41 protein-coding genes, 1 tRNA gene and 1 pseudogene are annotated in these 41,181 nt (G+C 66.5%); 31 read left to right on the plus strand and 12 right to left on the minus strand.

Annotation, left to right across the window (positions count from 1 at the left end; genetic code table 11):
* Both BU124_RS15045 and BU124_RS11390 read right to left on the minus strand, forming a co-directional pair.
* On the minus strand, positions 1-237 hold a 237-nt coding region (locus BU124_RS15045), incomplete at its 3' end, for a transposase (protein ID WP_143529964.1).
* Between the two features lie 253 nt (positions 238-490).
* A complete protein-coding gene (locus BU124_RS11390; protein ID WP_084863709.1) occupies positions 491-1,384 on the minus strand; it encodes an OmpA family protein in 894 nt (297 codons plus the stop codon).
* 317 nt (positions 1,385-1,701) lie between these two features.
* Here BU124_RS11390 and BU124_RS15050 point away from each other — a divergent pair, with 317 nt between their 5' ends.
* The 18 genes and pseudogenes from BU124_RS15050 to BU124_RS11460 all read left to right on the plus strand — a co-directional run bounded on the left by BU124_RS15050 (position 1,702) and on the right by BU124_RS11460 (position 18,881).
* The gene (locus BU124_RS15050; protein ID WP_245831679.1) at positions 1,702-2,493 is read left to right on the plus strand and encodes a cache domain-containing protein; all 792 of its coding nucleotides are present in this window, start codon (positions 1,702-1,704) and stop codon (positions 2,491-2,493) included.
* Entirely contained in the window at positions 2,494-3,438 is a 945-nt protein-coding gene (locus BU124_RS15055) for a sensor histidine kinase (protein WP_245831680.1), read from the plus strand.
* Positions 3,435-4,646 carry a sigma-54-dependent transcriptional regulator gene (locus BU124_RS11400; RefSeq protein ID WP_342743742.1) on the plus strand — a complete coding sequence of 404 codons (1,212 nt, stop codon included), beginning with the start codon at positions 3,435-3,437 and terminating at the stop codon, positions 4,644-4,646. The genes BU124_RS15055 and BU124_RS11400 overlap by 4 nt, the downstream gene beginning before the upstream one ends.
* Positions 4,647-4,649: 3 nt before the next feature.
* Positions 4,650-4,775, plus strand: coding sequence for a helix-turn-helix domain-containing protein (locus BU124_RS15170; RefSeq protein ID WP_342743744.1), 126 nt, complete (start codon positions 4,650-4,652; stop codon positions 4,773-4,775).
* Between the two features lie 136 nt (positions 4,776-4,911).
* Positions 4,912-5,930 (plus strand): annotated as a pseudogene (locus BU124_RS11405) (type 2 periplasmic-binding domain-containing protein).
* Positions 5,931-6,000: 70 nt separating this feature from the next.
* Positions 6,001-6,633 carry a TRAP transporter small permease subunit gene (locus BU124_RS11410; RefSeq protein WP_084863710.1) on the plus strand — a complete coding sequence of 211 codons (633 nt, stop codon included), beginning with the start codon at positions 6,001-6,003 and terminating at the stop codon, positions 6,631-6,633.
* 12 nt (positions 6,634-6,645) lie between these two features.
* Positions 6,646-8,046 (plus strand): TRAP transporter large permease, encoded by a 1,401-nt coding sequence (locus BU124_RS11415; protein ID WP_084863711.1) that lies wholly within the window; start codon positions 6,646-6,648, stop codon positions 8,044-8,046.
* 1,317 nt (positions 8,047-9,363) lie between these two features.
* Positions 9,364-10,617 carry a tyrosine-type recombinase/integrase gene (locus tag BU124_RS11420; RefSeq protein WP_084863712.1) on the plus strand — a complete coding sequence of 418 codons (1,254 nt, stop codon included), beginning with the start codon at positions 9,364-9,366 and terminating at the stop codon, positions 10,615-10,617.
* Complete coding sequence (locus BU124_RS14595; RefSeq protein ID WP_143529965.1) at positions 10,614-11,360, plus strand: hypothetical protein; 747 nt, start codon at positions 10,614-10,616, stop codon at positions 11,358-11,360. Before BU124_RS11420 ends, BU124_RS14595 begins: the two co-directional genes overlap by 4 nt.
* Before the next feature lie 100 nt (positions 11,361-11,460).
* Positions 11,461-11,673 carry a helix-turn-helix transcriptional regulator gene (locus tag BU124_RS11425; protein WP_084863713.1) on the plus strand — a complete coding sequence of 71 codons (213 nt, stop codon included), beginning with the start codon at positions 11,461-11,463 and terminating at the stop codon, positions 11,671-11,673.
* On the plus strand, positions 11,670-11,951 hold the full coding sequence (locus tag BU124_RS11430; protein WP_084863714.1) for a hypothetical protein: 282 nt from the start codon (positions 11,670-11,672) through the stop codon (positions 11,949-11,951). Before BU124_RS11425 ends, BU124_RS11430 begins: the two co-directional genes overlap by 4 nt.
* Before the next feature lie 110 nt (positions 11,952-12,061).
* Positions 12,062-12,271, plus strand: coding sequence for a hypothetical protein (locus tag BU124_RS11435; protein WP_084863715.1), 210 nt, complete (start codon positions 12,062-12,064; stop codon positions 12,269-12,271).
* Complete coding sequence (locus BU124_RS11440) at positions 12,268-13,164, plus strand: DUF7146 domain-containing protein (protein ID WP_084863716.1); 897 nt, start codon at positions 12,268-12,270, stop codon at positions 13,162-13,164. The genes BU124_RS11435 and BU124_RS11440 overlap by 4 nt, the downstream gene beginning before the upstream one ends.
* Positions 13,151-14,626 (plus strand): YfjI family protein, encoded by a 1,476-nt coding sequence (locus tag BU124_RS11445; RefSeq protein WP_084863717.1) that lies wholly within the window; start codon positions 13,151-13,153, stop codon positions 14,624-14,626. The genes BU124_RS11440 and BU124_RS11445 overlap by 14 nt, the downstream gene beginning before the upstream one ends.
* Positions 14,623-14,949, plus strand: coding sequence for a hypothetical protein (locus BU124_RS14600; protein ID WP_143529966.1), 327 nt, complete (start codon positions 14,623-14,625; stop codon positions 14,947-14,949). The genes BU124_RS11445 and BU124_RS14600 overlap by 4 nt, the downstream gene beginning before the upstream one ends.
* 78 nt (positions 14,950-15,027) lie before the next feature.
* A complete protein-coding gene (locus BU124_RS11450) occupies positions 15,028-15,264 on the plus strand; it encodes a hypothetical protein (protein WP_084863718.1) in 237 nt (78 codons plus the stop codon).
* 178 nt (positions 15,265-15,442) lie between these two features.
* A complete protein-coding gene (locus BU124_RS11455) occupies positions 15,443-16,630 on the plus strand; it encodes a phage major capsid protein (protein WP_084863719.1) in 1,188 nt (395 codons plus the stop codon).
* A 259-nt stretch (positions 16,631-16,889) separates the two neighbouring features.
* Complete coding sequence (locus tag BU124_RS11460; RefSeq protein WP_143529967.1) at positions 16,890-18,881, plus strand: phage tail tape measure protein; 1,992 nt, start codon at positions 16,890-16,892, stop codon at positions 18,879-18,881.
* A gap of 84 nt (positions 18,882-18,965) precedes the next feature.
* Here the strand turns inward: BU124_RS11460 and BU124_RS11465 are convergent.
* Positions 18,966-19,041, minus strand: a tRNA-Thr gene (locus BU124_RS11465).
* 161 nt (positions 19,042-19,202) lie between these two features.
* Here BU124_RS11465 and BU124_RS11470 point away from each other — a divergent pair.
* On the plus strand, positions 19,203-20,078 hold the full coding sequence (locus tag BU124_RS11470) for a hypothetical protein (protein ID WP_084863721.1): 876 nt from the start codon (positions 19,203-19,205) through the stop codon (positions 20,076-20,078).
* Between the two features lie 10 nt (positions 20,079-20,088).
* Here BU124_RS11470 and BU124_RS11475 read toward each other — a convergent pair whose 3' ends face one another.
* A complete protein-coding gene (locus BU124_RS11475) occupies positions 20,089-20,679 on the minus strand; it encodes a TlpA disulfide reductase family protein (protein ID WP_084863722.1) in 591 nt (196 codons plus the stop codon).
* Between the two features lie 28 nt (positions 20,680-20,707).
* On the opposite strand from BU124_RS11475, the gene argH reads away from it, so the two are divergent.
* The 5 genes from argH to BU124_RS11495 all read left to right on the plus strand — a co-directional run bounded on the left by argH (position 20,708) and on the right by BU124_RS11495 (position 26,625).
* Positions 20,708-22,102 carry an argininosuccinate lyase gene (argH, locus tag BU124_RS11480; RefSeq protein WP_084863723.1) on the plus strand — a complete coding sequence of 465 codons (1,395 nt, stop codon included), beginning with the start codon at positions 20,708-20,710 and terminating at the stop codon, positions 22,100-22,102.
* On the plus strand, positions 22,099-22,254 hold the full coding sequence (locus tag BU124_RS14795; RefSeq protein WP_179141906.1) for a hypothetical protein: 156 nt from the start codon (positions 22,099-22,101) through the stop codon (positions 22,252-22,254). Before argH ends, BU124_RS14795 begins: the two co-directional genes overlap by 4 nt.
* Entirely contained in the window at positions 22,254-22,559 is a 306-nt protein-coding gene (locus BU124_RS11485; protein ID WP_084863741.1) for a DUF2834 domain-containing protein, read from the plus strand. Before BU124_RS14795 ends, BU124_RS11485 begins: the two co-directional genes overlap by 1 nt.
* Before the next feature lie 165 nt (positions 22,560-22,724).
* The gene (gene lysA, locus BU124_RS11490) at positions 22,725-23,990 is read left to right on the plus strand and encodes a diaminopimelate decarboxylase (RefSeq protein WP_084863724.1); all 1,266 of its coding nucleotides are present in this window, start codon (positions 22,725-22,727) and stop codon (positions 23,988-23,990) included.
* A gap of 67 nt (positions 23,991-24,057) precedes the next feature.
* Positions 24,058-26,625, plus strand: coding sequence for a TIGR02302 family protein (locus tag BU124_RS11495; protein WP_245831681.1), 2,568 nt, complete (start codon positions 24,058-24,060; stop codon positions 26,623-26,625).
* Positions 26,626-26,738: 113 nt separating this feature from the next.
* Here the strand turns inward: BU124_RS11495 and BU124_RS11500 are convergent, their stop codons facing one another.
* Positions 26,739-27,002, minus strand: coding sequence for a DUF2312 domain-containing protein (locus tag BU124_RS11500; protein WP_084863726.1), 264 nt, complete (start codon positions 27,000-27,002; stop codon positions 26,739-26,741).
* A 141-nt stretch (positions 27,003-27,143) separates the two neighbouring features.
* Between BU124_RS11500 and BU124_RS11505 the strand changes: the two genes are divergently transcribed.
* Complete coding sequence (locus BU124_RS11505; protein WP_084863727.1) at positions 27,144-27,359, plus strand: hypothetical protein; 216 nt, start codon at positions 27,144-27,146, stop codon at positions 27,357-27,359.
* A 13-nt stretch (positions 27,360-27,372) separates the two neighbouring features.
* On the opposite strand, the gene BU124_RS11510 is transcribed toward BU124_RS11505, so the two are convergent.
* The gene (locus BU124_RS11510; RefSeq protein ID WP_084863728.1) at positions 27,373-28,704 is read right to left on the minus strand and encodes an enoyl-CoA hydratase-related protein; all 1,332 of its coding nucleotides are present in this window, start codon (positions 28,702-28,704) and stop codon (positions 27,373-27,375) included.
* Positions 28,705-28,795: 91 nt separating this feature from the next.
* Positions 28,796-29,110 carry an ArsR/SmtB family transcription factor gene (locus BU124_RS11515; RefSeq protein WP_084863729.1) on the minus strand — a complete coding sequence of 105 codons (315 nt, stop codon included), beginning with the start codon at positions 29,108-29,110 and terminating at the stop codon, positions 28,796-28,798.
* A 95-nt stretch (positions 29,111-29,205) separates the two neighbouring features.
* Between BU124_RS11515 and BU124_RS11520 the strand changes: the two genes are divergently transcribed.
* Complete coding sequence (locus BU124_RS11520; protein ID WP_084863730.1) at positions 29,206-29,631, plus strand: protein tyrosine phosphatase family protein; 426 nt, start codon at positions 29,206-29,208, stop codon at positions 29,629-29,631.
* A gap of 52 nt (positions 29,632-29,683) precedes the next feature.
* On the opposite strand, the gene BU124_RS11525 is transcribed toward BU124_RS11520, so the two are convergent.
* From BU124_RS11525 to BU124_RS11545, 5 genes are all read right to left on the minus strand, one after another.
* A complete protein-coding gene (locus BU124_RS11525; protein ID WP_143529969.1) occupies positions 29,684-30,775 on the minus strand; it encodes a FliM/FliN family flagellar motor switch protein in 1,092 nt (363 codons plus the stop codon).
* A gap of 102 nt (positions 30,776-30,877) precedes the next feature.
* Complete coding sequence (locus tag BU124_RS11530) at positions 30,878-33,562, minus strand: ATP-binding protein (protein WP_084863732.1); 2,685 nt, start codon at positions 33,560-33,562, stop codon at positions 30,878-30,880.
* Positions 33,559-33,861: a hypothetical protein gene (locus BU124_RS11535; RefSeq protein ID WP_084863733.1), complete on the minus strand. Its 303-nt coding sequence runs from the start codon at positions 33,859-33,861 to the stop codon at positions 33,559-33,561. The genes BU124_RS11530 and BU124_RS11535 overlap by 4 nt, the downstream gene beginning before the upstream one ends.
* Positions 33,858-34,229: a response regulator transcription factor gene (locus BU124_RS11540; protein ID WP_084863734.1), complete on the minus strand. Its 372-nt coding sequence runs from the start codon at positions 34,227-34,229 to the stop codon at positions 33,858-33,860. Before BU124_RS11540 ends, BU124_RS11535 begins: the two co-directional genes overlap by 4 nt.
* A 100-nt stretch (positions 34,230-34,329) precedes the next feature.
* Entirely contained in the window at positions 34,330-35,622 is a 1,293-nt protein-coding gene (locus BU124_RS11545; protein WP_084863735.1) for a helix-turn-helix domain-containing protein, read from the minus strand.
* A 218-nt stretch (positions 35,623-35,840) separates the two neighbouring features.
* On the opposite strand from BU124_RS11545, the gene BU124_RS11550 reads away from it, so the two are divergent.
* The 5 genes from BU124_RS11550 to BU124_RS11570 all read left to right on the plus strand — a co-directional run bounded on the left by BU124_RS11550 (position 35,841) and on the right by BU124_RS11570 (position 41,081).
* Positions 35,841-37,190, plus strand: coding sequence for a substrate-binding protein (locus tag BU124_RS11550; RefSeq protein WP_084863736.1), 1,350 nt, complete (start codon positions 35,841-35,843; stop codon positions 37,188-37,190).
* A 100-nt stretch (positions 37,191-37,290) separates the two neighbouring features.
* Entirely contained in the window at positions 37,291-38,322 is a 1,032-nt protein-coding gene (locus tag BU124_RS11555) for a branched-chain amino acid ABC transporter permease (RefSeq protein WP_084863737.1), read from the plus strand.
* A 3-nt stretch (positions 38,323-38,325) separates the two neighbouring features.
* Positions 38,326-39,525 carry a branched-chain amino acid ABC transporter permease gene (locus BU124_RS11560; RefSeq protein ID WP_084863738.1) on the plus strand — a complete coding sequence of 400 codons (1,200 nt, stop codon included), beginning with the start codon at positions 38,326-38,328 and terminating at the stop codon, positions 39,523-39,525.
* A 12-nt stretch (positions 39,526-39,537) separates the two neighbouring features.
* The gene (locus BU124_RS11565; RefSeq protein WP_084863739.1) at positions 39,538-40,296 is read left to right on the plus strand and encodes an ABC transporter ATP-binding protein; all 759 of its coding nucleotides are present in this window, start codon (positions 39,538-39,540) and stop codon (positions 40,294-40,296) included.
* 11 nt (positions 40,297-40,307) lie between these two features.
* Positions 40,308-41,081, plus strand: coding sequence for an ABC transporter ATP-binding protein (locus BU124_RS11570; RefSeq protein WP_084863740.1), 774 nt, complete (start codon positions 40,308-40,310; stop codon positions 41,079-41,081).
* The last annotated feature ends 100 nt before the right edge of the window (positions 41,082-41,181 follow it).

Genomic DNA, 41,181 nt, shown 5'->3' on the forward strand with positions numbered 1-41,181 from the left:
CCCCGCGATCTTGGCGTGGAGCTCCTTCACCTGCTCCTCGTCGATCTCGGGTCTCTTGCGGCCTCCGCGCTCGAACACGCCGGACGCGCCTTCGAGCAGGGCTCGCTTCCATTGATGGATCATCGTCGGATGCACTCCGAACCGGCTTGCCAGCTCGGCGGCCGTCTCCTCGCCTTTCAGGGCTTCCAGCGCGACCTTGGCCTTGAACTCAGGCGCATGCTGCTTGCGTTTCGACATCTCTGATCTCCTTCTTGTCGAAGATCAGCAGACTGCAAATCGTAGCTTATGTCAGTGTCCGAATTTCGGGGGGTAGCTGAGAGGCCATTGAAATCTAAGAACTAGGGCCGTCTTCAGGGACGGCCCATTTCGGTCATTGGGAGGCTAAGTGACTCCTGCGAGGAAGTATCCGCATTGCGGACGTTAGCCTCTACGTTCCAAGATTCTTAATGGTCGCCCTCAAGCGCCGTCGAAACGACATGACAACGCCGTATCAGCGCCCAATGATTTCCACGCGGCGGTTCTGTTCGCGACCTTCTTCTGTCTCGTTGCTGGCCAGCGGATTGGATTCGCCCCGACCTTCGGACGAAATCGACACGTTGGTTAAGATCTCCATGCTGGCGAAATAGTCCCGCACAGCCGCGGCACGCTCCTGCGACAGTGTTAGATTGTAGGCATCGCTGCCGGTGGCATCGGTATGGCCGACAACGCGGAAGGCATAGAGATTGGCGTCGGCGATCTGCGCGGCCAAGTCGTCGAGCGCGGCCTTGGCATCAGGCATGAGGTCGCTGCTGTCATGGGCAAAGAGCACAGCCCCATCCAGCGTGAAACGCAAGGCGGAACCGATAGCCGCGACGGCATCGACGTCCGCCCCGGCAAAGGAAGTTCCGCAGTCCTCCCCGTCATCGGCAAGACGCACAAAGCGGAAATCAGCCCCGTCTTGCACGGCATCTGCGATGTCTACTTCGGCACGCCCGCCGGTAATCGCGCCGATGTCTGTCCAATCCATGCCATCGGTAGAAATGGCGAGCGACATACCCTCGACTTTCGGCCCGACCTCAAACACGTATAGGTCCGGCCCCTCCAGATCGACCAGCGCGTTGTCGGCAAACTGCAAGATCACATTCCCGTCGCAACCGAGTGATAAGAAGCTGCCGTCATTCACATCCCCGGAATAATTCGGTGCGCCCAGCGTGGCGGCGGGGTCTGCAGCCGAAGTCTTGATCGATCCGCTGCCGACAGTGCGTGAAACCACCGCATCGGCAAAGGACCGATCGCCCTGAGGAAGAACGACAGTCCCACGGGAGGCGTCGCTATACTCGGTCTGCTGTGCGGCGGCTGGGGCGGCGGCGAGGCCGAATGCGAGAGCACGAATGATTTGGGGCATGGAAAGTCTCCTTATGCAGGGAGGGAAAACGACGATTGAGTAATGGGTCAAGCACGCGTTTGGCAGGACGAAAGACGGTGGTGGACGACAAGCGGTGCGTGGCGACCGATGTGCGATGCGAGGTTTCCAGCGAGTTGGCTCCAACTGGGACAGTTTATACCGACCCAGAGCTGCCGTTCGTGGACAGCGCGGCGCATGACAGCTCGGAGCTCTTAGCGGACCTCACGAGCCGGACAAGGAGCCAGCGATGGCAAACAAGTCGAAGCATAAGCGCTTTGACTTGCGCGGACCCTCAAAAATACCAATACCTTTGCCCCATGCGCTTTAATACCACCGCTGCCCTCGCCGCCTTTACCACGCTGTGCGTGGCAATCGGCGTGTTCTGGCTCTCTCTCAGCTTTTTCCAATCCGAGGAAGAGGCCAAGGCGCGCGGTCGGCTTTCGCTCTATCACAGCACCGTGCGGTCGGAACTGGAGCGCTTTTCGCACCTGACCTACGTGCTCGCGCGCGACACCCACGTGATAGAAACCGCCACTGGCGGTGCGACTGCGCGGCTCGACCGCAGGCTGGCGGCCTTCGCGGCGCAATCAGGGCTTGAAGCGATCTATCTTATGCGGCCTGACGGAACGACGATCGCGGCCTCGAATGCAGGGCGGCCCGACAGTTTCGTGGGGCAGGACTACTCCTTTCGCCCATATTTCCAGGTGGCGCGGGGCGGCGAGCAAGGGCGCTTCTACGGCATCGGCGCGACCACGGGCCTGCCCGGCTATTTCATCGCCGACGCGGTGCGCGACGCCGAGGGCGGGCTGGCCGGGGTGATCGCCATCAAGCTCGATCTTACCGATCTTGAAGAGGCGTGGCGCGCCGCCGGGGAACAGGTTTTCCTGGCCAATCACGACGGCATCGTTCTGCTCTCGTCGGATCCGGCCTGGCGCTATCGCAGCCTCCGAGACCTGACCCCGGATCAACGCGCGCGAGTTGCCCAAGACCGGCAGTTTCCGGGGCAGGACCTCGCGCCTCTGGACTGGCAGCCCCGGGGCGAGGCGCGCGCCGTGATCGGAAGGTCCGAGCGAATTCACCTGTCGGCCTCGGTGGCGCCGCACGACTAGGTGCTGCACTATTTTGCCGATGACAGCGCGGCGGTCACACGCAGCTGGTTGCTGACAGGGCTGGTGATGCTGCTCACCGGGGCCGGTTTCCTCGTCTCGCAGGTGCGCCGGACGCGGCGTATCGGGGCCGCCCTGCGCCGATCCGAAGCGGAGGAGGCGCAGTTGCGCGAGGCCAATGAGCGGCTGGCGGTGGAGATCGAGGAACGCCGCACCGCCGAGCGCCAACTGAAGCGGACGCAGGACGAGTTGGAGCGCGCCAGCCGTCTGGCGGCCCTCGGCCAGTTGGCGGCATCGGTCACGCACGAACTGGGCCAGCCGATTGCGGCGATGCGCAATCACCTGACGGCGGCCGAGATCGGCGACCAACCGTCCTCACGCTTCATCCCGCGTATCTCCGGGATCGTGGACCGGATGGAGGGGATCACGCGGCAATTGAAGTTCTTTGCACGCAATGATCCCGAGGAGTTCGGGCCTGTCGACCTGGGGGCCGTCGTGCAGGCGGCGCTGTCTCTCGTCGAGCCGAATATCTCGAAGGCGGGCGCGGCGACATTGGTTGAAAAGCCGGATCAGCCTGTCCTCGTGCGCGGCAACAAGCTACGGCTGGAACAGGTTCTGACCAACGTGCTGCGCAATGCCGTCGATGCTTTGGAGGATTGCGCCGCGCGGCGGATCGGGATCACGCTTGGGCAGGATGACAGCATGGGCTGGGTCGAAGTGCGCGATACCGGGCACGGCCTGGGCCAGGCCACCCTGGACGACTTGCAGGGGCCTTTCGTCACCACCCGCGAGAGCGGGCGCGGCATGGGGCTGGGCCTTGCGATCTCGGCGAACATCGTCAAGGCGCATCATGGTCGGTTGAGCGCCGATACCCTTGTCGGTGGTGGCGCGATGTTCCGCGTCGAGATCCCGACAGAGGGCACGGAAAACACCTTGAGCGCGGCATGAGCAGCCCCGGGGCCTTCCGCATCCTGATCGTCGAGGATGACCGCGCGATGCGCCTGTCTCTGGTGGACCTGCTGGAGGCGTCGGGCTGGCTGGTCGATGCGCTGCCGCGCATCGCGCGTCTTGACGAGCGGCTTGAGGCGTTTCAGCCGGACGTGATCCTGTCCGACGTGCGCATGCCGGGCATGTCGGGGCTGGATTTGCTGGCAAGTCTCGACCCCGACTTGTCGCCGCCGCTTGTGCTGATCTCGGCGCATGGCGATATCGCCATGGCGGTGGATGCGATGCAGCGCGGCGCCTACAGCTTTGTCGAGAAGCCCTACGAGCCGCGCCGGCTCTTGAACATCCTGCGCCATGCCGCCGACCAGCACAAAATGCGGCGCACGACCGAGCGGCTGAAAACGCGCCTGATGCAGCTTTCGGGGTTGGACCGGGTTCTGTTGGGGCAGACGCCCGAAACCGCGTCCTTGCGCGAAGAGGTGCTGGACCTGTCCCAGAGCAGCGCCGCGGTGATGGTGCAGGGGGAAACCGGCACCGGAAAGGAGCTGGTGGCACGGGCGCTGCATGACCTGGGCGGCGACGCTGCAGGGCCGTTTCTGGCGCTCAATTGTGCCGCGCTCTCCGCCGAGGGGTTCGAGACCGAGATGTTCGGGGCCGAGGGCGAGGCCAAGGGGCGCTTGCAGGGCGCGGATGGCGGCACGCTGTTCCTTGATGAAATCTGTTCCTGCCCGATACCTGTTCAGGCCAAGCTACTGCGTGTCATCGAGGACAAGCAGGTCCTGCCGCGCGGGGCGGCGGCCCCGGTGCCGCTGTCGTTCCGGGTGATTTCGGCGACCAACGAGGACCCCGACCAGGCGGTGCGGGAGGGGCGGCTGCGGGCCGATCTGCTCTACCGGCTGAATACCACGGTTCTCGCCTTGCCGACACTTCGGCAGCGGCGCGATGACGTGATGCTGTTGACGGCGCGGTTCCTTGACGAGTTTGCACGCCTCTACGAGACCCGCGTGCCGGATCTGACCCCCGAGGACAGCGCGGCACTCCTTGCGCACGACTGGCCGGGCAACGTGCGCCAGTTGCGCAGCGTCTGCGAACGCCGGGTGCTCAGCGCACGGCGCGACGCCGGGTCGATGGCGCAGGCGTTGCGCCGCGATGCGCTGGCCGATGATGTGCCAGACACGCTGCGGGCCGCCGTGGCCGCGTTCGAGCGCTAGCTGATCGCCAAGGCGATCGCCGCGCATGACGGGCGGATGGAAGCGGTGGCCGAGGCGCTTGGTATCGGACGGCGCACGCTCAACGAGAAGATCGTCAAGCTGGGGCTGGACAAGGACGCGCTGCTTTAGGGCCAGGTCATTGGCCCCCTTGCGGATATCCGCAGGGCGGCTGTTGCGACGCGCGCGGTTTTCTTCATATCAACCCGGGCGGGGTATGACCCAAGATCGCCGATATCCTGACGCATGACATCTGGGAGGAGAAACCATGCCGAAAGTCCTGAGTTATACCACCGTGGCCGCGATCAGCTTTGCCTTCGTCGGCGAGGCGATGGCGACCGAATGGAACGTCTCGCTCTGGGGCAAGCGCCGCGCTTTCACCGAGCACGTCGAAAAACTGGCCGAGTTGGTGAGTGAAAAGACCGACGGCGAATTCACCCTCAACATCAGCTACGGGGGCCTGTCGAACAACCGCGAGAACCTCGACGGGATCTCCATCGGGGCTTTCGAGATGGCGCAGTTCTGCGCGGGCTATCACCGCGACAAGAACCCGACGATCACGGTTCTGGAGCTGCCGTTCCTGGGCGTCGAGACGCTGGCGCAGGAGCGCGAACTGTCGATGGCGCTTTATGACCATCCGGCGGTGCAGGAAGACCTCGGGCGCTGGAACGCGACGCTGATGATGCCGTCGCCGCTGCCCCAGTACAACCTTGTCGGTCTGGGCGAAGCGCCCGGCAGCCTTGATGATTTCGCCGGGCTGAGCGTGCGCGCAACCGGCGGGATCGGCGCTGCGATGGAAGCCGTTGACGCGGTCCCGACCTCGATGTCGGCCACCGAGGTGCGCCAGGCGATGGACAGCGGCGTGGTCAAGGCCGTTGCCTTTGCCCCGCATGCGCACATGGCCTTCGGCACCATCGAGAACGGCGAGTGGTGGACCTCGAACCTCAACCCCGGCACGGTCAATTGCCCGTTGTCGTCAATACCGACGCCCTTGAAAGCCTTTCCGACGAGCATCGCGCGGCGCTGATGGGCTCGATCGACGAGGCGCTCGATCACTACATCAACCATTACGAAAACAACACGATGGAGGCCTGGGGCCCGGCGCTCGAGGAGCGCGAGATCGAGGTGATCAGCTTTGACGAGCAGGCTCTGGCGAATTTCGAGGAGTCGGTCGCCGGCCCGGCTGCCGAGGCCTGGATCGAGGACATGGGCAATCGTGGCCTGCCCGCGCAGGATCTCTATGACTTTGCCACCGACACGCTGGCAGAGATCAAGGGCGGCTCTTGAGCCGACGCGTCGCGGCCCGTGGCGCATGCGTCACGGGCCGTGGTTCAACGACCCGAGGAGGAAGTGAGCCATGGCCGGAGCAGCCTCTGTCCTGTCCGATGACAGCCGGCTGAGCAGGATTGATCGCGGCCTATACCGGATCGAGCGCCAGCTTGCACTCCTGAGCGGGCTGGCGGTGTTCTCCTTGATGGTGCTGGCGGTGTTTTCGGTCGGCGGGCGCAATTTCCTCAATCAGCCTTTGCCCGGCTATGTAGACTGGATCGAGCAGATCATGCCGCTCATCGCCTTCATGGGCGTGGCGTACACGCAGCGCGATGGCGGGCATATCCGGATGGACATTTTTGTGGGGATCTTCCGCGGACGCGCGCTCTGGCTGATCGAATTGATCACGACGGTGCTGGTGCTGGCGCTGATGCTGTTGCTGGTCTGGGGCACATGGGCGCACTTCGCGCGCAGTTTCGACTGGACCGCGCCGATGTGGAGCCGCGACAGCACCATGGACATCGCTCTGCCGATCTGGCCGGCGAAGATCCTCGCGCCGATTGCCTTCGCCGTGCTGTCGCTGCGGCTGATGCTGCAGGTCTGGGCCTTCGGGCGGGCACTGATCACCGGCGCCGAGCGCCCGGTCGCGGTGCCGCTGATCGAGGATACGGCGACGCAGGCCGCACGCGAGGCCGCGCAGCTGAGCGGCCGCGATGAATAAGGATTTCACCTGATGGAGCCGATAGATATCGGGCTTGTCGTCACCGGACTGCTGCTGGTCGTCGTCATTCTGGGCATGCGCGTCGCCTTTGCCGCAGCCCTCGCGGGGATGCTCGGGCTGATCTGGATATTCTGGTCCAAGAAGGGCTATGCGGGTGACGAGTTCGCCTGGGCGCTGACCGTGGCCGTCAAGACCGCCGGTCAGGTGCCGCATTCCAAGATCAGTTCGCAGGCGCTCAGCCTCATCCCCACCTTCATCATGATCGGCTATCTGGCCTATTACGCGGGGCTGACCAAGGCGCTTTTCGAGGCGGCGAAACGCTGGATCGCATGGGTGCCGGGCGGGCTTGCCGTCTCGACGGTCTTCGCCACGGCCGGCTTTGCCGCCGTGTCGGGGGCGAGCGTGGCGACGGCGGCCGTCTTCGCGCGGATCGCCATCCCCGAGATGCTCAGGATCGGCTATGACAAGCGCTTCGCCGCCGGTGTCGTGGCGGCGGGCGGCACGCTGGCCTCGCTCATTCCGCCTTCGGCCATTCTGGTGATCTACGCGATCATCGTCGAGCAGGACGTGGGAAAGCTCTTGCTGGCGGGGTTCGTCCCCGGTGTCTTTTCGGCCTTTGTCTACGGGGCGCTCATCATCGGGCTCGCTCTAACGATCAAGGGCTTCGGCCCGCCGGTCAGCGGCTTTAGCTGGCGCGAACGCCTGGTTTCCCTGCCGCCCGCGCTGCCCATCGTGTTCGTCGTCGTGACGATCATCTTCTTCGTCTACAACCCGTTCGGGGGCGATGCATGGGGCACACCGACCGAGGGCGGCGCCATCGGGGCCTTCGTGGTGTTCCTGATGGCGCTCTATCGCGGCATGCGCTGGCCTGAGCTGCGGGATGCCCTGCTTGAGACGGCGAAGCTTTCGGTGATGATCTTCACGATCATCTGGGGCGTGCTGATCTACGTGCGGTTCCTCGGCTTTGCCGATCTGCCCACGGCCTTTGCCGATTGGATCACCTCGCTTACAGTGTCGCCGATGCTGATCCTGATCTGCATCCTGCTGGCCTATGCTGTGCTGGGCATGTTCATGGATGCAATCGGCATGCTGCTTTTGACGCTGCCGGTGGTCTATCCGGCGGTGATGGCGCTCAATGGTGGGGCGATGGTCTCGGCCGCCGACAGCACCTTCGGCATGTCGGGGCCGATGTGCGCGGTCTGGTTCGGGATCCTCGTGGTGAAAATGGCCGAGTTTTGTCTCATCACGCCGCCCATCGGCCTGAACTGTTTCGTGGTGGCCGGCGTACGCGCGGACCTAAGCGTGCAGGACGTGTTCCGCGGCGTGATGCCGTTCTTCATCGCCGATGCCGTGACCATCGGTTTGCTCGTGGCCTTTCCCGCGATCGTCCTGTGGCTGCCGAGCCTGGCCTAGGAATGTCCAAAGCCCCGGACCGATCAAGGTGCTGCGAGCTGGAATGACCGCATGTTCGCCTCGGTAAGAGACAAGTTATGGCACTTGCGTGGATTGTAGGCGCTGCCTGGAATGACTGGCCCGACATACTTGTTGGCGGGTATCTGGCCCAGAAGCTCCGGCAACATCGGCACACCGACGACACTGCTCCCGAAGATGGATCGTTTCTGTGGATAGCTGACGCTCGTGGCGAAGGCAGCGAAGGTCCGCTTCCCGCCCCTCGTGTCGACGCACCGCGTCATTTACCGCCAGGCATGAATGTGTTGCGGGGGCGCTGGCTCCGAGCTTTCGCCACGCCCATCTGCAAAGACATCGAAGGACCGCAAGCTGCAGACGCAATCCGCTGTTAGGCTTCTTTTTTTAGTTTCGCTCAGCGGCATGGCGGAAGGCGGCGGCCCCGTGAAAGGATAAAGGCCCAAGAGGGACCCGCCCGCTTTTCACCCCAGCGCCTCGCACCTTCACGGCAGCACGCACCGCACGCCGCATCAACCCCGACATCGCCCGCACCGCCGTGCCAAGGGCCGCACCGCGTTTCGATATAGCAGCCGCATTCCCCAGCCTCACCCGCCGCCCCCAGCGGCGCGCCGCCCCGCATTTCCATATCGTTTCCGCTGGACGCGCTGAGCGGGGCGAGGAATGCGGCTGCGGTGTCTGGCAGCCCGGCGCCCAGCCGATCGCCCCTGCGGCCCTCTTGCGCCCGCTCCTACCCTCCTGCGGGCTGCCCTGCCCACCCTGGCACCGGGGCGTGCGGTCGAGGGTCCTTTCCTTGATTCCTGATCTTGCACGGGGCCGCCGCGCCGCGCGATATTTCAAATTCGGAATGTGTAAATCGGCTTGGATTGCTGACCAGATGCCGCACCTGCAACCGCTCGCCACCGGCCCGCACTCAGCCCACCGCAACCCCGGTTGAGGCCCTCGCCCAGCGCCTGAGTCTCAAACCGCCGCATTGAGACCAATGCAAAGTGTCCTCCATGAGGCCCCCAGCGCCACCAATCCGCCCACAGCGCCATCTGCATCGCACCTTCACGCCCCACGCAAACTGCCGTTTTCGTTGGCTGAATTTTTGGTGCCCCCAGAGAGACTCGAACTCCCGACCCACTGATTACAAATCAAATTCTGGCGTCAAACGCAGCCTAGCAATGCAAAACTATCTACACAGAAAAACCTGATACATCCCAAGACTTTCCTTGCAATGTTATGCCTTGTTGCTAACTTGGGGTAACGGTGGAAATCACCGAAATCCGTTACCCTAGTGTTACCCCAAAGGACAAACTGATTATGGCAAGGGCACTCACGACCAAGGCGGTTGAAGCCGTCAAACCCGACACCAGCCGCTGCGAAATCCCCGACCCCGCGCTTGCCGGGCTGTATCTCGTGGTGCAGCCGAGCGGGGCCAAATCCTGGGCGTTGCGATACCGCTACGCTGGCAAGCCGAAGAAGCTGACATTGGGCAAGTGGCCGATCATGGGGGTTGCTGCCGCGCGCACCGCCGCGACCGAGGCGATCGAGGCGGTGGAACATGGCAACGACCCCGGCGCGGCCAAGAAGAAGGCCAAGGCCGAGCGGATCGAGGCGCAGCAATCGGAGCGCGACAAGGTCAAGACGCTGGTGGACCAATACTCCCAGCGGCACCTGTCCGGGTTGCGATCCGGCGGCGAGGTAAAGCGGCGCTTGGAAGCCGAGTTTCTGCCCGCTTACGGCGATCACGACATTCACGAAATCACCAAGCGAGACATTCGCGATCTACTGGACGCGATTGCGGACTCGGGCAGGATCACCACGGCAAACCGGATGCGCCTCTATCTGTCCGGTTTCTTCAACTGGTGCCTTGACCGCGACGTGATCGAGGTATCCCCGGCGCAGGGCGTGAAGCCGGTGGCCAAGGAAAAGAGCCGCGACCGCGTTCTGAGCGACGACGAAATCCGCTGGTTCTGGCGCGCCTGCGATGATCTGGGCTTTCCTTGGGGGCCTTTCGGGCAAACCCTTCTGCTGACCGGCCAGCGGCTTGGCGAGGTTGCCGGGATGACCGACGCGGAAATCAGCGGCGACACATGGAACATGCCACCAGAGCGGACGAAAAACGGGCGCGCCCATGCCGTGCCATTGTCAGAGGCCGCGCGCCGCGTTCTGGCGGGCGTGGAGCGCGTCGAGAGCCGCGCCGGGTATATATACACCACGACAGGACAAAGCCCTGTCAGCGGCTATCACAAGGGCCGAAATCACATTGCCGAACGCATGGCCGAGATTGCCAGCAAGGAAACGGGCGAGCCGGTGGAAATCCCGCACTGGACCTTCCACGACCTGCGCCGGACCTGCGCAACGGGCATGGCGCGGCTTGGCATCCCGGTGCGCGTCACCGAGGCGGTGCTGAATCACGTCTCAGGCACCGGCGGCGGGATCGTGGCCGTGTATCAGAGGCACGACTATGCCGACGAAAAGCGGGCCGCGCTGGACGCTTGGGCGCGGCTGGTGGCCGATCTGGTGGAAGGCCGGGCAGATAACGTGGTGCAGATCGAGGGGGTGGCGGGATGAAGCGCGAGCGCTGGATCATTGCCTCGGATGCGCTTGGGACGGTCGGGAGAGACGTTTGGCACCCTGAGACCCCGGAAGAAACTGCTGAGGCTTGGGCTCGAACCTTGAATGCGAAGCCGAAAGGGTGGGGCATATTGGATGAGCTCTCCGAGATCCGATCCCTTGTCGATGCCGGCCTTCAGGGCATGGGCTGGCCAGCGTCTTGTGTGCGCCTGGCCGTATCCAAAGACAAAGCCGACTGGGGCGCCTTTGGTCAGGGCTGGCGCGTTATCGAGGGGCGCGAGGAAGTGGGGGACGGCGAAATGTTCCGCTGGTCTTTCATATGGATCGAAGATGCCGCACCTGCGCTGAGCGAGGCCTATTTCCTTGGAAAGATGGCTTTCTCGCTTCAGGCGATAGAGGACCATCTAGAAAAGGATGATCTGCTGACGGTGTTTCATCACTCAATGCGCCTTGGGCTATATCAGTCCGAAATTGACGTGCGGCGGATTGCGCTCAGCTATGCTGAAATGGGGCATAAATATTCAGTCAAATCTAACGAGGGCGCTGAAAAGCGGCGTGGTGATTTCGCGCCGCATACAAAATCTGTTCTTTCCGAAATGGCGCGTTTGAGAGCAGAAGGATATTCCATTTCTGATGCATCGGCCTTCACTGCCAAGAGAGGGTTTGGTAAGAGCAAGGAGGCGAACCGGGCGCTATGGTATCGGCATTGCAAAAAGTTGCGACACACCCCTGATCGGTAACAGAACATAATTGCCAACGTTAGGCCAAGTCGTAACCGCCTTGGCCGCGAACACCCCGACAGAGGGAAGGCCAAGGCACAATCCAAAAGGAGCCTTGGCCATGAACAGCACCCACGACACCTGCAACCCGCACCGCCGGATACCGGCGGGCACGGTGCAGCAGATGTGCGGCGATATCTCTGCGATGACGCTGCACCGCTGGATCAACAACCCCGATCTGGACTTCCCCAAGCCGCAATATATCGGACGCCGCCGCTACTGGCGCGAGGTCGATGTCGTCGCATGGCTGGAAGCGCGCGAGGTGGCGGCATGACCAATGTCTTGAGGCACCAGCGCGAAGCCCACGAGGCGACCGACGACCGGCTGCTTGAACTTCGCGGCATTCTGGTCGCGGCGCAGCTTCTGACCGAAGAAAAGCGCGCGCACGTCACGGGAACGCCCGAGGCCGACGCCCTGCTTGTCATGCACAACCTGGCGCTTGCCAAGTTGGAAGAACTGGACCGCACGCGGACGGCGGAATGGGTTTCGCTTGGCGGTATCACCGAAACGATGACGGCCGAGGAAATCGCCGCCGCGCGTGGCGAAAAGTGAAAACCCGCACCGGGGCGAACGGCGCGGGCTTTCGAGATAGTCACAAAGCGGGACAGCTTTGGGGTATTCTAGCACCGCCGCTCGCCTCGGGCAAGTAGAGGAACGAGCATATGACTGAACTAGAAATCTATCCCGGATGGGACGATCAACACGCCTTCATCGTGATGCAATGGGACGGGCACCGGGACAGCGGGCATTGCCTGCGCGGCTTCAATGACCGGGCCGACGCTATCGCCTTCGCGGAGGGCGTAGCCTGGGCGACAGGCTGGCGACTGGTGACGGCAGAAATCCTGCCCTTCGACCGGAGGGCCAGCGCATGACCGACGCCGCAACGATCACGAAAGACCTTGGGGGCAAGTGGCTGCGCCGCTATGGCACCGCGCCCTGCCCATGTTGCCAGCCGGAGCGGCGCAAGGGGCAGAACGCCCTCACCCTGGCCGATGGCCGCGATGGCAAATTGCTCTTGAACTGCAAGAAAACCGGCTGCGACTTCGCGGATATTCTCGCGGCGGCGGGCATCCGATCCGGTGACTATCGCCCGCCCGATCCGGCGATCATCGCGCAGCGTGACCGCGAAGAACGCGCGCAGGCCGAGAAACGGGCACGACAGGCCGAGCGGTGCTGGCAAGAGTCATTGCCGATCGCTGATACCCTCGCGGAAACCTATCTGCGTGGGCGCGGAATCACCTGCGCCTTGCCTTCGACGCTGCGCTTTCATCCCGATTGCTGGCATGGACCGACTGCCAAGCGGCACCCGGCGCTGGTCGCAAGGATCGACGGGGCCGAGACTTTCGCGATCCACAGAACCTTCCTTCACCCGGACGGCACCGGCAAGGCCAGTCTCGACGGTGGCAACAAGTTGATGCTGGGCAGCACCGCAGGCGGCGCGGTGAGGCTCACAGAGGCGCAGGGGCCGCTTGTGGTGGCCGAGGGCATCGAGACCGGCCTGAGCCTCGCAAGCGGGCTGCTGGGCCACCCTGCGACGATCTGGGCCGCGCTTTCGACAAGCGGGATGCGCGGGCTGCGCCTGCCACCATCGCCGGGACGGTTGACCATCGCGACCGATGGCGACTCCGCCGGGGCCGATGCTGGCCGCGATCTGGCCGAGCGCGCGCATGGACTCGGCTGGCAGGTATCCATGTTGCCCGCGCCTCGGGGCCGCGACTGGAACGATATCCTAGCCGGAAAGGCGGTGGTGCATGACCTATGTTGAAGCAACGCCATTCACGCCCGAAGGCCCGACGCCCTTGATCCGCGACATGCCCGAGGCTGCGCCCTTTCCGGTAGCTGCGCTGGGGCCGCTGCGCGAACCGGCAGAGGCAATCGCCCGCGCGACCGAGGCACCCGTTGCCATGTGCGCGGCATCCGTCCTGGCATCGGCGGCACTGGCCGCGCAGGGGCATAGGGACGCGGAAACACTGAACGGCGCCGCGCCCGCAAGCCTGTTTCTGCTGACCGTGGCGGAGAGCGGCGAACGCAAGTCAACTGCCGACCGCCTCGCCATGCGGGGCGTGCGGGACTTCGAGGCCGATCTGCGCACCGACTACGATATCGCGCGCGACCTTTGGCGCGATGCGCACGAGGTATGGAAGGCCACCCGCGCGAAGATCGTGGGGGACAAGAAAGCCGACAGCGCCGCAAAGCGGGCCGATCTGCAAGACCTGGGGCCGGAGCCGCCCGCGCCGCTGAAACCGCATATCGTGGCCAGCGCGCCGACCATCGAGGGGATCACCAAGCACTTGCCCGAACTGCGCGCCAGCCTCGGGATCATGACAGAGGAAGGCGGCGCGCTGATCGGCGGGCACAGCATGAAGGCCGAGAACAAGTTGGCGACATGCGCCAGTTTCAGCGCCATGTGGGACGGATCACCGCTCGACAGGTGGCGCGCAGGCGATGGTGTGGAAAGCTACACCGGGCGGCGCTTTTCGGCACATATCCTTGTCCAGCCGGTCGCGGCGGAGGCGCTGCTGTCGGATCCGATGGCGAACGGGCAAGGGCTTCTCGCCCGCTTCCTGACGTGCCGCCCGGCCTCGCGGATCGGCACCCGATTGCGCATGGAAAAGGACGCCGCCGCAGAGGCCGAGATTGCCAGCTTTGCCGCCCGCATCCGGTCGCTTCTGTCTCGCGATCTGCCCTTGGCGGATGACAAGCGCAACGAACTCGCGCCGCCGGTCCTGCCCTTAGCCGGAGACGCGCGGGACGTGCTGACCGCCTTTGCGCGGGACGTGGAAAAGGCGCAGGGGCCGGGCGGACCTTTCGAGGATGCGCGCGCCTTCGCCAGCAAGACCGCAGAGCACGCGGCCCGCCTCGCGGCGGTGCTGACCATCTACGCGGACCCGGACGCGGCGCAGGTGACGGGCGAGATGATGGCCGGGGCAATCGAGGTTGCGACCTTCTACGCGAACGAGGCTGCGCGCCTCGCGGATGCTGCAATCGTGCCGCCCGAGGTGGCCGACGCGGAACGGATGCGCCTTTGGCTGCTGGGATCATGGGGCGAACCGCATATCTCGGCGGGCATCGCCGCGCAGCGTGGACCGTTCAAGGTGACAGATCGCGCACGCAAGGCGCTGCAACGCCTACAGGCGCACGGCTGGCTGATCGAGGACAACGGCGCGGAGGTGGCAGGCAAGCCGCGCAAAGAAGCGTGGCGGATCGTGCGGGAGGCAGAGTCATGACTGGCTTTGCCTTCGACGCCAAGGCGGCGCTTGAACGCGCGCAGAACCGGCAAACCCGTCCTAACCTTCCTAATCGTCCTAATCGGAGCGCGTCCGAAGGGGCAGGATTAGGAGGATTAGGAAGATTAGGAGCGGTGCGCGCTTCTGATCCTGAAGTGACACCCGACGATCCCGCCCGCGATCTGGACTTTCACGCAGCCCGCATCGCCGCGCTGGCAGACCCGGACGGGGTAGCGCGCACGCCCGAGGCGATTGCAGCCGTATGGGATCACGCCGAGGCGATGGCGGCGCTGAGGCAGGCCGGGGGCGCCTTCAAAGTTTGAGGCGACCAAACCGGAAATCGGCCGCCCCCCGAGATTTTCGCGCGTGCAAATCCAAGACGAAACAGGAGACCGAGACCAATGACCGAGACGACCGACGAAATCCGCGAGCACCTCTTCGACAAGCTGGCCGAGACGGCCGAGAGCATCCGGCAGGGCGGCGCGATGGATGACGAGCAACTCGCCGCCGCCTTCCTGGGCGTGGGCGTCACCGTATCGGCGCGGGCCTTCGGGCCGGTGCAGGCGGCGGAATGGTTGCGCGACATCGCAGACCAGATCGAGCGCCGCGATGAACGCTTGAGGGAGGCCGGCGAATGAGGTATTATTTCACCGTCCGGGGGCGCATGCACGACGCTGCGCGCCGGACCCGCGAAGGGCCGCACGCAAGACGCTGCCGCCTGCCGCGCCGGGACAGTCCCGAACCCGCACGCAAGACGCTGCGCGAACCCCTGAACATTCAGACGCCCCGCTCGGGGCAACCGTAGGAGGTGTGCACATGGCACATGCGAAAGACCGCGGGATTCTGGCCGTTCGCGCGCAAGGCAGCGACGTGAAGGCCGTTCTCGAAAACCTCAACACCGACTGGGAGGCATTCAAGAAAAAGCACCGCGCCGAGATCGAGGACGTGCGCGCGGCGGCTGACGACGCCAACGCGAAGCTGGCCGCGATGCAGGTCAACGGCAACGGCGGCGGCGCTGCGCCCATGCTGACGCCGCAGGCGGCGACCGAGTTCACCGAGTTCCTGAAGGCCGGGAACATGGGCAGCGGGCTTCAGCCGCGCGCCGACATGCAGAGCGGATCTTCGGCCGACGGCGGCGCGACGATCCCGAAGCAAATCTCGGGGACGATCCTCGACCAGATGGCCGACCTGTCGCCCATGCGGCGGCTGGCGACCGTCGAACAGGCGACGACGAGCGACTTCACCAAGATCGTCGGGCTGCGCGGCGCGACGAGCGGATGGGCCGCCGAGACGGACCCGCGCTCGATCACCGAGACGCCGAAGATGGGCGAGGTGACGCCGACGATGGGCGAGCTTTTCGTCTATGCCGAGGCGACCCGCTGGGTTCTCGAAGATAGCCAGTTCAACTTGGAGCGCTGGCTTTCCGAGAACATCGCGACCGAGTTCGCGGTGAAGGAAGGCACGGCTTTCTTCTCGGGCGACGGATCGAACAAGCCGACGGGCTTTCTGACGAAGCCGCAGAGCACCGACGCCGACGACACGCGGGCCTTCGGCACGCTTCAGACGGTGGCCGCGCAGAACGCCGCAGGCATCGAGGCCGACGACCTCGTGAACCTGATGGGCGCGCTGCGCACCCCGTATCGGCAACGCTCGGGCGACGTGGCGTGGATCATGAACCGGGCCACGGCAAGCGCGATCCGGTCGCTGAAGGACAGCACCGGGCGCTACCTCTGGAACGATGGGCTGGCCGCCGGCACCCCGCCCACACTTCTGGGTTACCAAGTCGTGGAAAGCGAGGACATGCCAGACATCGGCACCGGCAATGTCAGCGTCGCCTTCGGCAACTGGCGCTCGGGCTACTTGATCGCGGATCGCACGCAGATGCGGATGCTGCGCGATCCCTACACGCGGCCGGGCTGGATTCGCTTCTACGCGCACCATCGCCTGGGCGGCGACGTGCTCGACAGCAACGCGATCAAGCTGCTGGAGCATCCGGCGGCATGATGAGGATGCTGGCAGGGAGGCGTTGTCTCCTGACCCTGCTAGTCGGCACGGCGGTAGGAGTGCCGCGCGGTGCCAGCCCGCTCCGGGCGTCGTGCCGGTTCGCCGGTTCCGGAGCGGGCACCCCACCCGCCTCAAAAAGTTGCGAAGGCGCACCCGGAAACCGGCGGCCACAACGCACCTCTCACAAACGGCAAGGTTTGCGAAACCTTCGCATTAAGGAGCTTGAATAATGGCAATTGAGATTGGCGCACTTCGCGCGATGCTGAGCCTGGACACCGCAGCTTTCGAGCGCGGCGCAAAGAGGGCCGAGGCGTCCATGGGCAACGTCCAGCGCCGCATGGCCCGGCTGGGCCGCAACATGAGCAAGTTTGGCAAGACCATGTCCGCGCGCGTGACGGCCCCGCTTGCGGCGGTCGGCGCGGTGGCGGTGCGATCCTCGATGCAGACCATCGACGCCCAGGGCAAGATGGCCGAGTCCCTCGGGACCACGACCGCAAGCCTTCAGGTGCTGGCGCGCGCCGCCGATACTGCCGGGATATCACAAGGCGACCTTGAGGGCGCGCTGACCCGGATGACCCGGCGCATTTCACTTGCTGAGCAGGGCACTGGGCCAGCGGCCGAGGCGCTGGAACGCCTCAACCTGGCCGCAGAGGACTTGTCGGACCTATCGGCGGATGAACGGATCAAGTTGATCCAACAGCGGATCGCGGAACTGATCCCGGCGGCGCAACAGGCCGGTGTAAGCTCGCAGATTTTCGGAGAGCGCGTCGGCATTGCCATGACCCGGCTGGACGCTGCCCAGATCGAGCAGGCCGAACAGACGTTGAAGCGGTTCGGTGTTGCCGTCACCGAGGTCGAGACCGACAAGATCGAGCGGGCGAACGATGCAATCAGCGCCCTCGGGCTGGTCGCGCGCGGGCTGGCCAATCAGATCACGGTGGCGCTTGCCCCGTCGCTTGAGGCCCTCGCGGCGAAGATCGCGGATATCGGAGAATGGTTTTCCAAGCTATCGCCAACGGTCAAGACGATCACTGTCGCACTCACGGGCTTTGCCGCCGCCATTGGCCCCGTGTCGCTTGCGCTTGGTGGCGTGACGAAGGGGATAGCGGCGATGATAGGGGGCATGAAGCTGGCCCTACCTGCTGTCGCAGCCCTTGGTGGCCCGTTGACGATCATTGCAGCCGTCATCGGCACGGTCGCGGCGGGGATGATCCTGTTCGGAGACAAGACCAAGGTTGCAACGCCGCACCTAGACGCCGCCGCGAAGGCGCAAGAGGCCCTCAACGTGGCCCTGGGAACCTTCAGCGATACGGCGGCACCATCAGCCGCCGCAGAGGCGATCAATCTCGCGAACACGATGGCCCAGGAAGCCAAACAGGCAATGGACGCCGCGCGTTCGCAGATCGCACTTGCCGAGGCGCGACAGGCGGCATTGGCGAGCAGTATCGACACGGCGCGCACGCAAGGACTGCGCCAGCGAGCGGATGAACAGGCGGCAGCGGCAAGAGAACGCCTTGCCGCCGCAGAGGACGCCTTGGCGGAAGCCGAGCGGGCGCGTGACCGCGTGGCGCGCGAAGTCACCGGCGGTCCCTTGGCCCTGCCGAATGTCAACGTGGAAGGCGACAACGCGGCTGACACGATCCGCAACCTTGGCGACGTGACAAACGAGGTGTTCGGCAGCGGCGGCAGAGCCACAAGTGCGGTTTCGGAGGGGGCAAGCGCAATACAGGACAGCCTTGAAGGCATCGGGGAAGGCGCGAACCGCGTTGCTGACCGCTTCGGAGATATGGTCGCTGGGCTGGCGACGGGGTCGCAGAAGATCGGGGACGTTCTTTCCCGGCTGGGCGAGCAACTTCTGTCCTCCGGCATCAGCGGCATAGGCTCCGCGCTTGGCATGGGCCAAAGCGAAAAGGGCCTGCTGGGCATGGGCAACTTCCTGGGCTTTCTCGACAAGGGCGGTATGGTCCCCTCGGGCAAGTTTGCCATCGCGGGCGAGCGCGGCCCGGAGATCGTGACCGGCCCGGCGCAGGTCACGTCGCGGCGCAGGACGGCTGACATGCTGTCGGGCGCGGGGGCTGGTCAGGCTTCAAGGCTTGAGGTCACACTGTCACCCGACCTGGAAGCGCGCATTCTGCGCCAGAGCGAGGCGGCGGCCGTCCAGATCACATCGGAAGGGATCATGGACTATGACCGCAATGCGCTGCCTGACCGGTTCAACGAGATCAGCAACGATCCGCTGCGCAGGGGCTGATTCAAGACTGTTACCCCAAGCGTTACCCCTGCGAAAAATGGCAGGGCCTGCGGGTTGCAAATGTCTTCTAAGTCATTGATTTTGTGGTGCCCCCAGAGAGACTCGAACTCCCGACCCACTGATTACAAATCAGTTGCTCTACCAGCTGAGCTATAGGGGCACGCGGGATCGTCTAGCGCGGGTGCGGGCGTGGCGCAAGCCTCGGGGCGGGGCGGCAATGCCGGATCGCGCGCGGGGATTGCGCGGAATATGGTTTCCGCGCCGAGGATTGCACCCTATGGTGCGGTGCAACGCAAGACATGACGACTGGCAGGAACCTGGATGCAGATCGCCTATCACATCGGGGCCAATTGCACCGACGAGGATCGCCTCCTCAAGTCCCTTCTGCGCAACGCCGATGCCTTTTCGGCCCAGGGCATAAAGGTGCCCGGCCCGAGCAAGTATCGCCGCCTGCTGCGCGAGACGATCCAGGGCCTTGGCGACCAGCCGCCCGCCCCGGACACCCGCGAAATCCTGCTCGACGCCATCGTTGACGAGGAGGAATGCAACCGCCTTGTCATGTCTAACGACCAGTTCATGTGCGTGCACCGGCGCATTTTCGACAAGGGGCTGTTCTACCGCCTGGGGGACGAGAAATTTACCGGGCTGGACGCGATCTTTCACAGCGACGAGATCGAGATATTCCTCGGCCTGCGCAACCCGGCGACCTGGCTGCCGGCGGTCTTCAGCGCGATTTCCGACAAGGATTTCAACGATTTCATGCACGGGCTGGCCCCGGCCGACATCCGCTGGTCCGAGCTTGTCACCAAGATCCGCGAGCTGATCCCGCGCGCCTCGCTGACGGTGTGGTGCAACGAGGACACGCCGCTGCTCTGGGCCCAGTTGATCCGCGAGATTTCGGGGGTGGATCCTCTCACGCGCATCCATGGCGGCTTCGACCTGCTGCAGTCGATCATGAGCGACGAGGGCATGAAGCGCTTCGTCGCCTACCTCAAGACCCATCCCCCCCAGACCGAGGTGCAGAAGCGGCGGATCATTTCGGCGTTTCTGGAAAAGCACGCCCTCGACGAGGCCGTCGAGGACGAGATCGACCTGCCCGGCTGGACCGACGAGACCGTGCAGTTCCTCACCCAGACCTACGAGGAGGATTGCCAGGCCATCGCGCGCATGCCCGGTGTCACCTTCATCGCGCCCTGAGGGCGCGGCCCTACCCGGCCAGCAGCGCCGCGATGATCGCCTTGGCCTCGTCGCCGGCCCAGTCGGCGTCGCCCTGCAGCCGGGCGATTTCCCGGCCCTGCGGGTCAAGGATCACCGTGACGGGCAGGCCCAGCACGCCCATGTCGCGGGCCAGCGCGCTGCTGGTGTCGCTGTGCAACGGCAGGTTTTCGACGCCGATCTCGTCGAAAAAGGACTCCATCGCCGGGCGCGGGTTGCGGCCGGTGGCGATGGTGACGACCTCGAAATCCTCACCGCCGAAGTCGTCCTGCAACTCGGCCAGTTGCGGCATCTCCTTGCGGCAGGGCGCGCACCAGGTGGCCCAGAAGTTGACCAGCGCATATTTGCCCTCGTAGGCCGCCAGCGTCATCTCGCCGCCGTCTTCGGCGGTGAAGGCGACGGACGATCCCGGCGCCTGCGCGAACTGCAGTTTGGTCATGTCGCCCGCGCGCATCTCTTCCAGCGCGGTGTAGTCGGCCGCCTGTGCCGCCGGCACGGGGCTTTCCCTGCCCTGCAAGGCCAAGTATAGCCCGGCAGAAAGGCCGATGGCGGCTGCGGCTGTCAGGATCAGCGGTTTTTTCATGTCATCACCTTATCGACTGCGGGGGCTCATGTCGGACAAATCGGGATCGAATGCAATGTGGGGCGGCCGCTTCGGCAGCGGCCCGGATGCCGTCATGGAGGCGATCAACGCCTCGATCGGCTTCGACAAGCGGCTGGCACAACAGGACATTGACGGCTCTCGTGCGCATGCGGCCATGTTGGCGGCTCAAGGCATTATCTCACAAAAGGACGCCGAGGCGATCCGGGAAGGGTTGCTCACGGTCTTGTCAGAGATCGAGGGCGGCGATTTCGCCTATTCCACCGCGCTGGAGGACATCCACATGAACGTGGAGGCCCGCTTGTCCGAGCTGATCGGCGACGCGGCGGGCCGGCTGCACACCGCGCGCAGCCGCAACGACCAGGTGGCGGTCGATTTCCGCCTCTGGGTGCGCGACCAGTGCGACGCCGCCGAGGCGGGGCTTGTCGCGCTGCAAAAGGCGCTGCTGGGCCAGGCCGAACAGGGGGCCGACTGGGTCATGCCCGGATTTACCCATCTGCAGACGGCGCAGCCGGTCACCTGGGGTCATCACATGATGGCCTATGTCGAGATGTTCGCGCGCGACCGCGCCCGCTTTGCCGATGCGCGCAAGCGGATGAACGAATCCCCGCTGGGCGCCGCCGCGCTGGCCGGCACGCCCTTCGATATCGACCGGCAGATGACGGCCGAGGCGCTGGGCTTCGACGCGCCGATGGCCAATTCGCTCGACGCGGTCTCGGCGCGGGATTTCGCGCTGGAGTTCCTCTCGGCCGCGTCGATCTGCGCGGTGCACCTGTCGCGGCTGGCCGAGGAGCTGGTGATCTGGTCCAGCGCGCAGTTCCGATTCGTGGCCATGTCCGACAAGTGGTCCACGGGCAGTTCGATCATGCCGCAGAAGCGCAACCCGGACGCCGCCGAACTACTGCGCGCCAAGGTCGGGCGCATCTTCGGGGCGAACGTGGCGCTGATGACGGTGATGAAGGGCCTGCCCTTGGCCTATTCCAAGGACATGCAGGAGGACAAGGAACAGGTCTTCGACGCCGCCGACACCCTGATGCTGGGGCTGGCGGCCATGGCCGGCATGGTGGCCGACATGACCGCCCGGCCCGAGGCCCTGCGCGCGGCCGCCGCCGCCGGGTTTTCCACCGCGACCGACCTCGCCGACTGGCTGGTTCGCGAGCTGGGCCTGCCCTTCCGCGAGGCGCATCACGTCACCGGCACGCTGGTGGCCGAGGCCGAGGCGCGCGGCTGCGACCTGCCCGACCTGCCGCTAGGGGTCATGCAGGACTGCCACGCCGGCATCACCGCGGCGGTTTTCGAAGTGCTGGGCGTGGACAATTCCGTGCGCAGCCGCATGTCCTACGGGGGCACGGCGCCGAACCGTGTCCGCGAGCAGATCGCCCGCTGGAAGGAGGCACTGTCATGAGACCGACACTGGCCCTGATCGCCCTGCTGGGGGCCGCCGCCTGCGGCGCCGATGGCCCGCCGGAACGCCCGGGCGACAAGGGCCCGGACGCGCCCGCCGCTGCACCCGCGGGCGCGACCAACGGCGTACTGTCATCCGAGGTGGCGCAATGATGCGCTGGGCGTTCCTGGCGCTCGCCGTCTGGGGCGCGGTGCACCCGATGTGGTATTTCGTCACCTGGTTTCAGGCCAACGGCTGGTCGCTGATGGCCATGGTCGAGGCCTGGCACGCCAATGCCGCGACCTCGGGGCTGGTCTGGGACCTGACCATCGCCGCCGTGGCCCTGACGCTATGGGTGATCTGGGAAAGCGTGACATACCGGCGCTGGGCCGGTCTGCTCGCGATCCCGGCGACCTTCTGCATCGGGGTGAGCTGCGGGTTGCCGCTCTACCTTTTCCTGCGCTGGCGGCGTGACTGAGCGGTGTCGCTGCCGCGACGCTCTCATTTAGGTATCGGCGCCGCGGCGCGCCGCGGCAGCGTGGCACCATCCGATCCGTCACGCTGCGGTATTTTTGACCCAAAGAAGCCTTGGGGTTTTGCCCAGACCTGATAGGAGCGCGCAGGACTAACGAGAGGAGCCGGGATGGACCATTTCCTGTATCGCGACGGCGCGCTTCATGCCGAGGATGTCGCCGTTTCCGAGATCGCGGCCCATGTGGGTACGCCGTTCTACGTCTATTCCAGTGCCACGCTGCTGCGTCACTACCGGCTGTTCGACGAGGCGCTGGCGGGCACCGATCACCTTGTCTGCTTTGCCATGAAGGCGCTGGGCAACCTGGCGGTGATCAAGCTGCTGGGCGATGCAGGCGCGGGCATGGATGTCGTCTCGGGCGGGGAATACCGCCGCGCCCGGGCGGCCGGCGTACCCGGCGACCGGATCGTCTTTTCCGGGGTCGGCAAGACCCGCGACGAGATGCGGCTGGCGCTGGAGGGCGGCATCCGCCAGTTCAACGTCGAGAGCGAGCCGGAGATGCGCGCGCTGTCGCAGGTGGCCGTGTCGCTCGGCGTCACCGCTCCGGTGACGGTTCGGGTGAACCCGGACGTGGACGCGAAGACGCATGCCAAGATTTCCACCGGCAAGGCCGAGGACAAGTTCGGCATCCCGCTGGACCGCGCCCGCGATGTCTATGCCGAGATCGCCGCGCTGCCGGGGCTGGAGGCCGTGGGCATCGACGTGCACATCGGCAGCCAGCTGACCGAGCTGGAGCCCTTCCGGCTGGCCTATCAGAAGGTCGTGGAACTGACCGAGGCGCTGCGCGCCGATGGCCATGACATCCGCCGACTGGACCTTGGCGGAGGGCTGGGCATTCCCTACGAGCGCTCGAACGCGGCGCCGCCGCTGCCGCTGGACTACGGGCGGATGGTCAGGGAGGTTGTGGGGCATCTGGGCTGCGAGATCGAGATCGAGCCGGGTCGCCTGATCGCGGGCAACGCCGGCCTGCTGGTGGCCGGGGTGACCTACGTCAAGCACGGCGCGGGGCGCGATTTTCTGATCGCCGATGCGGCGATGAACGACCTGCTGCGCCCGGCCATGTACGACGCCTGGCACGACATTGTGCCGGTGCGCGAACCCGAGGCAGGCGCGGCCCTGACCCCCTATGACATCGTCGGCCCCGTCTGCGAGAGCGGCGACACCTTCGCCCGGGGCCGGATGCTACCCGGCCTGGCCGAGGGCGACCTGATCGCCTTCCGCTCGGCCGGGGCCTATGGCGCGGTCATGGCCAGCGAATACAACGCCCGGCCCCTGATCCCCGAGGTTCTGGTCGACGGAGATCAATTCGCGGTTATCCGCCGGCGCCCGACCTTTGACGAGATGCTGAATCGGGATACCATTCCTGATTGGTTGTAGCGGTATTGTCCGCGCGGCCCGACAGACAGGCGAGGCTCCCATCCGCGCAGAGCAGACCCCACGGCACCTGAGACGCCCCATCACCCTGACCCTTGCCGGTCTTTGGGGCGAGCGTCTGACATTTGCCTTCTGGCCCGCTTGGACAGTGGGGCTGTTGGGCATCGCGCCGCTGGTCATGGGCTGGCAGGACCGTGTCCCGCAGGCCGCCGCCTGGGGATTTGCGGCGCTTGTCCTTCTTGCACTGGCCTGGGCCCTGTGGCGCGGCCTGCGGCGGTTCCGCGCGCCGAGCCGGGCCGAGGCCACCGCGCGGGTGGACGCGCATCTGCCCGGTCGCCCCATTTCGGCTCTTGCCGACGACCAGGCCATCGGCGCCGGCGACGCGGCCTCCGAGGCGGTCTGGCGCACGCACCTGCAGCGCATGGCCGAGCGGACGCGCGCGGCCCGCGCGGTGGCGCCGAACCTGCGGCTGGCGCGGGCCGACCCATACGGCCTGCGCTACATCGCTCTTTTGGTCTTCGTCGTGGCGCTTCTGTTCGGCTCGTTGCTGCGGGTGGGCACCGTGGTCGAAACTCGCATAGGCGACACCGGGCAGATCGCGACAGGCCCGGCCTGGGAGGGCTGGATCGAGCCGCCCGCCTACACCGGCAAGCCGACGCTTTATCTGGCCGACCTGGAAGGCGAGACGATCCGCGCGCCCGAGGGGGCGCTGATCACCCTGCGGCTTTACGGCGCGCCGGGCGAGGTGTCAGTCTCGGAATCCGTGTCGGGACGGACGGGCGAGGCGGCACCGGCTACCGAGCTCCAGCAAAGCTTCGAGGTGACGCGGTCCGGAACGCTGGCGATATCGGGCGCGCGCGGCGGCACCTGGGACGTGACCATGGTGCCCGACGCGGCCCCCGAGGTGGCGCTTGCCGGGCCGGTCGAGGTCGAGGCCTCGGGCGAAATGGCACAGCCGTTCCGGGCGACGGACGATCACGGCGTGCTGGCCGGCGAGGCCCGCATCACGCTGGACATGGAGGCGATCGACCGTCGCCATGGCCTGGCCGCCGACCCAGACCCGCGCGAGCCGCTCGTCGTGGACCTGCCCATGCCGATTTCCGGCGACCGGGCGGATTTCGAGGAAAGCCTGATCGATGATTTCTCGCAGCATCCTTGGGCGAACCTGCCGGTCACACTGACGCTGACGGTCGAGGACGCGGTGGGCCAGTCGGGGACCAGCGCGCCCGAACAGATGCGACTTCCGGGGCGGCGCTTTTTCCAGCCCGTCGCCAAGGCGGTGATCGAACAGCGCCGCGACCTGCTCTGGGCCAAGGCCAATGCGCCGCGAGTGGCGCGGGTCCTGCGCGCGATTTCCTACCGCCCCGACGAGATTTTCGACAACGAAACCAGCTACCTGCGGCTGCGCGTCACCCTGCGCAGCCTTGAGGCCGAGATGGAGGGCGGTCTGTCGGATGCCGCGCGCGACGAGATCGCCCAAGCCCTCTGGGACCTCGCGGTGCTGCTCGAGGAAGGCTCGCTCGCCGATGCCCGCGACCGGCTGGAACGCGCCCAGGAGCGGCTGTCGGAGGCCATGCGCAACGGCGCCTCGGACGAGGAAATCCAAGAGCTGATGAACGAGATGCGCGAGGCCATGGACGACTACATGCGCATGCTCGCCGAGAACGCGGAGCCGGCCGAGGACGGCACCGACCAGCCCGACACCGGGCAGGAAAACCGCCAGGTCACGCAGAACGAGCTAGACGCGCTGATGGACCGCATCCAGGAGCTGATGGAAGAGGGCCGCATGGCCGAGGCGCAGCAGCTCATGGACCAGCTCAACCGGATGATGGAGAACATGCGCGTCACCCGGGGCGAAGGCGGCGACGGCCAGCAATCGCCCGGCGAGCGCTCCATGCAGGACCTGGCCGAGACGCTGCGCGATCAGCAACAACTCAACGACGATGCCTTCCGGCAATTGCAGGACCGGTTCAACCAGGGCCAGCAGCAAGGGCAACAGGGCGACCAGCAGCCCGGCCAGCAGGGCCAACCGGGGCAGAACGGACAGCCGGGCCAGGGGACGGGCCAAGGTGACACCAGCCGGCAGGGCAGGACCGGCGAGGGCGGCCGAGGCGGTGAAGCCACCGGCGAAGGCTCGCTCGCTGATCGCCAGAACGCGCTGCGCGAGGGCCTGAACCAGTTGCGCGACGCCCTGCCCGGCCTGAGCGGCGAGGCCGCCGATCGCGCGGGCGAGGCGCTCGGCCGGGCCGAGGACGCCATGGAAGGTGCCGAAGAGGCCCTGCGCGGCGACGACATGGCCGAGGCCATCGACCGCCAGTCCGAAGCGATGGACGCATTGCGCGACGGGATGCGCAACCTCGGCGAGTCGCTGGCCGAAAACCGGCAGGATCAGCCGCAGCAGGGCCAGGGCAGCCGGCAGGGGCGCGCCGATGGCCGCCCGGAACCGGGCCGCCGCGATCCGCTGGGCCGCCAGACGGGCAATTCGGGCCAGTACGGCAGCGACGAGACCATGCTGGGCGACGAGGACGTCTATCGCCGGGCCGAGGAATTGCTGCAGGAACTGCGCGACCGGTCGTCGGACCAGCAACGCCCCGATCTGGAACTCGACTACCTGCAGCGCCTGCTGGACCGGTTCTAGAGCATGTCGCGCAAATGTGGGAACCGGTTTTGGGCTCCCCGGACATGCGCAATCAGAGGGTTAGAGTGTGGCGGGTGAATGCGAATGAATGAGACACGCGCCGCCGCGGCGCGTCACATGCCCAACGCTTCCTTGTAGACCTCCAGCACCGCCTCCTCCTCGGCGATTTCCTGGGGCTCGCGCTTGCGCATCGCGATCAGCTTGCGCATCGCCTTGGTGTCATAGCCCCGGCCCTTGGCCTCCGCCATGACCTCTTTTTGTTGGTCGGCGATGTCCTTCTTCTCGGCTTCCAGCCGCTCGAAGCGTTCCACGAACTGGCGCAGCTCTCCCGCTGAAATCTTGTACTGGGACTCGGTGACGTCGTCGCTATCGTTCATCTCGGGACCTTCCTGCTCGCCGGTTGCGCCTCTTCGGGCGCCCTGACTAGCCGCCCGCGCCCTGCCCCGCAAGAGAGGGTTCCGCTTGCGCGTGGCGCGCGGCCGCGCTAGGCCCCGGCCCGAGCCACACCGGAGCCCGTCATGCAAGCCCTCGTCTGGATCGGTGCCGCCCTGTCCCTGGTCGGCCTCGCCGGGATCATCGCCAGCATCGTCAAGGTGCAGCGCGCCCGACGCGCGGGGCTGAGCGACGCGGATCTGCGCGCGCGCATCCAGAAGGCGCTGCCGCTGAACCTCGGGGCCTTCATGCTCTCGGTACTCGGCCTGGCCTGCGTCGTCACGGGCGTGCTGCTGGCCTGACGGCGCGCCGGGATCAGAGCGCGTCGAACCCGGCGGCAAGCTTGACCGCCTCGTCCAGCATCGCCGGCGGCGCCCAAATCGGATTGTCCCCGGACCAGCTGCGCATGTCGTTGCGCAGGGCCAGCAGGCCCATGGTCTGTGCCGCGCGGCACGGGCCGCCCTGGCGGCGCGGATAGCCCAGCCCGTGCACCGCCATCGCGTCGATGTCCGAGGGCCGGTCGAGGTGCCCCTCGGCCACGAGCGCAGCCCCCTCGGAAATCAGCGCCGCGATCAGGCGGCGCATCACCGGCACGCGGTCGGGCCCGGGGGTACTGTGGCCGAAGACCCCGGTGCGGAACCCGTGGGCGACCATGGCCCCGTCGACTTGCGGCGCGGGAATTTCGAGCGTCTCGACCAGGGCCTGGGCCGCAGCGTGCAGCGCCCGGCGCAGGCGCGTCACCACTGCGGCCCCCGCCGGCTCGGTCGGCACGAAGGCGCCGCCCGAACGGTGCAGCAGGCGCGCGTCCACGCGACGCTCGGCCAGGAACACATGCCGCAAAGCGATGGATTGCGGATGGCTGCGGCAGCGGTCGAAGGCGTCCTGCTCGAAGGCCTGCCCGGCCTCGACGGGCAGCAAGGACGCCGCCTCGACACAATCGACGATCAGGTGCGGCGCGAACATCGGGCTGTCGGCGATCTCGCGCCGGGCGCTGGCCACCTGCGCCTGGCAGGCGCGACCGTCGGCCAGGCCCCCGCGCCGCGCCCGGGTCGGACGCGGGCCTGTCCCGTCGGCCACCAGCTTGCGCGCGAAGGTGACAGCGCCGCTTGCCAGATCCCCCTCGACAAGGCCGTCCACCAGCCCAAGCTGCCGGGCATCGGACGCGCTGACCGATTGCCCGCTGACCATCAGCTTGAGGGCTGCCTCGGGGCCGACCAGCCGCGGCAGGCGCTGGGTCCCGCCCGCGCCGGGCAGCACCCCCAGGGTGACCTCGGGAAATCCTATGCGCGCGCGCGGCTCGGCCAGCCGGTAATGGGCGGCCAGAAACAACTCGGCCCCGCCGCCCAGCGCCTGGCCGTTCAGCGCAGCGATCACCGGTTTCGAACAGCCCTCAACCAGATCGCAGAGATCGCGCGGTGCCGGATCCTGCCAGTCGGCGTCCAGTTCGCGGATATCGGCCCCGGCCGAGAACAGCGCCCCTTCGGCCCGCAGCACGGCGGCGGAGATATGCGCCTCGGTATCGACACGGCGGATGTGGTCCGCGAGCGCTGCGCGCAACGGTGCCGAAAGCGCATTGACCGGCGGCGCGTTCAGCGAGATCACAGCGACACCGTCGAGCACCCTGAAGAGCGTGCTGCGGGTTGTCACGGTCCGCCCCGATGGTCATTGCAAAATGTCTGGGTCATGCGCCCATTAGGCACCGCATGCCGCAGCGCATCAAGCCCCGTCGCCGCGGCTTTCAGGTGCCGGGGCAGAAGACCTCGTAAAGACTTTCGATGATGGGCACCACGCGGGTGTCGGCCAGCGAATAATGGATCGTCCGACCGTCGCGTTCGGCCCGCACCATCCCTTCCGAGCGCAAGCGCGCAAGCTGACCTGACACGTAGGACTGGCTGGCGCCCAGCGCCTGTTCCAGTTCGCCAACGCTGCGCGGCCCCGCCAGAAGCGAACAAAGCAGCCGCAGGCGTTGCGGGTTCGACAACGCCTTGAGGACGTCCGCGGCCTCGAGGGCGGCGGCATCCATGGCGCGCATTCTTTCGGGACTCATATCCATTCCGAAACTATATGCCACTCGCTTTCATATTTCAAGATAGTGATGCATGTCACGCCGGACTGGACACAGCACCCTGCACCGTCCTAGATCGTGGTATGGATATACGCCCGCTCAGCCCCGACCACGCCGTCTCGCCCCAGATCGACGCCGCCGACCTGCCCGGCATCGCCGCGGCGGGCTATGCGCTGGTGATCTGCAACCGCCCCGATCACGAAATCCCCGCCAGCCATCATGCGGCCGTCATCGAAGCCGCCGCGCGCGCGGCAGGTCTCGACTTCGTCAATCACCCGGTCACGCATCCGTCTATCGGCCCCGAGACCATCGACCGGCAGATGCAGGCCATCGACGGCGCGCCGGGCCCGGTGCTGGCCTACTGCGCGTCCGGCACGCGGTGTTCGGTGCTCTGGGCGCTCGGGCGCGCGGGGACGCTGGGCATCGACGCGGTGCTCGACGCGACGGGCAAGGCCGGCTACGACTTGGCGACGTTGCGGCCCCAATTGGAGGCTTTCGCCGCGCGCTGAGCGGGCGCCCCGCAGCCTTGACCGCGGCGGCAGGGGCGGTGCCATGCCGGCCTCAATGTGGTGATTGCGCGCGGTCGTCAGAGGCCGCGCTTTCTGTGCCATCCTGTGTCGCGGGGGCATCGGGCGCCGCTGTCGCCGGTGTGTGCCGCAGCCCGTCGCTGTCGCCCGTGGCGGGCGCCTCGGGCGGAGCCATGGCCGCGGCGGCGGCTGGCGGCGGTGGGGCGCCCAGCGCTTCCATCTCGGCGGCGGGTTGGTCGAACTTGACCGCCCGCATCCCCGAGACCTGCCCGAGCCGCACCCGGGCCACACGCGCGCCCGCGCTTTCCAGCTGCACACGGTCCAGGGTCAGCCCCGCCAGCGGCAGCACCTGTCCGATTTCGAAGGCGTCGACCCGTGACAGCGGCAGGGTCAGACGGCCCAGCACCGCCTCGAGGTCGGCGGGCGAAAGCTCCAGGTTGGCACGAAAGCCCTCGGCCCAGTCGGTGTCGGCGCCGCCCGGGTCGTCGCCGGCCGCGGGCGCCGCGGGGACGCGCGCAAGCGCGAGGCGGAGCGCCCCTTGCCGGTCCGTCCCGCCGATCTGAACGGTGGCCTCCCACATGCGGTAGTCGGTCTCGCGCAACATCAGTTCCGCCGCGCGCAGGTCGGGCAACGCGCGCAGGGTCCAGCCCGCCATGCCGGCGGGAAAGTCCGGCCGGTTGGCCGCGTCAAGCTCTTGCAGAAGCCGCGCCGCCACGGGCCGGGAAAGGACGGCATCGGTCGCGGTGACGGGGCGCTCCGTATCGGCCGCCGCCATCAGGACGCCCATGGTCTGTACCTCGATCATGGCGGTGCGCAGCGCCGGGTCCAGCATGACAAGGCCCGCAAGGCCGGTTTCGTCCGGGGCGGTCAAGCCGAAAAGAACCCAGCCCGCGGGGCCGTCGGCCACCAGGGCGTCGGGGCCGTGACAATCGTCCGACAGGCCCAGAACCGTCAGGGACAGGCCGATCGCCCGGTCCGCGGCGCGCAACAGGGCCACGCGAAAGGCCCGCCCCGGCCCCGGGTCCGCTTCGGCGGCCTCCCCGGGCCTGGCGCGATCCGGCCCGCCCAGCATCCGGGCGAGCACGGGATTTGCCCCCGTCGTCGCACCCGCATCGTGACTTGTCATCGCGCCTGTCTCATCCGCGTTTCTGCCCGGCTCGGGCCGGGCGTACCGTGCCCGGCCGGTGGCAAACTAGCCGCGGTGCGGTTACCAAGTGGCTAACGGGCGCTACTGCGCGGCCATGCGGGCGCGATGGCGCAGGGTCACGCGAAACGCCGGACCACCCTGCCCCGGCAGATAGCTGATGCCGCCGCCGAGGCTCTCCATGATCTGGCGGCAGATGGCGAGGCCCAGCCCGGCCCCGCCGGCCTTGCCCTCGTCGGCCAGGCGCGAGAACTTCTCGAAGATCAGGACCTGCGCCTCGGCGTCGAGCGGCGTGCCGTTGTCGATGAAATCCACCTCGCAGGTCTCGGCGCCGGCCCGCGCCCGGATGACCAGTTCGGGCCGGTCGGCATCGCAATACTTGGCCGCGTTGGTGATGAGGTTGATGAAGACCTGGGTCAGCCGTTCCAGGTCGGTCTCGATCTGCACCCGCTCGCTGGCGCTGTCGCGCCGCAACGCCAGCCTGTCGCCGGGCACGCCCGCCGCCATCACCGCCCGGTCGAGCACATCGGCCAGGCTGCCACGGCCAAGGTCCAGCTGCACCTGGCCGTTTTCCAGATACGACAGATCGAGCAAGTCGTCGAGCAGCCGGGTCAGACGGGTCGATTCCTGGTGGATGATCCCGGCGAAGCGCGCGCGCGCCTCGGCGTCGATCTCGCCCTCGCGCAGGATTTCCGAGAACGACCGGATGGAGGTCATCGGCGTGCGCAATTCGTGGCTGACCTGGCTGAGAAAGGCGTCCTTCTGGATCGAGATCGCGGTCAGCTTCTCGTTGGCCTCGCGCAGGGCGCGGGCGGTGCGTTCCTGTTCGGCGCTCTTGGCCTCCAGCCGGTTGGAATATTCCACGATCTGGGCGGTCTCGTCGGCCACTGCGATCAGGTCCTCGACCGAAACCGCGGCCGAGCCTGTCAGCTGCCCCACCATGGCGTGGGCCGTCGCTGCGCCAACCGACCCGGCCAGCATCCGCTCCAGCCGACCGATCAGGTCGGGGGTAACCTCGGGCAGGTAGCCGTCGATGCCCTGGGCGCGGGCCTCCTGGCGGAACATGGCCTGCGCCTCGGCGTGGCCGATGATGCGTTGCGCCATGATCAGCAGGTCTTCGGCGCGCGCTGCGCTCTGGGCCCAGGTGCGCGCGCCGGCGGAGTTCTCGAAGACGTTGACGAACTGCGCGCCCTGCAGCCGCTCGATCGGGTTGGGAAAGGTCAGCACCGAGAGCGTCACCAGCGCCCCGGTGTTGAAGAACATCGACCAGAAGACCGTGTGCACGACCGGATCGAGGCCGGTGATCCCGAAAAGCCCGTAGGGCTGCAGCCAGCCCCATCCGAAGGGGCCCTCGGCCATGACGGCCTCGCTGAGCACCGCGCCGGCGCCGAAACTGGGCAGGAACAGCGTCCAGGCCCATATGGCAAAGCCGATAACGATGCCCGTGCCGGCGCCAATCCGGTTGGCCCCGCGCCAGAAGATGCCCGCGATCATGGCCGGCAGGACCTGTACCACCCCGGCAAAGGAGATCAGCCCGATCGAGGCCAGCGCGGCCCCGCCCCCCGAGAGCCGGAAATAGAGGTAGCCCAGCGCCAGGATCACCGCGATCGAGATGCGCCGCGACATGACGATGACCCCGCGCACGTCCCCCGACAGGGCGGCGCCCGTCTGCGTCGAACTCAGCCAGATCGGGGCGATGATGTGGTTGGACACCATGGTGGCGAGGGCAATGGTCGCCACGATCACCATGGAGGTCGCCGAGGAGAACCCCCCGAGGAACGACAGGATCGCCAGCGACTCGTTGCCGGTGGCCAGCGGGATGGTCAGCACGAAAAGGTCGGGGTTGGCCGCGTCGGGCAGCAGGTTCAGGCCCGTCACCGCGATCGGCACCACAAAGAGGCTCATGGCCAGAACGTAAAGCGGGAAGGCCCAGCTTGCCGTGGCCAGGTGCTTTTCGTCGGCGTTCTCGACCACCATGACCTGGAACATGCGCGGCAGTGTCAGCAGGGCCGCCCCGGACAGGAAGATCAGCCCGACCCAGCGGTGCGGCACCGGCTGCCAGTCGGCGATGGCCGAGGCGTCGATGCGGGCGAGCATCTCGGACACGCCGCCGGCCATGCCCCAGACCACGAAAACACCCACCGCGATCAGCGCGAAAAGCTTGACCACCGCCTCGACGGCGATGGCCATGACCACGCCGTGGTGGCGTTCATTGACGTCGAGGTTGCGGGTGCCGAAGATCAGCGTGAAGAGCGCCAGGCCGACGGCGATCCAGATGGCGGCGCCCTCGAACTCGCCCGCGTCCCAGCCCGATCCGGGCTGCGCAGCGAAGACCGCCAGCGACTGCGTGACCGATTGCAATTGAAGCGCGATATAAGGCGTCGTGCCCGCGACGGCCAGCAGCGTGACCAGCACCCCCAGCGCCGTGGACTTGCCGAAGCGCGACGAGATCAGGTCGGCCACCGAGGTGATCCGCTGGGTCTTGCCGATGCGCACCAGCTTGCGCAGGATCCACCACCAGCCGATCATGACGATCGTCGGGCCGAGATAGATCGTCAGGTATTCGAACCCCGAGCGCGCCGCGTAGCCGACCGCGCCGTAGAAGGTCCAGGCGGTGCAGTAGATCGACAGTGACAGCGTGTAGACCAGCGGGTTGCGCAGCCACTGCCCGCGGTCACGCCGGGCCCGACGCTCCGCGGCAAAGGCGACGAGGAACAGAAAGGCCACATAGCCCAGCGAGACCGCGATCAGAAGGTTGAACGAGATCATGCCTCGGGCGCCTCCGCGACACCCGCGGGATTCTCGGACTCGGGCGCATCAATGCGGATGCGGCGCGACAGTAGCGCGGTCAGCCCGATCAACACCAGCCAGAGGCCGAAGAGATAGACGATCGTCACGCTGGGCCGGACGCCCGGGGCGTCGTCCCAGGGCCAGAACAGCGGCAACAGGAACAGCACGGTCGCAAAGAGCGGCAGGATGCGCGCCGCGTCGCGATAGCGGCGCTGGCGGTAGGTGCCGCGTTCGAGATAGGCCACGCGGCGGCGCCCCTCCGGCGCGGCCCCGGTCATGGCGCGGCCAGCGCCCGCACGGTCTCGAGCACCTCGGAGTTGGAAAACGGCTTGGTCATGAAGCGGGTCGCGCCCAGTTGCTCGGCCATGTCGCGGTCGCGCTGCTGACCGCGGGCCGTCAGCATCAGGATCGGCAGGTCGGCGGCGGCCTCGGCGCCCTCGCGCAGGTCGCGCAGGATGTCGAAGCCGCTGCGCCCGGGCAGCATCACGTCCAGGATCACCAGGTCCGGCGCCCCGTCCCGCACCCGGTCGACGGCCGTCTCGCCGTCGGCATGGGTGTGAACGGTCCAGCCATCCTTGGACAGGATGAAGCTGATCGCCTCGATGATGTTCGGCTCATCCTCGATCAACAGGACACGTCGGCCCATTCGGCGTCCTCCCTCACCCTTTCCCCTCCCAAGGAAAGTGGCCTTTTATCACACCCTTTCCGGGCCACGTCAAAACCCAATGGCGTGCCGCAACGCGGCGCTATCCCGGCTCCTGCAGCAGGCTGGGCTGGCGCCGAGCGCTGCAGCCCTCTACCGGGCAGACCCGGCAGCCGGGGCCGACGCGGCCGGGGGTCTCGCCCGTCTCGGCGCTGGCCGGGCGGACCAGCATGGTGGCCACGACCTGCGTCGGCCCCTCGAAGCTGGGCGGGCCGAAATCCCGCGCCACGGCGGCACAGTCAAACACCGTGCCCGCCGACCCGGGCAGGCCGACCCGCCGCCGCACCGGCCGGCCGGGCTGGGTCAGCGCCTGGAACACCGGCCAGAATGGACAGCCCGCCCCCGAGCGCGGCAGGTGAAACTCCATCACCGGTTTCTGGAACACCACCACCCCGGCCTGGTCGCAGACGGCAAGGCCCGTCACCGGGTGGCCGTCTTCCTCGGGCAGCGCGGCCAGCCGGCGGAAAATGCGGTCGAGCGGCTGCTCGAAGAGCCGTGCAAGGCGCAGCGGGTCGTGACCGACCCGGCGCGCGGCCGGCGAAAAGGCCTCGGCGGGCAGGTGCCGCGCGTCCTCGGCGAATATCGTCAGCCAGTTGCGCAGGATCTGGCGCGCCCGCGGGTCGGGCAACTCGGCGCTCAGCTCCTCGGGGCTGGCCCGGCCCTGTTCCAGCTCGGGGTAGGCATAGCCGCGCGCGGCCATCTCGGCCTCGGCGATCTCCAGCGGCGACTGCACCTGCGCTGCGGCGTCGGCGTTCATGTCCAGATAGCCCATCAGCGCCTGGCTGCTTTCCGACAGGCGCAGGCTGTCGGTGTCGAGATTGCGGTGAAAGCGGGCCTGCCAATCGCGGTCGAGCCCCTCGGACTCGTTGAGGATCGAGGCGGTGGACCGGATCGCCGTCACCGTCGAGATGACCTCGTGCAGGGCGCTGGCCACCTGGGGATCGTGGGTCAGACGATCGGTCATGCGCTGAACGCGGGCTTCCAGCTGGGCGATGCGGTCCTGTTGGGCGCCGATCAGCGCCGCCCAGCCGGGAAAGCGCGCGACCAGTTCGTCGAGCCGGTCCTCCTCGGGGGCGGCCGAGCGGAACTCGGCGGCGGCCTCCTGCAGGGGCACGCGCACCGCGCTGGCGGTGCCCTCGACCAGCATTTCGGGGTCGACGGCCAGCTCGCGGGCGAGGTCCGACAGCAGCTTGCCGCCGATTCTGCGGCGGTTGTGCTCGATCAGATTGAGGTAGGAGGGCGAGATTCCCACCGCCTCGGCCAGGGCCGATTGCTTCATCCCGCGGTCGATCCGCCGATTGCGCAGGCGGGTGCCGGTCAGTTGACGCTCGGGCATGGAAATTCCGTTAACGATTCCATCGGGTTTCTGCGGGTGCGAGAAAATCCCTTTACAGGATTTTGCACCGCCGCGTGGATAGTTTTACAAAAAAGATGTGTCGCCGGGAACCCTTGTTGAGTAGTTTTCTTTCCCGGAGTCTACTACTGCCACGCAGTTTTGCGTCTCGTGTTCCGGGCGAGGAGGCCCGGGGCATGTCTCACAAAGGGAGGATATCAATGTCCAAATCGAACTTCACGCGCCGTGGTGTGCTCAAGACCGGGGCCGTTGCCGGGGCCGGGCTGACTCTGCCCACCTACCTGCGCGCCCAGGACAGCGGCTTTACCAACGCGCCCACGGGCGATACCGTGACGCTCGGCTTCAACGTGCCCCAGAGCGGCCCCTACGCCGACGAGGGCGCCGACGAGCTGCGCGCCTACGAACTGGCGGTCGAGCACCTGAACGGCGAAGGTGACGGCGGCATGCTGAACACCTTCTCGTCCCAGGCGCTGGACGGTACGGGCATCATGGGCAAGAAGGTGGAATACGTCACCGGCGACACCCAGACCAAGTCCGACGCCGCCCGCGCCTCGGCCCGGTCGATGATCGAGAAGGACGGCGCGGTGATGATCACCGGCGGCTCGTCCTCGGGCGTCGCCGTGGCGGTGCAGGCGCTCTGCCAGGAGGCGGGCATCATCTTCATGGCCGGCCTGACGCACTCCAACGACACCACCGGCAAGGACCGCAAGGCCAACGGTTTCCGCCACTTCTTCAACTCCTACATGTCTGGCGCCGCGCTGGCGCCGGTGCTTGCGTCCGAGTATGGCACCGACCGCAAGGCCTATCACCTGACCGCCGACTACAACTGGGGCTACACCACCGAAGAGGCCGTGCGCTCCTCGACCGAGGCCATGGGCTGGGAAACCGTCAACGCCGTCAAGACGCCGCTGACGCAAACCGACTTCAGCTCCTACATCTCGCCGGTGCTCAACTCCGGCGCCGACGTGCTGGTGCTCAACCACTACGGTGGCAACATGGTCAACTCGCTGACCAACGCGGTGCAGTTCGGCCTGCGCGAGGCGGAAGCCAACGGCAAGAACTTCGAGATCGTCGTGCCGCTCTACTCGCGTCTGATGGCCAGCGGGGCCGGGGCCAACGTCAAGGGCATCTACGGCTCGACCAACTGGCACTGGTCGCTGCAGGACGAGGGCAGCCAAGCCTTCGTGCGCTCCTTCGGCGAGAAGTACGGCTTCCCGCCCAGCCAGGCCGCGCACACCTGCTACGTGCAGACGCTGCTTTACGCCGACGCGGTCACCCGTGCGGGCAGCTTCGCACCCTGCGCCGTGGGCGAGGCGCTGGAAGGCTTCGAGTTCGACGGTCTTGGCAACGGCCCGACGCTCTACCGGGCCGAGGATCACCAGTGCTTCAAGGACGTGCTCGTCGTGCGCGGCAAGGAGAACCCGCAGAGTGAGTTCGACCTGCTCGAGGTCGTCGAGGTCACCCCGGTCGATCAGGTCACCTACGCGCCCGACCACCCGCAGATGGGCGGCGCGGACGCGACCCTGGGCACCTGCAACAACGGCGCCTGATCGGCGCCCACCGCAGACCCTGACCCTCTGACCGGGGGCCCCGCGCAGCAGCGTCGGCGGCCCCCGGCTCACTACCCTCCTGAAAGAGGCAGCCGGATTCATGGATCAGATCATCGTCCAGATACTCAACGGGCTCGACAAGGGCTCGGCCTACGCGCTCATCGCGCTCGGGCTCACGCTCATCTTCGGCACCCTGGGTGTCGTAAACTTCGCCCACGGCGCCCTGTTCATGCTCGGCTCGTTCTGCGCGGTGATCATGTCGCGCATCCTGTCGGCCAGTCACGAGGTCGCGGTGCCGGGCGAGACGGACTTCCTCGGCAACCCGCTGACGCGGGATCAACCTTACGTCTACGACTGGTTTGGCGAGGCCGCCGGGGCCACCATCGTGGACTGGGCGGTGCCGATCTCGATCCTCTTCGCGATCCCGGTGATGATCGGCGTCGGCTTCATCATGGAACGCGGCCTGATCAAGCACTTCTACAAGCGCCCGCACGCCGACCAGATCCTCGTGACCTTCGCGCTGGCCATCGTCCTGCAGGAGGTCGTCAAGTATTTCTTCGGGGCCAATCCGATCCAGACCCCCGCCCCCGACGCCTTTGCCGGCAGCCTGGATTTCGGCGCCTGGCTAGGCTTCGAGCCGCGCACGATCATGTATCCCTACTGGCGGCTGGTCTATTTCCTCTTTGCCGGTGTCATCATCGCCGCCGTCTTCGGATTTTTGCAGTTCACCACCTTCGGCATGGTCGTCCGCGCCGGCATGGCCGACCGCGAAACCGTTGGCATGCTGGGCATCGACATCGACAAGCGGTTTACCTTCATGTTCGGGCTGGCAGCGGCCGTGGCGGGTCTGGCCGGCGTGATGTACGCGCCCATCGTCGCCCCCAATTACCACATGGGCATGGACTTTCTGGTGCTCAGCTTCGTGGTGGTCGTCGTCGGCGGCATGGGCAGTCTGCCCGGCGCCGTGGCGGCCGGCTTCCTGCTGGGAATCCTGGAAAGTTTCGCCTCGATGCCGTGGATGGTCGACAAGCTTCCGGGCATCAACCAGATCATCATCTACCTTGTTGCCATCGTCATTCTGCTGACCCGTCCGAGGGGCCTTATGGGCCGCAAGGGCGTGATGGAGGACTAAGCCATGCTTGGACTGAAAAAGACCGACACGACCCTTTTCCTGGTCGTCATGGGGCTGACCCTGCTGGCGCCCTTCATCCTCAACCCCTTCCCGGTCGAGTCCGGCATGGCACAGTTCAACGCCGGCTACCCGGACCTGATGCAGCGCTTCGTGATCTTCGGGATCTTCGCCATCGGCTTCAACATCCTGTTCGGGCTGACCGGCTACCTGTCCTTCGGGCACGCCGCCTTCCTCGGGGTCGGCTCCTACGCCGCGATCTGGTCGCTCAAGCTCTTTGCGCTCGATGTCGTCCCCGCGATCGTCTTCGCCATCCTGGTGGCCGGGGCCTTCGCGATGCTGGTCGGGTTCATCTCGCTGCGCCGCTCGGGCATCTATTTCTCGATCCTGACGCTGGCCTTCGCGCAGATGTCCTACGCGCTGGCCTACTCGGTTCTGACCCCGCTGACAGGTGGCGAGACCGGCCTGCAGATCAAGAACACCGACTCGCCGCTGCTGAGCAACGTGCCCGAGGGCGAGATCGGCCGGGCCAGCTTCCTCGGGCTCGACATGGGGGCCAGTCAGGAGCTGGTGCTGGGCGGCTGGGCCTTCACCTTCAACCTGGGCTACTACATTGCCGCGGTGGCCATGCTCATCGCCTTCTACCTGTCGATCCGCATCTTCCGCTCGCCCTTCGGCATGATGCTGCGGGCGGTCAAGTCCAACCAGCAGCGCATGAACTACACCGGGCTGAGCCCCAAGCCCTACACCCTGGCGGCCTTCGTCATCTCGGGGATGTACGCGGGCCTGGCCGGCGGGCTGATGGTGGCCATGGACACGCAGGTCGGCCCGGAGCGCATGTTCTGGACCGCCAGCGGCGAGGTCGTCATCATGACCGTGCTGGGCGGTGCGGGCACCCTGCTGGGGCCGGTGCTGGGCGCGGGCTTCATCAAGTATTTCGAGAACATCATCTCGAAGATCAACAAGGACATCCTGCACCAATGGTTCGCCGTCCTGCCCGACGGGTTCGAGGATGTCATGGTCTCGCTGGTCTATCCCTTCGTGGGCAAGGGCTGGCACCTGACGCTGGGCATCATGTTCATGCTGGTCATCATCTTCCTGCCGGGCGGCCTGCTCCAGGGCGGCCAGAAGATCCTCGGCCTGTTCCGCCGCAAGCCGCAGCCCTCCGCGGCCGCCGAGGCCGACGGCACGAAACCCGCCGAATAAGGAGAAAGAGCAATGGGTATCCTCGAAGTCAGTGGCGTCAACAAGCGCTTCGGCGGGCTGCAGGCCTTGGGCGACGTGAACCTGAGCATCCAGGAACAGTCCGTCCACGCCATCATCGGCCCCAACGGGGCGGGCAAGTCCACGCTGCTCAACTGCCTGGTGGGCAAGCTGATCCCCGACAGCGGCTCGGTCATGTTCGACGGCCAGTCGGTGCTGGGGCGCAAGCCACACGAGATCAACCAGATGGGCATTTCCCGCGTGTTCCAGACGCCCGAGATCTTCGGCGACCTGACCGTGCTGGAAAACATGCTGATCCCGGTCTTCGCCAACCGCGACGGCGCCTTTCGCATGCATGCCATCGAGTCCGTATTCAGCGAATCCTCGGTGATCGAGCGGGCACGCGAAATGCTGGCCGAGGTCAGGATGTCCGACAAGGTCGAAATGCTGGCCAGCTCGCTGTCGCGCGGCGACAAGCGGCGCCTGGAAATGGCGATGTGTCTGGTCCAAAAGCCCAAGCTGCTGCTGCTGGACGAGCCGACCGCCGGCATGGCCCGCGCCGACACCGAGAACACGATCGCGCTGCTCAACGAAATCCGCAATCGCCGCGGTGTCACCATGGCCATCATCGAACACGACATGAACGTGGTGTTCAGCCTGGCCGACCGGATTACGGTGCTGGCCCAGGGCACGCCGCTGGTCGAGGACACGCCCGACAACATCAAGGGCCACCCGAAGGTGCGCGAAGCGTATCTCGGCGAAGCCCAGGTCTGAGGAGCCGCAAGATGACCCACGTTGAACACCTGTCCCACGAGGGGCCCTTCGACAAGAACCGCAACATGGCCGCCACGGCGCCCAAGTACCTCAGCATCTGGGACATTCAGGCCTATTACGGCGAAAGCTACATCGTCCAGGGCGTCAGCTTCGACATCCACGAGGGCGAAATCCTGGCGCTTCTGGGGCGCAACGGGGCGGGCAAGACCTCGACCCTGCGCACGATCGCGCGCATGGCCAGCCCCCAGCTGACGCACGGGGAAATCTGGCTCGACCACCAGCCCCTGCACGAGATGAAATCCTTCGAGGCCGCCCGGAACGGAATCGCCCTCGTGCCCGAGGATCGCAACATCATCCCCGGACTGACGGTCGAGGAGAACCTCAAACTGGCGCAGATCGCGCCGCCGCACGGCTGGTCGATCGAGCGGGTCTACGAGCTCTTCCCCCGCCTCAAGGAGCGCCGCGCCCAGGAGGGCACGACGCTGTCGGGCGGCGAACAGCAGATGCTGTCGATCGCGCGCGCGCTGTGCCGCGACATCAAGGTGCTGCTGCTTGATGAGCCCTACGAGGGCCTGGCCCCGGTCATCGTCCAGGAAATCGCCAAGACGCTGGAGATGATCCGCGACCAGGGCATCACCACGGTCATCGTCGAACAGAACGCCGTGGCGGCGCTCAAACTGGCCGACCGCGCCGTGATCCTTGACATCGGCAAGGTCGTCTACGACGGATCGGCACAAGAGGTTCTGGACGACGAGGCGCTGCGCGCCAAGTACCTCGCGATCTGATCGCCGCCTTGCGCCGCCCGCCGGGGCGACGCAGACAGGACACAAGGGACCCGCCGGCGGGAGGCAACGGCGCGGTCCCAGCAAGACCAAGGGAGAGACG

This window comes from Salibaculum halophilum, from assembly GCF_002094885.1.
Taxonomy (GTDB): Bacteria; Pseudomonadota; Alphaproteobacteria; order Rhodobacterales; family Rhodobacteraceae; genus Salibaculum; species Salibaculum halophilum.

Coding starts and splice junctions, on each gene's coding strand:
- BU124_RS11555 (WP_084863737.1), top strand. CDS start 37,291: ATGGATCAGATCATCGTCCAGATACTCAACGGGCTCGACAAGGGCTCG.
- BU124_RS11410 (WP_084863710.1), top strand. CDS start 6,001: ATGGCCGGAGCAGCCTCTGTCCTGTCCGATGACAGCCGGCTGAGCAGG.
- BU124_RS11560 (WP_084863738.1), top strand. CDS start 38,326: ATGCTTGGACTGAAAAAGACCGACACGACCCTTTTCCTGGTCGTCATG.
- BU124_RS14595 (WP_143529965.1), top strand. CDS start 10,614: ATGAAGCGCGAGCGCTGGATCATTGCCTCGGATGCGCTTGGGACGGTC.
- BU124_RS11400 (WP_342743742.1), top strand. CDS start 3,435: ATGAGCAGCCCCGGGGCCTTCCGCATCCTGATCGTCGAGGATGACCGC.
- BU124_RS11460 (WP_143529967.1), top strand. CDS start 16,890: ATGCTGAGCCTGGACACCGCAGCTTTCGAGCGCGGCGCAAAGAGGGCC.
- BU124_RS11445 (WP_084863717.1), top strand. CDS start 13,151: ATGACCTATGTTGAAGCAACGCCATTCACGCCCGAAGGCCCGACGCCC.
- BU124_RS11390 (WP_084863709.1), bottom strand. CDS start 1,384: ATGCCCCAAATCATTCGTGCTCTCGCATTCGGCCTCGCCGCCGCCCCA.
- BU124_RS11415 (WP_084863711.1), top strand. CDS start 6,646: ATGGAGCCGATAGATATCGGGCTTGTCGTCACCGGACTGCTGCTGGTC.
- BU124_RS11535 (WP_084863733.1), bottom strand. CDS start 33,861: ATGACCGGGGCCGCGCCGGAGGGGCGCCGCCGCGTGGCCTATCTCGAA.
- BU124_RS11520 (WP_084863730.1), top strand. CDS start 29,206: ATGGATATACGCCCGCTCAGCCCCGACCACGCCGTCTCGCCCCAGATC.
- BU124_RS11430 (WP_084863714.1), top strand. CDS start 11,670: ATGACCAATGTCTTGAGGCACCAGCGCGAAGCCCACGAGGCGACCGAC.
- BU124_RS11500 (WP_084863726.1), bottom strand. CDS start 27,002: ATGAACGATAGCGACGACGTCACCGAGTCCCAGTACAAGATTTCAGCG.
- BU124_RS11420 (WP_084863712.1), top strand. CDS start 9,364: ATGGCAAGGGCACTCACGACCAAGGCGGTTGAAGCCGTCAAACCCGAC.
- BU124_RS11550 (WP_084863736.1), top strand. CDS start 35,841: ATGTCCAAATCGAACTTCACGCGCCGTGGTGTGCTCAAGACCGGGGCC.
- lysA (WP_084863724.1), top strand. CDS start 22,725: ATGGACCATTTCCTGTATCGCGACGGCGCGCTTCATGCCGAGGATGTC.
- BU124_RS11425 (WP_084863713.1), top strand. CDS start 11,461: ATGAACAGCACCCACGACACCTGCAACCCGCACCGCCGGATACCGGCG.
- BU124_RS11515 (WP_084863729.1), bottom strand. CDS start 29,110: ATGGATATGAGTCCCGAAAGAATGCGCGCCATGGATGCCGCCGCCCTC.
- BU124_RS11540 (WP_084863734.1), bottom strand. CDS start 34,229: ATGGGCCGACGTGTCCTGTTGATCGAGGATGAGCCGAACATCATCGAG.
- BU124_RS15050 (WP_245831679.1), top strand. CDS start 1,702: ATGCGCTTTAATACCACCGCTGCCCTCGCCGCCTTTACCACGCTGTGC.
- BU124_RS11450 (WP_084863718.1), top strand. CDS start 15,028: ATGACCGAGACGACCGACGAAATCCGCGAGCACCTCTTCGACAAGCTG.
- BU124_RS11530 (WP_084863732.1), bottom strand. CDS start 33,562: ATGATCTCGTTCAACCTTCTGATCGCGGTCTCGCTGGGCTATGTGGCC.
- BU124_RS11505 (WP_084863727.1), top strand. CDS start 27,144: ATGCAAGCCCTCGTCTGGATCGGTGCCGCCCTGTCCCTGGTCGGCCTC.
- BU124_RS11565 (WP_084863739.1), top strand. CDS start 39,538: ATGGGTATCCTCGAAGTCAGTGGCGTCAACAAGCGCTTCGGCGGGCTG.
- BU124_RS11435 (WP_084863715.1), top strand. CDS start 12,062: ATGACTGAACTAGAAATCTATCCCGGATGGGACGATCAACACGCCTTC.
- BU124_RS11570 (WP_084863740.1), top strand. CDS start 40,308: ATGACCCACGTTGAACACCTGTCCCACGAGGGGCCCTTCGACAAGAAC.
- BU124_RS11485 (WP_084863741.1), top strand. CDS start 22,254: ATGCGCTGGGCGTTCCTGGCGCTCGCCGTCTGGGGCGCGGTGCACCCG.
- BU124_RS11470 (WP_084863721.1), top strand. CDS start 19,203: ATGCAGATCGCCTATCACATCGGGGCCAATTGCACCGACGAGGATCGC.
- BU124_RS14600 (WP_143529966.1), top strand. CDS start 14,623: ATGACTGGCTTTGCCTTCGACGCCAAGGCGGCGCTTGAACGCGCGCAG.
- BU124_RS11440 (WP_084863716.1), top strand. CDS start 12,268: ATGACCGACGCCGCAACGATCACGAAAGACCTTGGGGGCAAGTGGCTG.
- BU124_RS11475 (WP_084863722.1), bottom strand. CDS start 20,679: ATGAAAAAACCGCTGATCCTGACAGCCGCAGCCGCCATCGGCCTTTCT.
- argH (WP_084863723.1), top strand. CDS start 20,708: ATGTCGGACAAATCGGGATCGAATGCAATGTGGGGCGGCCGCTTCGGC.
- BU124_RS11545 (WP_084863735.1), bottom strand. CDS start 35,622: ATGCCCGAGCGTCAACTGACCGGCACCCGCCTGCGCAATCGGCGGATC.
- BU124_RS11455 (WP_084863719.1), top strand. CDS start 15,443: ATGGCACATGCGAAAGACCGCGGGATTCTGGCCGTTCGCGCGCAAGGC.
- BU124_RS14795 (WP_179141906.1), top strand. CDS start 22,099: ATGAGACCGACACTGGCCCTGATCGCCCTGCTGGGGGCCGCCGCCTGC.
- BU124_RS11525 (WP_143529969.1), bottom strand. CDS start 30,775: ATGACAAGTCACGATGCGGGTGCGACGACGGGGGCAAATCCCGTGCTC.